Below are 57671 nucleotides of genomic sequence, written 5' to 3' on the forward strand. Positions count from 1 at the left end.
GCTGACCGACGGCAGCACCGCCGCATTGCCCGACGATCTCGCGCAGCTCCGGCTCGACGATCCCGCGCTGCTGCAACAACCGCCGGCGTGGCCGCGGCGTCGTCCGCTGCCCGACGACCTCGCTTACGTCATCTTCACCTCCGGCTCCACCGGCCGGCCCAAGGGCGTCGCCATCCCGCAGCGCGGCCTCGTCAATCTCGTCCATGCCCAGACGGTCGCGTTCGAGATCGGAGCCGGCGACCGCGTCCTGCAGTTCGCCTCGCCGAGCTTCGACGCGTCGGTCTCCGAGATCGCCACGGCGCTCTCGAAGGGCGCCGCGATCGTCACCGGCGACGCCGACACGCTGCGCCCCGGACCGTCCCTGGCGAAGCTCGTCCAATCCTGCGCGGTGACCCATGCGACGCTGCCGCCGACAGCGCTCCGCGTGATGGAGCCGGACGATCTCGCCGGCTGCCGCGTCCTCGTCGTCGCCGGCGAAGCCTGCCCCGGCGACCTCGTCGCGCTGTGGTCGCCGCATCGCCGGATGCTGAACGCGTACGGGCCGACCGAAGTCTCGGTCTGCGCCAGCATCAGCGCGCCGTTGTCGGGCGACGCGCCGCCGCCGATGGGCGCACCGATCGAGAACGCGCGCATTCACCTGCTCGACGCCCAGCTCAACGAGGTACCGATCGGGGTTGCAGGCGAGGTGTATGTCGCCGGCGCGGGGCTTGCGCAGGGCTATCTCAACCGTCCGGATCTGACGGCGGAGCGCTTCATCGCCGATCCGTTCGGACCGCCGGGCACCCGGCTGTACCGCACCGGCGATCGCGCGCGCAGGCAGGCCGACGGCACGTTGGAGTTCCTGGGTCGCGCCGACCAACAGGTGAAGATCCGCGGCTTCCGCATCGAGCCCGGCGAGATCGAGACGGCGCTGCGACGGCACGACGGCGTCGCCGCTGCCGCGGTGGTGCCGCAGGAGCATCCGCACGGGCGGCGCCTCGTCGCCTATGTGGTCGGACGCGACGGCGTTGCGCCGTCCGTCACAGAGTTGCGCAGCCATCTCGGCAGCCTGTTGCCGGACTACATGGTGCCGGCGTTGTTCGTCAGCCTCGATGCGCTGCCGCTCACCCCGAACGGCAAGCTCGACCGCAAGGCGCTGCCTGAGCCCGATCTCGCTGCTGCGTCCGAGGCACCCCACCGCGCGCCGCGCTCACCGTCTGAGCAGGTGCTCGCCGCGATCTGGGCCGAGCTGCTCGGCCACGACACGATCGGCATCGACGACAATTTCTTCGCGCTCGGCGGCGATTCCATCACCAGCATCCAGATGGTGACGCGCGCGCGACGCGCCGGGCTCGTGATCACGCCGCGCGACGTGTTCCAGCAGGGCACGATCGCGAAGCTCGCGAGCGTTGCAACCGCGGCCCAGCAGGTCACCGCCGACGATCGCGCGGACGGCGGCCCCATTCCGCTGACGCCGATCATGCGCTGGCTGCTCGAGCGCGGCAGGAATGTCGACCGCTTCAGCCAGAGCATGACCGTGCGGCTGCCGCGCGGCCTGACGTCGCAGCAACTGATCGCCCTGCTCGATGCCACGTTGTCGCGCCATGCCATGCTGCGGTCCCGCCTCGCATTCGATCCGATCGATGGCAGGCCGTCGCTGCACATCGCGCCCTCCGACACAGCGCTGGCGCGGCGCCGGCTGCGCCAGATCGATGTCGCCGCGTTGACGCCGGAGCAGCGCGCGCAGCGGATCAGCCAGGAGATCGGCGCTGCCGAGGCGCGTCTCGATCCCGCAGGCGGCGTGATGCTGCAGGCGGTTCAATTCACGGCCAGCGTAGCTGATAACGACGCGCTGCTGCTCGTACTGCATCATCTCGCCGTCGACGGCGTGTCGTGGCGGATCCTGATCGAGGAGCTCGCAGCGTCGTGGCACGCTACGACGGCCGGCCAGCCGGCTCGGTTGCCTGCGCTCGGCACCAGCTTCGGGCAGTGGTCGCGGCTGCTTCAAGCGCGGTCGCGACATTCCTCCGTGCAGGCAGAGCTGCCGCATTGGCAGCGAACATTGGCGGCAAGCGCCGCTCCCCTGCGGCTGACGCCGCCCCGCCAGCCCGTTGCGAACAGCGTCAAGCATCTGACGCTGACCTTGCCGGCAGCGGTGACTGCGCGCGTGATGAGCGAGGCGCCGCGACGGCTCGGCGCGCGGGTGCTCGACATCCTGCTTGCGGCTTTCGTCACGACGCTCGCCGATGGCGATGCGGCAGCGCAGACCATCGTGATCGACCTCGAAGGCCACGGCCGCAACGAATTCGACCCTGCCATCGACCTGTCGCGCACCGTGGGCTGGTTCACGAGCCTCTATCCCGTTCGCTTCGACCTTCCCGCCGGAGATTCCACGACCACCGCCGGCGACGCCGAACGCCTGCTCGGCGCGCTGCACGCCGTGCAGTCCGGTCTCGCCGACGTCCCTGACGACGGGCTCGGCTTCGGCCTGCTGCGCTACCTGGACGAGGACGCGGCGCGGACGCTCGCCGGCCTGCCGACGCCGCAGGCGGGCTTCAACTATCTCGGCCGTTTCTCGACCGATCATGTTGCGGATTGGAGCATCATCCCGACGGCACTGCCCGGCGACCTCGTCGAGCAGGCCGAGCTGCGTCCGGCCCATGCGATCGAATTGAACACGGTGGTGATCGGCCAGGGCGCCGACGCCCGCCTCAGCGCCACCTGGTCCAGCGACCGAAGCCTCGTCGATGACGACGTCGTGCAGGTGCTCGCGACGCGCTGGTTCGCCCTGCTCGAGCGCCTTGCCGAACTGACGCCGGCCGCGCCGCATCCGGCCGCAAAGCCGTCGGTCCGTCAGCTCCGGCTGTCGCCATTGCAGCGCGGCCTGCTCTACGAGAACCTGTCCGATCCCGTCCGTGCCGACGTCTATGTCGTCCAGCTCGAAGTGGAGTTTGCAGGTGAGCTCGATCGCGACCGGCTGCGCGGCGCGATCGCCGCGCTGATCGCGCGGCACGACAATCTGCGCGCGGCGTTCCGCGCCGACGACAGCAGCGGCTTCATCCAGAGCGTCGCGTCCACGGTCGATCTGCCCTGGCGCCAGCTGACGGTCGACGCTGATAGGGACTTGCAGCCGACTCTCGATCACGTCCGCCGCGACGACCTGACGCGCCGCTTTGACCTGGCGGCTCCGCCATTGCTGCGCAGCAGCCTGGTCAGCGCCGGCACGACCAACGTCCTGATCCTGACGCTGCATCACATTTTGATCGACGGCTGGTCGATGCCGATCGTGCTGCGCGAGCTGATGCAGCTCTATCACGGGAAAGCCGAGCTGCCGCCGGCGGTGCCGTTCAGCCGCTATCTCGACTGGCTCGACCGTCAGGATCGCGCCGCGGCGCTGACAGCCTGGCACGCGGCCTTCGACGGCTGGAGCGGACCGCTGCTGGTCGCGCCGAACCTGCCGGGCCAGACCACCGCGAGGCAGACCGACGTCGCGCTCGATGAGCACGAGACCCAGCGGCTGGTCGCGGCGGCGCGTTCGCTCGGGATCACGCTGGCCACGCTGATGCAAGGCGCCTGGGCGCTGTGGCTCGCGGCGCGCACCCATCGCGACGACGTCGTGTTCGGCATCACCGTCGCAGGGCGTGACGCCGCGCTCGACGGCGCCGACCAGATCGTCGGCCTGCTTGCCAACACCGTCCCCTTGCGCGCGCGCGTGTCGCCCGCGCGCACGATCAAGGCGTTTCTCAGCGAGATGCAGGATCGCCAGGCGGCGCTGATCGCCCATCAGCATCTCAGCCTCGGCGAGATCCAGCAGATGCTCGGCACCGACGCGCTGTTCGACACGCTGCTGGCGTTCGAGAACTATCCGGTCTCAGCCGATGCCATCGACAATGCCGAAGCGTTGCGCATCACCCGGGTGCAGGGCCGCGACGCCAACCACTATCCGCTGAGCCTGGCGGTGCTGCCCGGACCGCGGCTGACGCTGCGGCTTCACGTCCGGCCCGGTCTGTTCGACGGCGCGTCCGCGACCGAGCTGATTGCGGAGCTGCGCCGGCTGCTCATGGCTCTCGCTGACGATGGCGACATGCCGATCGGCCGCGTGCTGGGAGCCCACGCGAGCCGCGATCCGCGGATTGCGGCCTGGAATATGACCGCGCAGCCGGAGCCGGCGGGACACGTCCTGGATGGCTTCCTGCGGCAGACCCGCGTCGCGCCGTCCGCGCCCGGCCTGATCTGGCGCAACGAGACGTTCGACTATGCGCGGCTGGATGCGATGTCCGGCCGGCTCGCCGGCCAGCTTGCGGCGCGCGGCGTCGGCGCCGACGATCTCGTCGCGCTGCATCTGCCGCGCTCCCCCGCGCTGCTGATCGCGATCCTCGCGGTGCTGCGGATCGGTGCGGCCTACCTGCCGATCGATCCATCTCTGCCGCGCGATCGCATCGGCTACATGCTGGATGACGCCCGGCCCGCGCTTGCCATCACTGCCGACGCGTCGGCGGATCTGCCAGCTCCCGTGCCGGTCCTCGCGATCGATCTCGGCGCTGCGGCTGCCGCGCCCGCCTTACGCGCGGCGCATCCGCTCCAGGCCGCCTACCTGCTCTACACATCCGGCACGACCGGCAGGCCCAAGGGCGTGACCGTCACCTATCGCGGCTTGGGCAACCTGCTGGCGGCCGTACAGTCGGAGCTCGAGCTGACGCCCGACGATCGTTTCGCCGCCACCACGACGGCGGCGTTCGACATCTCGATCGTGGAATTGCTGCTGCCGCTGGTCGCCGGCGGCTGCGTCGTGCTGGCGGCCGAGGACGAGGCCACCGCTCCGGACCGGCTGGCGGCGCTGATCAGAGCGGCCCGCGTCACCACGATGCAGGCGACGCCGACGGTGTGGAACATGCTGACCACCGCGGTGCCCGGCGCGCTCGCCGGGCTCAGGATCGTGAGCGCCGGCGAAGCGCTGACCGAGGCGACACTGCACCGTCTCGCCGCCTGCCGCGCCGCCAGCGTGCACAACTACTATGGGCCGACCGAGACCACGATCTATTCGACCATGATGCGGTTCTCGGCCGACGACATCGGACGGCCGCCGATCGGCAAACCGATCGCCAACACCGTCATCCGCATCCTCGACGACTGGCTGGCGGACGTCCCGGCCGGCGTCGAAGGCGAGATCTACATCGGCGGCGTCGGGCTCGCGCGCGGCTATTGCAACCGGCCCGGTCTCACGGCCGAACGCTTCATCGCCGATCCCGGCGGCCCGCCCGGCGCGCGGCTCTATCGCACCGGCGACCGCGGCCGCTGGCGCGACGATGGCGTGCTCGAATGCTTCGGCCGCGTCGATCACCAGATCAAGATCCGCGGCCTTCGGATCGAGCCCGGCGAGATCGAGCACGCGTTGCAGCGTCATCCGGAGATCGCCGACGCCTGCGTGATGGTGCGCGAAGCCCGCGGCAATCCGCAGCTCGTCGCCTATGTGGTGCCGCGACACGGCGACTGCCCTTCGCTCGACGCGTTGCGCGGCCATCTCACCTCGTTCCTGCCGGACTACATGGTGCCGTCGCGCATCATCAATCTGCCGGCGCTGCCGCGCAGCCGCAGCGGCAAGGTCGACCGCGCCGCGCTGCCCTGGTCCGAAGCGGAAGCGGCCGAGCGCGCGCGCCGTGCGCCGGACACCGTCACCGAGAAACGCCTCGCGGAGATCTGGGCGTCAGTCCTCGATCAGGATCACATCGGCATCGACGAGGATTTCTTTGCGCTCGGCGGCGATTCCATCCTCGCCATCCAGGTGGTGATGCGCGCGCGCCAGGCCGGCCTCGTCTTCAGTGCGCGCGACATCTTCCGGCGGCCGACGGTCGCGCGCCTGGCGGCCCATGTGCAACATCAGGCCGCAGCGGCGCCGGCGGTCCGCACGCCGGATATTTCGTGGCCAGAGACGGAAGAGCTGCAGCTCACACCGTTGCAGCTCGGCCTGCTGCGCCACAGCCTCGATGACGACACGGCCGGCGCCTATCGCATGCAGACCGCGATGATCATCACGGGCAGCCTCGATGAAGCGGTCCTCCACGCCGCCTGGAAGGCGGTCGTGGCCCGCCATGCCGTGCTGCGGACGACGATCGGCGAGCGTGACGGCCGCTACGTCATGGTTATCAGGCCCGATGCCGAGGCACCATGGCAGACGCGCGATCTCAGCACTGACGACGATCCCGAGCAGACGCTGCGCGATCTCCTGGCGCATGACATGACGACGCCGTTCCGGTTCGACGGCACGCCGCTGCTGCGGCTGATGCTGCTGCGCCTCGCGCCGGATCGCCACGCCCTGGTGATCAGCAATCATCACGTGCTGCTCGATGGCTGGTCATTGTCGCTCGTGCTCGAAGACCTGTTCGTTGCGCGCGCGGCCCTTGCCGCCGGCCGTATCGAGGCGCTGCCGCCGCGCGCGCCGTTTGCCGCGTTCGTCCATTGGCTCGCCCAACGGGATCGCGAGGAGAGCGCAAGCTTCTGGCGCCAGCACCTTGCCAGCGCGACGACGATGGCGCGCATCTCGCTGCCGACGCCGGCCCGAGGCGGCGGCCAGCGCGCCTTGAAGCGGATGCTCGGCGAGGACAGGTCGACCGCGTTGCGCCATGCGGCACGGCGGCACCATGTCAGCGCCAACACGCTGCTCCAGGGCGCCTGGGCGATGATGCTGTCGCGCCTGTGCTCGTCCGAGGATCTGGTGTTCGGGACCACGATCGCCTTGCGCCCGCCGGAAGTGGAGGGCATCGCGCGGATGGCGGGGCTGCTGATCAACACGGTCCCGGCGCGGATCAGGCTCACGGAGCAGGCGAGCGCCGGCGAGTGGCTGGCGCGGCTTCATGCCGAGCAGGCGGAACGGATGAGCTACGCATATGCTGGCCTCGGCGACATCATGCGCTGGACCGAGCGCGCGGAGGGCGAGCTGTTCGAGACCCTGATGGTGTTCGAGAACCAGCCGGCCACGTCGATGGACGGGATGCTCGACGATCTCTCCATTCGCGCGCTGCCCGTGGAACAGCATACGCATTATCCCCTGGCTGTCGCCGTCATGCCGGGCGACTCCTATGAGCTCGCGTTCAGCTACGACGCCGGCCGGTTCGCGGCGGAGGATATCGCGCGACTGGCCGACGACTTCATCGCCGTCATCGAGCGCCTGGCCGCGGCGGACCGCGATCTGCCGCTGCATCGCCTGCTCGGTGCCGACGCCAGGGATCTGCAGCAGATCGCTGCCTGGAACGCGACCACGCCGGTGGTCCTTGCCGAGGAGACGCTGACCGAGCTGCTCGACGAAACCGCCCGGGACCATGCCGACGAGCCGGCGCTGATCGGCGATTTCGGCCACCTGACCTATCGTGAGCTGCACGACGCCGCCGATCGCCTGGCCGGCCGGCTGCGCGATGACGGCGCGCGCCCGGGTGAGTTCATCGGCATCGCCTGCGAACGCCGGGCCGGCTTCGTGACCGCCGCGCTGGCAGCTCTCAAGGCCGGGCTCGCTTACGTGCCGCTGGATCCGTCCTATCCGCCCGACCGCCTCGGCTTCATCATCACTGACAGCCGCGTGCAGCGCGTGCTGACCGATGGCGCGGCGGCCTGGCTCCCTCCGGCAGTCCGCCGCATCGGCATCGACGAACAGGACGTGCCTGCTGCGACCGGCAATAAGCCGCGCCAGCCGCGGCCCGCGATCTCGGCCGACGACCTTGCCTACGTGATCTACACGTCCGGCTCGACCGGGCGGCCGAAGGGCGTCATGGTCCCGCATCGCGGCGCCGGGAATCTGGTTCGGGCCCAGCGTGCCGCGTTTGGCGCAGGGCCCGGCGATCGCGTGCTGCAATTCGCGTCGCCCAATTTCGATGCCTCGGTGTGGGAGATCTGCATGGCGCTCGGCAGCGGCGCCGCACTCGTCGTTGGCACGCCCGATGACCTGTTGCCGGGTGACGCTCTCGTCGACTTCGCCCGGCGGCACGGCGTCAGCCACGCCACCCTGCCGCAGAGCGCGCTCGGCGTAATGGCACCGCGCGATCTCGACGGTTGCCGCGTGCTGGTGGTTGCCGGCGAGGCCTGCCCGGCCGAGACGGCACGGCTGTGGGCTCCCGGCCGGACCTTCATCAACGGCTACGGCCCGACCGAAACGACAGTGTGCGCCTCGCTCAGCGCTCCGCTTGCCGGCGACCGCACGCCGCCGATCGGCCGCCCGATCCTCGGCCTGCGCTGCCACGTGCTCGACGACAGGCTCACTCCGCTGCCGATCGGTGCCGCGGGCGAACTCTACGTCGCCGGCCGCGGCCTTGCGCGCGGCTATCTCGATCGACCGGGCCTGACCGCCGAACGCTTCATCGCCGACCCGTTCGGCCGACCGGGCGAGCGGCTGTATCGGACCGGCGACCGCGCTCGCTGGCTTCCCGACGGCACCCTCGAATTCCTCGGCCGCAGCGACGCTCAGATCAAGCTGCGCGGCTTCCGCATCGAGCCGGGCGAGATCGAGGCGGTGTTGCGCCGGCACGCGACGGTGGAGGCCGCGGCCGTCGGTCTCGAGGCCAGCCGCGGCGATCAGCGTCTGGTGTGCTGGTGGTCAGCGAAAAGCGGTGCGGATGCCGCACCGTCCGAACTTCGCCGCCATCTCGCCGAGCACCTGCCGTCCTACATGCTGCCGGCACAGTTCATCCGGCTCGACAGCCTGCCGCTCAGCCCGGCCGGGAAGATCGACCGGCGTGCGCTGGCGACGATGCACGGACCGGATGCCTCATTTGATGGTCGCACCATCGCGCCCCGCGACGCCGTCGAATTCCGGCTGCAGGCGATCTGGCAGGAGCTGCTGCAGACGCCGTCGATCGACGTCACCGCGAACTTCTTCGAGCTGGGCGGCGACTCGCTGATCCTGATCCAACTGATCGCGCGCTGCCGCAATGAGTTCGGCCTCAAGCTGCGAGCCGGCGACATTGCCGCCGACCCGACCATCGAAGGCATGGCGCGGCTGTTGCGCGGCACGGTCCCGGCGCAACCGGCGAAGGCACTGGTGACACTGCGCGGCAACGGCGCCGCGCCGCCGCTGTTCTGCATCCATCCGGCGACCGGAACGGTGTTCTGCTATCTCGACATCGTCTCGCGCCTGTCGGTGCCACGCCCGGTCTATGGACTGCAGGATGTCACCGGCCGCAACGCGGGGCCGGCGAGCCTCGTCGAGCAGGCGCAGAGCTATCTCCGGGAGATCCGCAGCGTTCAGCCGCACGGCCCCTATCATCTCATGGGCTGGTCCTTCGGTGGCGTGGCCGCCTTCGAAATCGCCCGCCAGCTCGCGGCGGAGGGAGAGACGGTGGCGTCGCTGCTGCTGCTCGACGCGCCGGTCAAGCCCGCGGGCGGATGGGAGGTCAGCAAGGCAGAGATCATCGCCGACCTCACGGGCGAGGCCTCCGACGACGCGACGCTCGACTATGCGAGAGCCGCCGCGGTGCTGAGCCGCAGCGGCGAGTTTCCGCCGGACATCACCGCCGCCCAGGTGGAGGAGATCGTCGAGGCTTATGTCCGCTGCGGAAAGCTGCTCGGCACCTATCAGCCCACGCCCACCATGGGACACGCCACCTTCTTCCACGCGCGCGTGCGCGGCAATCCGGCTGCGCCTGCGGGCTGGCGCGAACTGATCGGCGGAGAGTTCGAGCTGATCGAGCTCGATTGCGATCATGATGGTCTGATGCGCGGCCTTCATGCGGAGCGCGTGGCCCGGCGGGTGGATCAGTCATGACCGAGCATCGTTCCTCACCACTGTCGCATGTGACGCTCGAGGCGCCGATCCTCCAACGCCTGCAGCGCGCCGTGGCCGAGCAGCGCATTCCCGCACCGAGCCCAACCTACGATGAGGCGCGGGCCTGGTTCGCCATCGACACCGGGGCGGATCAGTCGGGCATCGTGGTTCGCGCGGCCCGCGAAACCGATCTCGCCGGCCTTGTCGCACTGGATACGGCCTGCTGGCCGGAGCCGCTGCGCAGCCGGCCGGAACGCCTCCTACGGCGCATCCACCAGGCTTCTGGCGATCATATCGTGGTGCTGCGGCAGGAGCGCATCATCGGTGCGATCTACACGCAGCGGATCGCAGATGCGCGGGCGTTGCGCGATCTGCCCGCGGAACAGTTCGAGACGCTGCACGCGCCCGACGGCATGGTTGCGCAACTGCTCGGAGTCTGCGTCGATCCTGATCACGCCCAGACCGGCCTCGGCGAGGCGCTGGTGCAGTTGGCGCTGCGGCTCGCCCGCGCCGCCGGCGCGACGACGATCGTCGGCGTGACGCTGTGCCGGGACTTCGCGGCCTCTGACGACGACATCATCGCCGCCTATGTCGCCCGCCGCGATGCCAACGGGCTGCCGGTCGACGCGATTCTGCGTTTCCATGCCGCACGCGGCGCTCGCATCGTCGACGTGCTGCCCGGCGCCTTCCCCGGCTACGCCGCAGGCGGCGAGGCCGGCGTGCTGATCGAATACGACGCAGACCGCCTGGATGCGATCACCACGAGCAGCGCCGGCCAGCCCATCGTCAGCGCGCGCGATCTGCCCGAGATCGTCGCCGCTACCTTGCGCGATGTGCTGGGGCCGGCGCGCGCGAAAGATTTCGCGCCTGGACGCACCTTGCATGCGATGGGGCTGGACTCGCTCGACCTGCACAGCCTGAGGGCCGGGCTGAACCGCGCGCTCGGCACCGCGATCGATGCCACCTTCTTCTTCCGTCATCCGACGCCGGAGCAGATCGTCAACGGCCTGATCGCGCCACCCTCTGCGCCGAAACGTGCGGCCGCCCCGCGCGGCAGCGCCTCATCATCGACCGCTCGCCAACAGCAGACAGGCCAGACCGCGGCGCCGGTGGCGATCATCGGGATGGCGTGCCGCTTCCCGGGCAACGTGACCAGCCCGGAGGAGTTATGGACGCTGCTCAGCGAAGGCCGCGATGGCATCACCGATGTCCCGGCGACGCGCTGGAATGCGGACGTTCTCTGCAATCCCGCCGGCGGTCCCGGACGCATCACGACGAGGCGCGGTGGGTTCATCGCCGATGTCGATCAGTTCGATCCCGGATTCTTCGGGCTGTCGCCGCGCGAGGCGGCGGCGATGGATCCGCAGCAGCGCCTGCTGCTCGAATGCAGCTGGGAGGCGCTGGAGCATGGCGGCATCGATCCCACCGCCCTCGCCGGTTCGGACACGCAGGTCCTGATCGGCCTGTTCGGACACGACTATGAGCGCATCGCCGGCGCCGCCGGACGGCTCGACGGCCACTACGGCACCGGCAACGCTGGATCGATCGCCTCCGGGCGCATCGCCTATACGCTGGGGCTGCAGGGCGCGGCGCTGTCGGTCGACACCGCCTGCTCTGCCGGCCTCGTTGCCGTGCATCTCGCGGTCAAGGCGCTGCACGCCGGCGATTGCCGGATGGCACTGGCAGGCGCCGTCAACCTGATCCTCGGCCCCGAGCTCAGCATCGCCTTCTCGCAGGCCAGCATGCTGGCACCCGACGGACGCTGCAAGCCGTTTTCCGCCGAGGCCAACGGCTATGTGCGCAGCGAGGGCTGCGCCGTGCTCGCGCTCAAGCGGCTCGACGACGCGCTGGTCGATGGCAACCCCGTGCTCGCTGTGATCGAAGGCAGCGCCGTCAACAATGACGGCCCGAGCAACGGCCTCACCGCGCCGAACGGCCTGGCGCAGCAGGCTGTCATCCGCCGCGCGCTCGACGATGCCGGCATCGCCGCGTCCGACATCGACTATGTCGAAGCGCATGGCACCGGCACGCCGCTCGGCGACCCCATCGAGTTCAACGCGCTGGCCGCCGTGCATGGCGGCCGCGAGCATCCGCTGCTGATCGGCTCGGTGAAGAGCAATATCGGCCACACCGAGGCGGCCGCGGGCCTCGCCGGACTGATGAAGGCGGTGCTTGCGCTTCGTCACGGCGCGATCCCGCCGCAACTGCATCTCGGCGCCATCAACCCGCTGCTCGATCTCTCAGCGATCCCGGCCAGCATTCCAATCCAACTGCAAGCCTGGGAGCGGCGCGACGGCCGGCGCCGCCGCGCCGCCGTGAGCTCGTTCGGCTTCTCCGGCACCAACGCGCACGTCGTCCTCGCCGAAGCGCCGCGGCCGGACGACCGTCCCGACGATCCGCGGCAGCACCATCTGCTCGTCCTCTCGGCGCGCTCGCCCGCGGCGCTGCACGAGCTCGCGCGCCGCTACCTCGATCATTTCGCATCCGTCGGCGGCACGCAGGCGCCGGGCGACATCGCCGCGACTGCGGCCGCCGGCCGCAGCGCGCAGCCGCATCGGCTCGCGATCGTCGGCAGTGGCCCGGGCGACTGGCAACGCGAGCTGAGCAGCCATCTCGCGGGAGAGCCGTATTCCGACGTGATGGCGGGCACGGCCGGCAAGGCGCCCGTCGTCGCCTTCCTGTTCACCGGACAGGGCTCGCAATATCCGGGGATGGCCGAGGAGCTCGCCGGCACCCATCCGGGTTTTGCTGCCGCATTGCACGAATGCGCTGAGCTGTTTGCGCCGTTCCTCGACAGGCCGCTGCTGGAGATCATGAACCCCGCCCCCGGCGAGCCGGACGTGATCGCGCAGATGCGCTACGCGCAGCCCGCGCTGTTCGCGCTCGAATATGCCCTCGCGCGGCTGTGGATCGACGCCGGCATCACGCCGGCCGTGGTGATGGGTCACAGCCTCGGCGAAGTGACGGCGGCGTGCATCGCCGGGGCGCTCGACCTTGCCGAGGCCGTCGAGCTCGTCGCGATGCGCGGACGGCTGATGCAGGCGACGCCTGAGGGCGCAATGGGCGTCGTGTTGGCCGACGCCGCCTTCGTCGAGCGCCGCGTGGCCGGCCAGGAGGTCGTGATCGCGGCCTACAACGGCCCGCAGAATTGCGTGATCTCGGGCGCGCCGGCCGCGGTCGAAGCCGCGCTCGCCGATTTCGCCCGCGGGGGCATCGAGGTCCACCGGCTGCATGTCTCGCGCGCGGGTCACTCGCCGCTGATGGACGGCATGCTGGCGCCGTTCGGCGACACCTGCCGCAAGCTGCATCCGCGGCGGCCGCGGATCAGCATCGTCTCCAACGTCACCGGACGATCGATCGATGACGAGCTGATGGACCCCTTGTACTGGGTGCGCCATGTGCGCCAGCCGGTCCGCTTCCGCGACGGCATCGCGACGGCCGCTGCGCTCGGCGCCAATGTGTTCATCGAGATCGGGCCGCGGCCGGTGCTCACCGGTGTCGCCCGCGATTGCCTTGCCGACAATGCGGTCGCGCTGCTGCCGAGCCTGGTGCCGACGGAGTCCGCGTGGCAGACCCTGTCGCGGGCGGCAGGCGAGCTGTTTGTGCGGGGCGCTGAGATCAATTGGCGCAGCCTCGATTGCCGGCCGCCGCGGCGCGTCGCACTGCCGACCACGCCGTTCGAGCGCAAGCGCTACTGGATCGACCCGAGCTCGGACGCAGAACCGCAATCATCCCCACGCGTCGAAGTGCCGACACCCGATCCGGCCACCCTGATCGGTCCGATGATCCCGCTCGCGCTGGACGGAGCGGTTCATGCCACCAGGCTCGGCGGCGGCCGGTGGCCGGCCCTGGAGACGCACCGCATCGGCGAGAGCGCGACGCTGTCGGCGGCGGCGATGCTCGCGATGATGATCGAGGCGCATGGCAGCGGCCCCGGCGGAGCCTGCCCGATCAGCCTCGCGCCGCTGCGCCTGTCGTCGCTGGTCTTTCATCGGCCGCTGCATCTGCCGGATCACGGCGTCGACGTGCAGACCGTGCTGCTGCCGCAGGGCGCCGGGACGAGCCGCGTGCGGATCGCAAGCCGTAACGCTGCAGCGAGCTGGACGGTTCATGCCGAAGCCGAGATCGGCGACGTCGTCGTGGACGGGCTTGGCACGGCGACGGCAGAGCTCGACGCGCTCCGGCATGAACTAACAGACGACACGATCGATCGACTCGCCGAATGGCTGCGTGCCCAAGGCTGCGAGCCGGGCATCTCGATCGCGAGTCTCGCGGCTCTTACGACCGGCCGAGGCGAGGCGCTCGGGCAGATCGGCGCCGCCGACGTGCCGCCAGCGCTCGCCGGTGCGATACGGCTGGACGCGGCGCTGCTGGTCGCACAGGCCGCGCTGCCGGTTGCCATCCCTTGCGGCATTCCGGCCGGATGCGAGCGCATCGACCTGCTCGGGGACATAGGGACCATCGCCTGGTCGCACGCGCGGCTGCGCAGCGTCACGGCCGACGGCAGGGCCGCCGTGGTGGACATCGATGCCTCCACGGCCGATGGCGCACCGGTGCTGCGCATCAGCGGCCTGACCTTCGTCCGTGCCGTCTCGGCGCGTCCGGCCGAGACCCTCACACGCAACTTGCACGTGGTCGAATGGATCGACGCGCCGCAGCGCAAGCTCCCGCCGCGCCCCGCCGCGTCGATGGTACGGCCGTGGCTGCTGCTGGCCAATCACGCCGCGCAGGCTCTACTGCTCGCGACATCGCTCGGCCGCCGCGGCGTCCGCTGCATCGTCGCGACCGACGATGTCGACGGCTTCCGCCATCTCGACGACGGCGTCGAGGCCGTGATCGATATGCGGGCGTCGTCCGCCGAATTCACGGCCGAAAGCACGCCGGCCGAGCGGCTGACGACGATGGGACCACGCCTGCTCGCATTGTTGCAGCGGCTGACCCGGCTCGCGCGACCGCCGAGGCGGCTGTTCTCGCTCAGCCGAAGCGCCATGGCGGCCAGCGCAGAGGACCGGGTCGACGTCGCGCTCGCCGCTTTGCAGGGCCTCCCTCTCGTGCTCGGCCGTGAGCAGACCTGGCTCGGCATGCGGCTGGTCGACATCGACGCCTCGGCCCTGAGCGACGCCGCCTTTGCCGACTGGCTGATCGGCGACCTCAGTGACAGCGCGCCGGCGGAATGGCTGATGGCATGGCGCAACGGCCGCGCGCGCGTGCCGCGGCTCCGCGCGTCCGGCGCAACGGCCGCGACGAGGCCACTGGATCTTACCGGGCGAACCCAGCTGATCGCCGGCGGCGGCGCGCTCGGCACCGCACTCGCCCGCTGGCTCGCCACCAGCGGCGCCACCCACATCGTGATCGCGAGCCGCTCGGCCGAGGCGGCAGCGCGCGCCCTTGCCGATGAGCTGCGGGCGCAGAACGTCACGGTGATGCTGCGCTCGACCGACCTCGGCCGGCGTGACGAGGTCGCCGCATTGCTCGATGCATGCAGCCGCGAAATGCCGCCGCTCGGCGGCGTCTTCCACACCGCCGGCAGCCATGATGACGGCGTGATCGAGACCCAGAGCTGGGATCGCATCGGCGCGGTGCTTGCGCCCAAGCTCGACGGCGCCTGGCATCTGCACGAGCTGACCCGCAGCCAGCCGCTCGATCATTTCGTGCTGTTCTCCTCGGCGTTCGGGCTGCTGGGCGCTCCCGGCCTCGCCGGCTATGTCGCCGCCAATGCCGGACTCGATGCGCTCGCCCAGCATCGGCGCGCGGCGGGACTGCCGGCCCTCAGCATCAACTGGGGACCGTGGTCCGGCCTCGGCATGGTCGGCGCCGGCGAGCGGGCGACGCGGCGTGAGTGGACCCGGCAGGGCTTGCGCGAGATGCCGGGTGAAATCTGTCTCGCGGCGCTCGGCGAACTCATCAGGACCGATCTGCCGCAGGCCGCGGTGCTGGACGTCGACTGGGCGCAGTTCGCCAGCGCCTGCGCAGGCGCGCCGCCTGCCCTGGTCGATGCGTTCGTGGCGCCGCAGCCCAAGGCGGCCGCGACGGCCGGCGCCGTGCCGTTGCGCGTGGTCCGGCCGGAGCCTTCGGCGGACGATCGGTTGCGGATGGAGCTTGCGCGCCTGCCCGCACGCCGCCGCCGTGCTGCGCTCGCCGACCATCTTGCCGGCCTGGTCGCCGCGGTGCTCGGCTTCGCCGGTGCTGCCGAGATCGATCGCACGCGCGGCTTCTTCGCGCTCGGCATGGACTCGCTCGCCACGCTGGACCTGCGCAACCGCATCCGCGCCAGCCTTGGCCACCGCATCGAGCAGACCACGCTGTTCAGGCACGGCTCCGTGGACCAGCTCGCAACCTTCCTCGACGCCGAGCTGTTCGATCGGCCGTCAGAGCGGACCGGAGTGCGGGCATGACGCGACGACGCGCCCCCATTGCCATCATCGGCGCCGGCTGCCGCCTGCCGGGAGGCATTGCCGACCTCGACACCTATTGGGATCTGCTCCGCTCCGGCCGCAATGCCATCGGCGAGCTGCCGGCGGGCCGCTGGGACAATGACGCTCTGTTCGATCCCGATCGCCGCGCGCCCGGCCGCACCTATGTGCGGCGCGGCGCCTTTCTCGACGATGTCGACGGCTTCGATCCAGAATTCTTCAACATCAATCCGCGTGAGGCGGCCTCGCTGGACCCGCAGCAGCGGCTGCTGCTGGAGGTCGCATGGGAGGCGATCGAGAATGCCGGCGTGCCCATCGGCACGCTGCGGGGCAGCCGCACCGGCGTGTTCGTCGGCATCGGCCAGCCGCAATATGGACCGCGCGAGCTCTACGGCGCCGATCCCGCGTGCATCGGTCCCTATTCCGGCACGGGCGCCCTGCTCTGCTTCGCGTCGGGACGGCTGTCGCACGAGCTCGGGCTGAACGGACCGAGCCTGTCGCTCGACACCGCCTGCTCCTCCTCGCTGGTGGCGCTGCATCTGGCCTGCCAGAGCCTGGAGAACCGCGAGTGCGACCTCGCACTGGTCGCCGGTGTGCATCTGCATCTGACGCCCCAGGTCACGCTGTTCCTGTCGCGCACCGGCGTGCTCGCGCCGGATGGCCGCAGCAAGGTGTTCTCTGCCGACGCCGACGGCTTCGGCCGCGGCGAGGGCTGCGTCGTGCTCGTGCTGCGCCGGCTGGAGGACGCTGCCGCAGACAACGTGCTCGGCGTGGTGCGCGGCGCCGCGGTCAATCACGACGGACCGGCCAGCGGGCTCACTGTGCCCAACGCAATCGCGCAGGAGCAGGTCATCCGTGACGCCCTGACGGCGGCGGGTGTACCACCGGAGGCGGTCGGCTATGTCGAGACCCACGGCACCGGCACGCGGCTAGGCGACCCGATCGAGCTTGAGTCGCTCGCCGCCGTGTTCAACACGCCGCAGCGCACGACGGAGCTTCCGCTCGGATCGGTCAAGAGCAGCATCGGCCATCTCGAAGCCGCGGCCGGCCTTGCCGGGGTCGTGAAGACGCTGCTGATCCTGAAGCATCAGCAGCTGCCGCCGCAGCCGGGTGTCGGCACGCCGAACCCCGACATTCCCTGGCGCGCCCTGCCATTCACGCTGCCATCGCGTCTCGAGGACGCGCGCGCCGAGTTGCGCTTTGCCGGCATCAGCTCATTCGGCATGAGCGGCACCAATGCGCATGTCGTCGTGGAGCGTTCAGATCCCAGGTCGGAAGCGGAGCCCGTCTCAGTTGCGCACGCGTCGACGCTGCTGTTGTCGGCGCAAGGACCGCAAGGGCTGACGCTGCTGGCCGGTACGATGCGCGACCGGCTCCAGGGCGTCAACCAGAATGAATTCGCCGGCATTTGTTCGAGTATGCTTCGGCACAGGACGCCATTGCGGCACCGGCTCGCCATCGTCACTGATCAGCCTGACCAGGCGCGAGCCGCGCTCGATGCAGCCGTCTCGGGCAGTCGGCATCCGGCGCTGCTGATCGGCGAGGCCAGCCGCCGCAGCGGACGCGCGGTCGCATTCCTCTTCACCGGCCAGGGCGCGCAGCGCCCGGCGATGGCGCGCGCGCTGCACGGCTCCGAGCCGGTGTTCCGCGACAGCATCGAGCGCTCGATCGCGCTGGCCGCGCGCGAGTTCGACGTGCCGCTGCGTGATCTCCTGCTCGGCGACGTCGACCCCGCACAACTGCGGCGCACCGGCTGGGCACAGCCGGCGCTGTTCGCATTCGGACTTGCATTGGCCGAGCTGTGGCGCGCCTGGGGCGTGGCGCCGGATGTCGTGCTCGGCCATAGCCTGGGCGAGTATACTGCGGCCTGCGTCGCCGGCGCCTTCAGCCCTGAAGACGGCTTGCGCCTGGTGTGCCGGCGCGCGGCCCTGATGCAGTCGCTGCCCGAGGGCGGCGCCATGGCGGCGGTGCGCGCCGATGCCGGGCGGCTCGGCGCGCTGGTGCAGCGCTATGGCGGCGAGGTCGAGATCACGGCGACGAATGCGCCGCGCAGCGTGACCATCGCGGGGCCGGCGCGGGCGATCGACGATGTCATCGCGCGCTGCGGCCGCGACGGCTTGGCCGCGCAACGCCTCGACGTCTCCCACGCCTTCCATTCGCAGGCGATGGAGCCGATCCTGCCGGCGCTGCGGCAAGCGGTGGCGGAGGTCCGGTTCATGACGCCGACCGTCGAGCTGATCAGCAATCTCACCGGCGCCGCCGTGAACGCCGACGACATCGCTGATCCCGAGCGCTGGTGCCGACACACGCGCGAGCGCGTGCGTTTCGAGGACAGCCTGCGGCAGCTCGCGGAGCGCGACGTCACGGCCGTCATCGAGATCGGCCCGCAGCCGGCCCTGATCGGACTCGGCCGCCAGACCCTGCCCGATGCGGACATCTTGTGGCTGCCGAGCGTTGCGCCCGGCGCCGCTGATGCCTGGCAGATGCGCCATTCGCTGGCCGCGCTCGCCGTCGACGGATCGGCGGCCGATGTCGCAGCCAGCCAGCCTCCGGCGCCGCGCGTGCCGCTGCCCAATACGCCGTTCAACCGGCGGCCGATCCGCCTGGCGCCGGCCGCCGCGGCGGCCACGCCGGCACCGAACAACACGCGGGTGATCGGCCGCAGGCTCGCGCTGCCGCAGTCGCACGGCGAGGCGCGGTTCGAAACCGAGCTCGCCGGACGTGATCCGTTCCTCATCGAGCACCGCGTGTTCGGCGAGGTCATCGTGCCCGCCGCCTGGCATCTCGCCATGATCTTCACCGGCCTGCGGACGTTGTCCGCGGCCGGCCCGCTGACCCTGCGCGACGTGACGCTGGTGCAGGCCGCGCACCTGCCGCCGCACGGCATCGTCATGCAGCTCGTGCTGACGCCGGAGCCCGGCGGCCATCGCATCCGCCTCATCAGCCGGCGCGCCGATTCCGATCCGTTCGACGACGAGGCCTGGACCACCCACGTCACCGGTCGCGCCGATCTGCCTCTCAGCGCTCCCCGCGATTGGGAGCGGCACGGCGGCGCGCCAGCTCGATCCGGCGCGCTCGATGGTAGAGCATTCTACGACGACCTCGTGGCACAGGGCTTCGACCTCGGACCGTCGTTTCAATGGGCCGATGCGATCCACTGCGATGGCCGCGAGCTGACAGCCGAGCTGCGGCGTCCCGCGCATCTGGTCGATGTCACGGATGCCATCATTCATCCCGGGCTGCTGGACAGCTCGTTCCAACTGCTCAGCCGCTTCTGGGACCGCCGCGACACCGACATCGCGCGTCTGCCCTTCCGCATCGACCAGCTCCGCCTCTGGCCACACCGCATCGAGGCATCGCTTGCATGCGTCGCCTGGCGCGAAGACGGTCCGAACGCTCAGGGAAATTCTCCGGCGGCGAACGTGCAATTGATGATGGGCGACACGCCGCTGCTCGAAGCCAGCGGCTTCGTGTTCCGCGCCGCCAGCCGCCGCGTGCTGACCGGCGATACCGCGGCCGCATCCGGCAGAGCACCAATCAAGGCTGCGTCCCCGACATCAGCGATGATCTCCGTTGCGGGGCGCCATGCCACCGACCGCAGCCGCGCCGCGATCGAGCGGCATCTGCGCGAGCTGCTCGGCCATGTTCTTGGACTGGCCGATGCCGATACGATCGCGCCGCGGACGCGGCTGTTCGATCTCGGCCTGGATTCTCTTGCCGCCCTGGAGCTGCGCGAAGATCTCGGCGAGCGGCTGGGGGCGCCGCTGCATGCCACCCTGCTGTTCGACTATCCGACCATCGAGGCGCTGCTCGACCATCTCGGCGGCCTGTTTGTGGATCCCGCTGCACAGTCCGCACCTGCCATGCCTCAACCGGTCGCGACGGCCGAGATCGACGATCTGTCCGAGGAAGAGGCCGAGCTGTTGCTGCGTCAGGAACTGGAGCGACTGCAATGACGTCATCTCGCCATGATCAGCCGGTGATCGCGACCTATGATGCCGCCGATCTGCCCGCACGCCGGGACGAATTGCTCGAGCGCCGCCAGCCGGCGGTCATCTCCGGCCTGTTCAAGGGACAATTGCTCGGCGAGCTGACCGACGCGCAGAAGGTGCGCGAGGCGCTCGGCGACCTCCAGGTCATGATCGGCGTCAACTACATCGATGCGCATCTCGCCAACATCCGCAACTTCGTGCAGGGCAGCAGCGCCCCGATCGCAATCGACAAGAAGCCGGGCCTGCTGCGCGACTATCTCGATCTGATCGAGCGCGAGCCCACGACGCGCGCGCTCACCAGCGAGCAGCCGACGCCCGAGAGAATCCTGGACGATTGCAATCTCGGTGCGGTCGGAATCGAGAAAGTGCATGGCGGCTACGGCAATCCGCTCGCGCAGCGCAGCGCGAGCGAGGCGCATTCGCTGATGTTCGTCGCCAATGCCGGCAACGCCTCCGATCTCCACACCGACTGGGACGGCCGCGACGTCCTGCTGCATCAGGTGTTCGGCCGCAAGCGCATCGTGCTGTTTCCGCCGAAATCCGGCTTCAAGCTGTTTCCCATCGACATCTTCTCGACCGTCGCGGTCAACGCGATGGACGATGCCGAGCGTGCGGCGCTGATCGCCTATGCCGGCGGCATCGAGGTCGTGGTCGAGGCCGGCGAGACCATCCTGATGCCGGCGTTCTGGTGGCATCACGTCGGCTATGTCGATGCCGCGATGTCGGTGAGCTTCCGTTTCGGCGGCGTAACCGATCCCGACGCGGTCGCCCTGATCGGCAGCGTGCACCGCGATTGCCACATCCAGAACATCGTCGCCGGCACGCTCGATCCGCGCCGTGCGGAGGCGAGCAAGGCCGCCGCGCGGCGGCTGCGCGCGGCTGCGGCCGAACCGGCGCCGAGCGCACGCGAGAAGTACCGTGCGATGCGCATACTCGCCGCCGAATGCTATCGCAGCACGCTGCTTCCGGGCGAGCAGGCACCGGCCGAGCCGGTGATCACCGCCGAGGACTTCCTCGACGGCGCGCTGTGCGCCTTCTACCGGCGCCCGCCCAAGGGCCCGGCTTGGCGCCAGCGCCTCTGGCAGAAGCGCGAGGCGTTCAACGAGGCCGTCCGCCGCTTCGGCCGGCGGCTGGCCTATCAGGCCTGACGTAGCGATGGTCATGAGCAGTCCAGAGCCCAAGGACCCGTCCCTCATCAAGCAGGCGCTGCTGACGATCCGCCGCCTCGAGGCGGAGATCGCGCGCCTCAAGACGCCGGCGCCGATCGCGATTGTCGGCATGGCCTGCCGCCTGCCCGGCGCCGGTACGCCCGCGGAGCTGTGGGACAGTCTCGCCAATGGACGTGACGCAGTGACCGAGACGCCACGGGATCGCTGGGACAACGCCCGCCTCGTCGATCCGGATCCCGCCACGCCGGGGCACATGACCGCGCGCCACGGCGCGTTCTGCGCAGGCGTCGATCGCTTCGATGCCGACTTCTTCAACATCGCGCCGCGCGAAGCCCACGCCATGGATCCGCAGCAGCGTGTCCTGCTCGAGGTGAGCTGGGAGGCGCTGGAGCGCGCCAACCAGGATCCGACCGCGCTCTACGGCAGCGCCGCCGGCGTGTTCGTGGGTCTCGGCACTTTCGACTACGCAACGCTGCAGGCGGCGCCCGAGGATCGCGACCGCGTCGGGCCCTATCATGTCAGCGGCACGGTGCTCAGCGTGGCCGCCGGCCGCCTGTCCTATGCCCTCGGCCTCACCGGTCCGAGCATGACCATCGACACCGCCTGCTCGTCGTCGCTGGTCGCGATCCACCAGGCCTGCCGCAGCCTGCAGCAGAACGAATGCAGCCTCGCGCTCGCCGGCGGCGTCGGACTGATCCTCAGCCCAATCCCGAGCATCGCCTTCTCCAAGGCGCACATGCTGTCGCCGCGCGGGCGCTGCCGCACGTTCGACGCCGGCGCCGACGGCTATGTCCGTGGCGAGGGCTGCGGCGTCGTGGTGCTGAAGCGTCTCGCCGATGCCGAGGCCGATGGCGACACCATCCTCGGCATCATCAGAGGCAGCGCCGTCAACCAGGACGGCGCCAGCGGCGGCCTGACCGTGCCGAGCGGAGCCGCGCAGGAAGCCGTCATGCGCGAAGCACTCGGCCGCGCGTGCCTCGCTGCGTCCGACGTTGCCTATGTCGAGGCTCATGGCACCGGCACGCCGCTCGGCGATCCCATCGAGCTGCGGGCGATCGGCCGTGTCTATGCCACCGAGCGCAGTGAGCCGCTGCTCGTTGGATCGCTGAAGACCAATTTCGGACATCTGGAAGCCGCGGCCGGCGTTGCCGGGCTGATGAAGACCGTTCTCAGTCTGCGGAACGGCATCGTGCCGCCGCATCTGCACTTCGAGACGCCCAATCCGAACATCGACTGGGATCACTACCGGCTTGCAGTGCCGCGCAAGCCGACGCCCTTGCCGCCGGGCCGACGCGTCGCCGCCGTCAGCGCCTTCGGCTTCTCCGGAACCAACGCCCATCTCGTCATCGAGGTGCCCGTGCCCGCGGATGTGCCGGCCATTCCGGCGCCTTGCGGCGACGAGCTGCTGGTGATCTCGGCAAAGTCCGCCGCGGCGCTGCGCGAGCAGGCCGAGCAGCACGCGGGTCTGCTGGACGGATTGCCGGCGGCCGAGCTCCGCGATTATTGTGCGACCGCCGCGACCTGCCGCGGCGCGTTCGCGCATCGCCTCACGGCGATCGCATCCGAGCCCCGCGCGCTCGCGCGACAGCTACGCGCCTTTGCATGCGGTGACGCCAATTCGCAAGCGGCTTCCGCAGTCGCTCGCAGCCTGAGCGGCGAGGCCGAACGGACGACCGACTGCCACGCCGCCGCTGCGGCGTTCCTCGCGGGCCGCAGCGTCGACTGGTCGATGCTCTGGCCGCGGCAGAGCTGGCGCAAGCGCGATGTCGCCACCACGGCGTTCCAGCGGCAGCGTTATTGGTTCGACCTCGCAAGCGGCACGCCCCGCTCTCTGATCGGCGCTCTCGTCCGCTCGGCCGCGCTCGACGCGACCTTGTTTCATTTCCGGCTTGGCCCTTCGCTGCAGCCGCTGCTTGACGATCACGAGGTGCAGGGCGCGATCGTTGTCGCCGGCGCCGTATGGATTGCGGCCGCCCGCGAGGCGGCCATGCGCCTCGGCGTCAGCGGCCTCAGCGACATCAGGCTGCCACAGCCCCTCACGCTGCCGCGTGGCGCTGACGTGGAGGTGGAAATCGCCGTCACTGATGGCGATGCCGATGGCGGCCAGCTCAAACTGATGGGCCGTGCCGCTAATGAGTCGGCATGGCGGCGGTGCCTGACAGCGCGCTTGCAGGACGTCAGCGGGGCTGCGCCCGCGAGCGATCTCGCTGCGCTCCGCGGCGCTTGCTCCGACGCGCTCGATGTCGTCGCGCTCTATGCGCGCGCCCGCCGGTTCGGGATCGCGCTCGGCCCGCGCTTTCGCCATCTGCAGCAGGTCTGGCGCGGCCGAGACCAGGCCCTGGCGCGCTGCGCGCCACTCGATCATCTCACCGCGGATGAAGCAGGTCCGCTGCATCCTGGCTTGATCGATGCGGGCTTTCAATTGCTGCTCGCGGCGCTCGGCGACGACTACAATGCGCCGATCGTCCCGGTGCGTTGCGCCGGCCTGCGATGGACGGGTGGTCCGGACCAGGCGACCGGCTGGTGGCACATGCGCCTGACGCGCCGCGATGCCGACAGCGTCACCGCCGACCTGCGCCTGCTCTCGGACACGGGCGATACGCGGCTCGTGATCGAAGGCTTCGAAGCGCGCGCCATGCCGGCCGACTGGCTGGCCCACGCGGATGCCGCGCCCGACGCCTGGTTCATCGCCGAGCATTGGCGCGCGCAGCGGCTGCACCGGCCCGCCGTCCGCAAGATCGCGGCATCGGTTGCCGCGACAGGCGAACGTCTCGCGGCAACGCCGGCCTACGTCGCCTATCGCGACGGCCAACGGCTGCTCGATGAGGTCAGCCTTTGCTATGCCGCCGGCGCGCTCCATGCGCTCGGCTGGCGCCGTCACCTCGCGCTCGACGGCTCGGTGGAGACGATCGCGGCGCGCTTCGGCATTGCTTCGAACCAGCGCGCCCTGCTCGCGCGCATGCTGTCGATGTTGGCGGAGGCCGGCCTCATCGCCACGACATCCACCGGCTTTGTCGATCGGCCCGACCGGCCGCTGCCGCCGCGCGCGCCCGCCAATTTGCCCGACATCTCGATCGCCGCCGAGTGGCGGCTGCTGTCGCGTTGCGGACCCCGGCTGCACGAGGTGCTCACCGGCAAGCTCGATCCGCTCGAATTGCTGTCGCCCGCCGGCGATCCGCGCCAGCTCGCTGAGCTCTATTCTGAGCCGTTGCCGACGCGCTGTATGAACACGCTGCTGAAGCAGGCGCTGGCGTCCTGGGCCGAACAGGCAGCCCCCGGTCAGATCCAGGTCCTGGAGATCGGTGCCGGGACCGGAGCGACCACGGCCGCCGTGCTCGATGCGCTGCCCAGAGATGCCACACGCTACGTGTTCACCGACATCGGCACCGTGTTCCTGACCGATGCACGCGACCGCTTCGGCGAGCAGATCGAGACGAAGCGTCTCGATATCGAAGCGGAGCCAGCGAGCCAGGGTCTCACGCTGCAAAGCTTTGACATCGTGGTCGCCGCCAACGTGCTGCATGCGACGCGAGACCTTGCCGTCACGCTCGCCCACGCGCGCCAGTTGCTGGCGCCTGGCGGTCTGCTGGTGCTCGTCGAAGCGGTGACGCCGCAGCGCTGGCTCGATCTGACCTTCGGCATGACCGACGGCTGGTGGCGCTTCGATGACGACCGGCGCAAGGCCGGCCATGCTTTGCTCGACATCGCCGGCTGGGGCCGGATGCTCACACGACACGGCTTCGACGAGATCTCACCGCTGCTTGGCGCAGAGCCGTTCGGTCAGACCGTCATCCTCGCGCGCGCCGGCCATGTCGTTGCCGAAAGCGAATGGCTTCTCGTGGCCGACGAGGGAGGTGAGGCGGCACGGCTGGCGCAGGTGCTGGCCGAAGCCGGCGCGCAATGCAGCCTGCTGCAACCACCCGAGCTGCATCGCCGTGCGGCCGAAGCGACGGGCCGCGTTCACGTTGTCGACTGCACGGCGCTGGATGCGGCCGGCGCTCCCGACGTCGCAGTCGAAACCATGCGCGCGGCGATCCTCGACACGACGGCGCGCAGTCTCGCCACCTTGCAGCTTGCTGCAAGCCTGTCCTCGCCCGCGCGCATCAGCATCCTGACCCGCGGTGCGATCGCTGCATCACCGGGCGACCAGGTCGATGGTCTGGTCGCAGCCTCGCTGCCGGGGCTGATGAAAGTGGCAGCGCTCGAGCTGCCGAATCTGGCCGCACGACTGATCGATATCGACGCCAGCACGACCAGCGCCGATCTGCTGGCCGCGCTCGATTGCGACGAGGGCGAAACGCTTCAGGCGGTCCGCAACGGGCGCCGTTTCGTGCCGCGGATTGCGCCCCCGCCGAAGCGGACCGAGGGTTCGCCCGCCACACTTTCGTTCGACGGCATCCAACTGATCACCGGCGGCTATGGCGGTCTTGGCCTGGCGCTCGCGGAAGCGCTGATCGCGAAGGGCGCGCGCAACATCGCGCTGCTTGGTCGCCGCCCGCCCGATGAGACCATTGCGCGGCGTCTCGCAGGCTGGAGCGCCGCGGGAATCCAGATCCATGCGCTGGTGGCCGACGTCGCGAGCGAGCATGCAATGCAGTCGGTGCTCTCTTCATTGCCCGCCGACGTCCCCATCCGCGGCGTGTTTCACGCGGCCGGCGTGCTCGACGATGCGCTGTTGACTGAACAGTCGCCGGGGCGGCTGGCCCTGGCGTTCGATCCCAAAGTGGCCGGCGCGTTGGTGCTGCATCGGCTGTTTGCGCAGCATGACCTCGGCTGCTTCGTACTGTTCTCCTCCGCCGCATCGCTGCTCGGCTCGGCCGGACAGGCCAGCCATGCTGCCGCCAATGCCTGGCTCGATGCGCTGGCCGCCCATCGGCGTGCGCGTGGGCTTGCCGCAATCAGCATCAACTGGGGCGCCTGGTCGGAGACCGGCGTCGTGGCCGAACACGACCATCAAGGCAATCTGCAGCGCCTCGGCATCGGCGGGATCCGCACCGCGCAAGGTCTCGACGCGCTCTGGCGCATCCTGAAAGCCAATCCGGCGCAGATCGGCGTGGTGCCGCTCGACGTCGATCGCTTCCTGGAGCGCCGCCCGGCGGCGCCTCAACTCGCGGAGCTGCGCGCCGGCCGCGAGCGGCACGTTCCAGCAAAGGCTCGGACGGAGATCGCGGAGCCACGTCCTTCGGATGAGACGCTGCTTGCCAGGGTCCTGGCCGATCTCGCCCGGTCGCTCGGGCGTGATGCAGGCGATGGCATCGATCCCGACCGGCGCTTCGCGGAGCTTGGCCTGGACTCCCTGAGCGGCCTCGACCTGCGCAACCGCCTGCAGGGCCGCACCGGCATCCGCCTGCCGGCCACCGTGATCTTCGACCATCCGACACCGCGGCTGCTCGCATCGCATCTCGAAACGATGCGGGCGGATGCGCCTTCCGCCGAGCCCGTTCCGGCAGGCGACACGCCAATCCTGTCCGACGGCGAGCTCGATGCCCTGTCGGAGGACGAACTCGATGCGCTGATCGACATGCTCGCTGCGGAGGGCACCGGCCGTGACTGACAACAATGCCATCAGACTGAGCCCGTCGCGGACCGGGACCGGGATGCCGGATCAGCCTTGCGGACCACAGCTCCATCTGTCCACCCGTGCCGTTCAAGCAACCGCAGAGCGGCAGACTCCGCAGCCCGCGATCCAGCCGGCCTCGACGGTGTTCTTCGACACTGTCGAGACCCTGCACGAAGCCGAGGCCAATCCGTTCGACGTGTTCTTCTATGGCGGCATGGGCACGCCCGCCGTCAGCAGGATCGAGACGGCGGTCGCCCAGCTCGAGCTCGGCGAACGCGCCATCCTGGTGTCGAGCGGCAGCGCCGCGGTGACCGCGGCCCTGATCGCCTTCGCCCGCGCCGGCCAGCATCTCCTCGTCGCCGACACCGTCGCGTCGAGCACCCGCCGGTTCTGCGAGACCGTGCTGCGCGGCCTTGGCGTCGAGATCGAGTTCTACGATCCGGCCGCCGGCGCCGACATCGCCCGGCTGCTGCGGCCGGGGACCTGCGCGGTCTACATGGAATCGCCGGGCTCGCTGTCGCTGGAGATGCAGGACGTACCCGCCATCGCGGCTGCGGCGCGATCGCACGGCGTCATCACCATTCTCGACAACAGCTGGGGCGCGTTCGGCGCGTTCCGGCCGTTCGAGCACGGTGTCGACGTGGTCGTGGTGTCGCTCGGCAAGCAGGCGGCGGGCCATGCCGACCTGATGCTCGGCGCCCTCGTCACCTCGCACCGCCATGCCGCGCGGCTGAAGGACATCGCCGTGCAGCTCGGGCACGTACCCGGCGCGCTGGAGTCGTATCTGGCGCTGCGCGGCCTGCGCAGCCTGCCATTGCGCGGCGAGCGCCAGCTACGCACCACGATCGAGCTCGGCCGCTGGTTCGCCGCACGCGCGGACGTGCGCCGCGTGCTGTGCCCGGCACTGCCTGGCGCGCCGGGGCACGAGCTGTGGCGGCGCGACTGCAGGAGCGCAGCCGGACTGCTGACGATCGCCTTCGCCGCCGAGGCCCGCGACGACGTCATCGCCGCCATCAACCGCCTCGCTCTGAGCCGGCTCGGCTTCGGCTGGGGCGGCGCCGAGAGCCTCGTGCTGCCGATCCTGGAGCCGCCGCCGCGGCAGTTCGCCAAACAGCCGGCGGATGAATTCTGGGTGCGGCTCTCGACCGGCCTCGAGGAGGCTGCCGATCTGATCGCCGACTGGTCGCGCGCACTCGATGGAGGCGCGTAGCGGTCACGCGCCGAGGTCGGCAAGGCTGCCGCCCTGCTCGAAATGATCGAGGAAGATGCCGCCGAGCACGCGCGTGGTGGTCATCGCCGTCAGCGAGAACACCGCGATCCCGTACAGGTTGGCGCCGGGGACCACGCGGCTCAACGCCGCCGTGGTCAGGCCGCCTGCGACGACAGGCGCCGCAGCCGCCATCAGGCTGGCGACGATCGGGCGCGCCTGATCGTATTGGAACGGCACGCTGTACTCCTCGGCGAGCTTCTTCAGCATATGCAGCACGATCAGTCCGACCCCGACGGGGCCGGCGAAGGGAATCGGGATCAGCCCGCCCGCGGCGGCATAGGCAGCATAGCGCTCGACGATCAGTTGGCCGCGCTGCCGGTGCGACGGCACGACCGCCGACGACACGCCGGGCACCAGCGCCGGCGCGATCACCTCGTCGACCGGGTCCGAACCGGCATCCGCAGGCGCGGCCTTGGCGTTCGCGCTCTTGCCCTCCGCGACCGCAGCGTCGTTGCCATCAGCGCCGGTGCCGCGCATCTCCCCCATGGTCCGGCCGACCGCTTTCGGCAGCTTGCGGCTCATGCCGCGGCCTCCTGGAGGAACAGACGATCGATCTCGTCGGCGATCGCTGCGATGTCCTGCGCCGCGCGCCCGCCCTCGTCGATCAGCTCCGGCGTCGCGCCATACAGCGCCGCCTCGGGATAGGCGACGCGGTTCTGCATCTCGCTGTCGAGCAGCGGAAAACCGGCCTTCATGATCTCCACGCGGATGTGCTTGGCGATCACCGACTCCCGCGTCGTCTGCGTCAGCAGGCAGCGGAACAGCGGCCGCCAGCCCCTGATGCCGTTGACCAGGATCGCAAGCGTGTCGAGCATGGCATCGACATCCAGCGGCGACGGCTTCACCGGAACGATCACGAGATCGGCAGCGGCCAGCGCGCCGAGCGTCGAGGGCGTGCGAAACCCCGGTGTGTCGATGATCACCAGCGCCGATTTTGCGAGCTCCTTGGCGGTGCGCCAAACGCCTTCGGTGGCATCCTCGACGACGCGCAGGCCGGCGAGCGCACGCTCCCGCTCGGCGAGCCGCACCACCGATCGCTGCGGATCGGCATCGACCAGCACCACCCTGCGCCCGGCGAGGTGCCAATGCACCGCCAGGCAGGTCGCGACCGTACTCTTGCCGCTCCCACCCTTCAGCGTGGCCAGCGTGATGATCCGATTAGTCATGTCAGCTCACCCCGGGAGCCCATGCGCGTATCAGGATAGGAGCATAATGCGATGCAAGTCGATTCTGCCATAACTCCTCGGCTTGTCCAACGCGCCCCCTGCCGCTGTCCCCCGCCCCATGCATCGCCTGGCCGAAATGCGCACCAGCGGGCAGCTTTCGCTTGACGGCGGCGGGCTGCGACGGGACTTATCCAGTCCCTCTGTCCGTCGAAGAAGTGCGTTGCCATGGCCGCCGATCCGCTCTCGATCCTCAAGACCGTGTTCGGCTATGACAGTTTCCGCGGACGGCAGCGCGACATCGTCGAGCACGTGATCGCCGGCCATAACGCCTTCGTGCTGATGCCGACCGGCGGCGGCAAATCGTTGTGCTACCAGATTCCGGCGCTGGCGCGTCCCGGCCTCGGGCTGATCATCTCGCCGCTGATCGCGCTGATGGAGGACCAGGTCGCGGCGCTCCGGCAGGCCGGCGTGAAGGCCGCGGCGCTCAACTCGCGGCTCTGGGGCGCGGAGAAGGATCTGCTGTGGCAGGACATCGAGCGCGGCGAGCTCGACCTGCTCTACATGGCGCCGGAGACGCTGCTCAAGCCCGAGAACCTCGAGCGCCTCAAAACCGCGCAATTGTCGCTGATCGCGATCGACGAGGCGCATTGCGTTTCGCAATGGGGCCATGACTTCCGGCCCGAATACCGCGCCCTCGACTGCCTCGCCGGGCTGTTCCCCACCATACCGCGCATCGCGCTCACCGCCACGGCCGATGCGCCGACCCGCGCCGAGATCGTCGAGCATCTCGCCATCGGCGACGGCAACAGCTTCATCGCCGGCTTCGACCGGCCGAACATCCGCTATGGCGCGGCCGAGAAGGTCAACAGCATGCAGCAGATGCTGGCCTTCCTCAAATCGCGCGAGGGCGAGAGCGGTATCGTCTATTGTCTGTCGAAGCGCAAGACCGAGGAGGTCGCGGCCTCGCTCAGCGATCACGGCTTCCCGGCGCTGCCCTATCATGCCGGCATGGAGATGAAGGCGCGGGAGAAGAATCAGCGCCGCTTCCAGCTCGAGCAGGGCCTGATCATGGTTGCCACAATCGCCTTCGGCATGGGCATCGACAAGCCCGACGTGCGCTTCGTTGTTCATGCCGACCTGCCCTCCAGCATCGAGGCCTACTATCAGGAGACCGGCCGCGCCGGGCGCGACGGCCTGCCCTCCGAGACTCTGATGCTGTACGGGGCGGAGGACATCGCGCTGCGCCGCCGCTTCATCGACGAGTCCGACGCGCCCGATGCGCGCAAGCGCACCGAGCGCCGCAAGCTCGATGCGCTGCTCGGCTTCGCCGAGACCTGCCAGTGCCGCCGCCAGGTGCTGCTGCGCTATTTCGGCGACGATTGCGCGCCGTGCGGCAATTGCGATATCTGCCTCGATCCGCCGGAGACCTTCGACGGCACCATCGCCGCGCAGAAGCTCCTGTCCTGCATCCACCGCACCGGAGAGCGCTTCGGCCAGGCGCATGTCGTCGCGGTGCTGCTCGGCGAGAGCGACGAGCGCATCGAGCGGCTCGGCCATGACAAGCTCTCGACCTTCGGCATCGGCAAGGAGCACGATCGCAACGCCTGGCGCTCGATCGTCCGCCAGCTCGTCGCCCACGGCCTGATCAGCGTCGACGTCGCCGGCCATGGCGGCCTGTCGATCTCGCCCGAAGGCCGCCAGTTCCTGCGCGACAGGCCGCAGCTCAGCCTGCGCGTGCTGAAGAAGGCGAAGCGCGACCGCAAGGCCCGGGAGCGGCAGACTGCCGCGGCGTTTCCCGACATCGATCGCGACCTGTTCGACAAGCTGCGCGTGCGGCGGATGGAGCTCGCCAAGGCGCAGAACGTCCCGCCCTACGTCATCTTCCACGACAAGACGCTGGCCGAGATGGCGGCCCGCCATCCACGCTCCGTCGCGGAGCTCGCCAGCATCCCCGGCGCCGGCACGGTCAAGCTCGCGCGCTACGGCGAGGCCTTCGTGGCGGTCATCAACGCGCATGATGCGGGCGATTGAGACCGGCGGCACGTTCGCTGGGCGCGCGCAAGGTTCTCTCTACCAAGTTCACGGCGGCATTCGAGGTTGCGCAGGGATGGTCATGGTCAGATGCGCCGCTGCATCGACGCGGGTTGGAGATCCTGCTCGCAGCGACAGCTCTTCTGCGCCCTCTCCCGCAGGATCTGCGAGACCATCCGCTCCGTCCCGGTCAGGCCCGTCAGGATCGTCGCGCCGACCGCCATGCCCGATCTCAATCCGGCGGGCATCGCCGCCCTCGGCAGGCGGATCTTCAGCGCGATCCGGTCCTCGTCGTCCGGCGAGCCGGACGCTGCCCCGATCAGTTCGGCATCGGCAACATGTCCATACAGCCGGATGGAAGGCAGGCCCGGCACGTCGATCGTGACCGCCTGTCCGATCGCGACATAGGTGATCTCGGAGACCGCGAGGGCAGCGATGATGTCGGGCTCGTCCGGCGTGACCACCGCCATCAACGACCGATCTGCCGTCACGACGTCCCCGACATGGAGACCGCCTGCGGCCACGACGCCGGCAACCGGAGCGACGACGTCGTTCAGCGCGACGGCCGCGCCGCGCTCGTCCCGGTGCTCGATCCGAGCCAGAACCTGTCCCGCAACGATCTCCTGATTGTCGGTCACGAGCAGGTCCCTGACCCGGCCGGACACCGCCGACCTGACCGGGACTTCGTTCATCCTGACATAGGCGTCATCGGTGTGGACGAGATACTGGCCGACGGTCACATATTCGACCATCCATGGCAGCGCGACGAGCATTCCGATCATCAGGCCGAGCCCGGCGAGCGGCCGCAGCGCACGTCCGGCGGAACTGCTGGGTGTGGCACGCGGGTTCGTCGGCGAACACTCCTTATGCACAATGCCCGGCCAGGATCCGCCCGGCGCTTGCTGTCCGTCCACCGTTCGCTCCTCACGACCACGGCATCGGGCGCGTTTGCTGCCTCGGCGCCGTCCTCGTGACGTGAGGGTCGCGCCCACCGGATGCTCGTGACGCCGATGTGGCGGCTCGCAGGCCGGTTGATAATGGCGCCTGGACCGAATTGGGTCTTCAATTTCTCGAAACAATGCCCGCATCGACGGCACCGCGACGCCACCTCACAGCTCGAGACGAGACGGCTCTGACGGCCGCGGCGGAAGCGACCGGTGCAATCCATGATTTCCGACAGGCGTGTCGCCTTCCCTAATCGTCCGAGTGAGGCAGCATGCGAAGCAGCGTCCGGTCCCGGAAGATCCAGTGATGGATCAGCGCGGCGGCCGCATGCATTGCGGCCACGATGACAAGGGTGTGGGCGAGAATTTCATGCACTTCCTTGACGTTGTGAGCAAACGCGCGGTCCTTGGGCCAGGGCGACGCGATCTCGGCGATGCCAAACAGCGGCAAGGACTCACCGCGCGCAAACTGCAACACGATGCCAATGACGGGCACGGCAAAGAGCAGCGCATAGAGAACGTAGTGCGCGAAACGCGCGGCCGGATCCTGCCACTTTCCCATCCATGTGGCGAATTCGGTCGCTTCCGGCGGCGGAGATGGGTCGGCCAGCCGCCAAGCCAGGCGCACCACCAGAAGCATGAGGATCGCGATCCCGGCCGTCACATGGACGAGCAGGCCGGACTCGCGCGGCGCGCCCTTGGGCAGCACGTCACCGAACACCCCAAGCGCCCAGGCGACGGCCACGAGAACGACCGTCAGCCAATGCAGCGTCTGCGGAATCGCGCCGTAGTCCCTCGTCGAGTTGAAGAGCTGCATCTCAGACCTCTGTTAGCAAAAGATGCTCCTGGCGCGACCGTCCCTCGTTGATGTGGATCAAGCCCTTGCAGGTCTGGGTGCTCAGACCGGCGGGACGAGTGCCAGCTCTGCATCGGCCATGACATAGCGGACGTAGCGGTAGTCGCGGATGAAGCTGATCTTGCCGTCGCGCCAGCTCAGCCACATGAAGTAGCTGGGCTGCGGATCGCCCGGGCGTTCGAACACGGCGATCACTTCCCGGCCCTCCAGCCGGGCCGGCGCCAGCCAGACGCCGTCCATCCCGGCATAGATGCTGAAGAACATCCCGACATCGGCCGAGCCGACACGGACGGGATGAGTGGACTGGTGCAGTTTGACGTCGTGCGCCAGCAGCGCACGCAGGCCGTCCCAATCACGCCGGTTGAACAGGCTGACATAGCGTGTCACCGCATCGGAGGCGGGTCTCGCCGCCGGCCGTGCCTCGGCCAGAGCGTTGATCTCGGAGAGCCGCGCCCGGGCGCGGGCGAGATGCGCCTTCACCGAGTCCACCGTCAGGCCGAGCAGCGCCGCGATGTCGGCGAGCGGCTCGTCGAGCACGTCCTTCAGAACGAGGACGCTGCGCTGAGTGATCGGAAGCTCCGCGAAGCGCGACACCGCGGTCCGCACCGCCTCCTCGCGCATCATCATCTCCATGGCATCGGGCACGGTGTCGTCGGCGACGCCGTCGGCCGCCTCCATCGGTTCGGCAGCCCGGATCACACGGCTGCGCAGCAAGTCGAGCGCCCGGTTGTGCGCGACCCGGAACAGCCAGGCGCGCAGCATCGCGACGTCGCGCATCTCGTTCACCGCGACGAGCGCTTTTGTCAGTGTGTCCTGCACGACGTCCTCGCCGTCGATCACCGAGCCCATCAGGCGCGCGCAATAGCGATGCAGCTCCGGCCGCAGCTGCTCCGCCAGGGCCACGAGCTCGGCGCAGCGCACGCCGGGCGAAGCATGTCCGCCGTCACTCAAGCTGCCGCTCCTTCCATCACCGTCACGCCGTCGTCGCCGTTCAGACCGAACACGACACCATCGGCGAAGCGCTGGTCCTCCAGCACGGAGACGACGCGGTCGCCGAACGCGCGCGGCGGCATCGGCGCGCCGAAACGGGCAACGAACGCTTCCGGCGTGATGCCCATCGCGCCCGCATAGGCGCCCGCGGCCGTATCCCCCACTCCCGTGCCGAGGATCATCATGCGCGGCACGATCGCCTGGAAGCGGATGCCGAGCCTGTCGTCCTGCGACACGCCGTTGGCGTATTTCGCCATGAACCAGAGCATGCGCTTGGCGCCGCCATAGCCGCCTGACATCTGTGAACCGCCCACCGCCGCGCCGCTCGATCCGACCAGGACGCGGCTTCCTGATTTCAGGGGGAGCTTGAGCGCCGCCTGGATCCAGTACAAGCCCGCCTTGACGTCCGTGTCCCAGGCGATCGAAAAATCCTCCCACCTCAGCCGATCCAGCCGGTCCATGTGCGGCGTCGTTCCGGCGTTCAAGACCAGGATGTCGGGGCGGATATCGCCGACGATGCGATGCGCGGCGGCCTCGTCGGTGACGTCGGCCGCGATCGTGGCCACGCCGAGGCGGGCGGCGACGGCATTCAACGCGCCGGTTCCGCGCGCGACGACGGTCACCTTGGCGCCGCGATCGACGAGGGCCTCCACGACTCCCAGGCCAAGGCCGCGGCTTCCGCCGGTGACGACGATCGTCTTGTCTTTCAGGCTCATGATGATGCTCCAATGTCGAGATGACATGAAGACGATCGAGGCATCGGAAAAGAGTCAGGCGGCGAAACCAATGCGAGCCCTCTTGCGCAACCGGCCGCCCGGCTGGATGCTCCGGGCACATCGTTCATCATGGGAATCGCTTCATGTCCGTCGACACCGCCGCCGCCACCGATCGTCTGATGCGTTTTCTCGCCGTGCAGGGCGTGACCGGACAGGAAAAGGCGATCGGGCGCGAGATCATGGCGGCGCTGAAGCAGGCGGGGGTCCCGGCCAAGGCGATGCGGCTCGATGATGCCAACACCCGGATTCCGCTGCCGACCGAGACCGGCAACCTGATCGTCGAGCTGCCCGGCCGCGGCACGATGCACAACCAGCCGCGCGTCATGTTCATGACCCACATGGACACCGTGCCGCTGTGCGCCGGCGCGCAGCCGAAGATCTCCGGCCGCAAGATCGTCAATCAGGCCAGGACCGCGCTCGGCGGCGACAATCGCTGCGGCTGCGGCATTCTCGTCACCCTCGCGGCCGAGCTGATCCGCGAGAGGCTCGATCATCCGCCGATCACCCTGCTGTTCTGCGTGCGCGAGGAGAGCGGGCTCTATGGCGCGCGGCACGTCAACACCGACGACCTCGGCGGGCCCGAGATGGCGTTCAACTTCGACGGCAGCTCCGCCTCCGCCGTCACGATCGGGGCTGTCGGTGCCGACCGCTGGGAGGTCGAGATCTTCGGACGCGCCTCGCATGCCGGCGTCGCGCCTGAGCGCGGCATCAGCGCCACCATGATCCTGGCGCTCGCGCTCGCCGACGTCAAAGCCGGCGGCTGGTTCGGCAAGGTGGTGAAGGGCAAGGGCAAGGCCGCGAGGCTTGGCACCAGCAATGTCGGCCCGGTCACCGGCGGCGAAGGCCGCCCCGCGGGCGACGCCACCAACGTCGTGACCGACTACGTCCACGTCCGCGGCGAATGCCGCAGCCACGATGCCAAATTCATCCGCGAGATCACCAAGGCCTACAAGACGGCTTTCGAGAAGGCGGCCAAGCAGGTCACCAACAGCGAGGGCAAGTCCGGCCGCGTCAAGTTCAAGGCCGAGACCGACTATCATCCGTTCCGGATGAAGGAGACCCTGCCCGTCGTCAAGCGCGCCACCGCGGCCGTCGCCGACATCGGCGCCACGCCGACCTTGCGCGCCGGCAATGGCGGCCTCGACGCCAACTGGATGGTCCGCCACGGCATCCCGACCGTGACCTTCGGCACCGGCCAGAACGAGCCGCACACGACAGACGAATGGATCAACCTCGACGAATACGACCGCGCCTGCGCGCTGGCGCTGCGGCTCGCGACGATGGGCTGACACGACGCCGATGCAGGAAGCCTGCGCAACGCCGGCGCGGGACATCGTCACCACCACTTCCCTCCTTCGGGCGATCGATCTGCAGACAAGGCCGAGCGATCTCGCGGCGGCGTACGCCCGAGTTTTGCATGGAGTTGACCTCTCCTACGAAGAAGAGGCGCAGGGAAGACCGGGTATCGGCTGATACCCGCGGTCCGCGTGCAACAAGAAGCACGCGGCAGAACCACAGGTTCAGCCCAATATCCGGCCTTCCCTGCGCGACGGTTTGACAGCTTATACGAGCTCTCCCCGGGGAACGGCTGTCTTGCCCCCGTCGCCTGCGGATCATCACCGCCGGCTTGGCATCAGCACCGCGATGCCAGGACCACACGATTTCGCCGTCGCGTCGCTCCGTTCGTCGGCTCGGCTGTGACACCAGGCTGCGGAGCAACACGCCCATCGCATCTTCCGGCTCGACGCTCGTGACGATCGCGAAACGTCCCTCTTCAGCGAGCCGGGATGTCCGGAAATGTGGAGGTGATTTGCCCGACGTGACAAGGGAGAAGTCCGCGACAAACTGGCACGACGGCCAGTTGGCGCATGGAGGGCATGCGAGGATTGCCCGTCGTGCACATCGGCCGGATCCGCACGCGTGCCGGCGGGCAAACTGCGCTTGCGCCTGGCGCGACCAGACGATTCCGTTCGGCCCATGTCAGACGGCGGTAAGCTTGATGACGTTCACATCACGTGGCGCAGGTCGCATAGGCAGCTTTTTGGAGCGAGGAGAGCCTTTGACTCATGACATCGGCGAGAGCCGCGTGACACTCGAGATCGCGGACAACCGGAATCTGCAGGGCTTCAAGAGAGAGTTGCAGGAGGCCTTCTCGGCCGCCGTGATGGACGAGGTCGGCTCGGTCCCGGACCAATCGATCCCCTCCGACGACGATATCGAACAGTCAGTCAACGCGGCGGGCGCCGTGACATATCAAATCCTGTTGGACGGCACACCCGTCGGCGGCGCCGTCCTGACCATCGATCCAATCTCGCATCACAATTCGCTCGATCTGTTCTACATCTCGATCCGGCAGCATGGCCGCGGCATCGGGCAAAGGGCCTGGCACGCGATCGAGGCGCGCTATCCGGACACAAAGGTCTGGCAGACCTTCACGCCCTATTTCGAGAAGCGCAACATTCATTTCTATGTCAACAAATGCGGCTTCAAGATCGTCGAGTACTACAACGCCTACAACCCGCTGCCGCACCAGCCGCCGCTGCAAGGCATGCCTGACGACGGCGACTTCTTCCGCTTCGAAAAGCTCATGCAGGACGGTCGGTGAGCGGATGGAGCACGTTGGCGCTGAGCGATCGATCAGTTGTCTTGCGCACGGTATTTCGGCCGTCAACGCATGCTTTGCGTGGGGGCCGCCGGTGTTGCGGCGACCCGTCGCTTCATCCTCACGGCGCAGGCAAGCGGGCCGGTGCCCCGGCAAGCCCATCGCACGTGTCGCGCAAGCTCATCTAAACGCGCATCTGTTCATGGACGAGCGCTCGTGGTCGGGTCGTCAGCTCTTTCGCTCGAGCGTCGAGACGACTTCGTAGAGGCCAGGGTCGGCCTGGCCGAAAGCGTTGTTGCCCTGGATCAGGCCGCGCGCCATGAGGTGCTCAATGACGCGCGCTGCGGCGTCTTGATCCACGCTTTGCGCGTAGTTCACCACGCGCGTCCCATCCAGGCTGCGATGCAGGCTCGCGGATATCCACCCGTCCACCTCTCGAGCCGCTTCGGCGGCCCTTGCGAGACGGTCGATCAGTGGCTCCTGCTGACGCCGGAGACGTAACGCCGAGGTTCCAGGAAGTCAATCCGCCGACAGACCCACCTCCACGGCGATTCGACGACGCGCACAAGTTCGGTCGGCGACCCGGAACTCCAAAGGGCAGCAGCGGTTCTAATGCGGTGGACCCTGACATTCACTTTGGGAGCGCCGCTGGCACCTGAAGCGAAGTCGGATCCAGCACGGCAACTGATCATCCGTCTACCGGCATGCCCCGCTTCTGACAGTCGTCAACAGTTCTCGGCAGAGCCGGACACCTCAAGACATCCGCCGATCACGGCGCACTTCACTGGAGGCCTGACATGTCGACCAAGAAATCTCTGCTCGGCCGCACGGCCGCAATCGCTTCATTGACTGCACTCGCGATCGGCGCCTTGACCCCGACCAGCGCCGACGCTCGGAATGGGCGCTGGCACGGCGGTGGTGGCGCTGCCGTCGGCGCGGCGCTGGCGGCCGGAGCCATCGGCACCGGTCTTGCGATCGCCGCAAGCCGCGACGCCTATGATTACTACGATGGTCCGGTCTATGGCGGCCCGGCCTATTACGAGGCTCCCGCCTACTATGGCGTGAACCCCCACGCCTATGGCTACTACCGCAAGGGCGAATACCCCTATCAGGTCTATGGCGGCGACAGCCCGAACGCGGTCTGCGCGCAGGGCACGACCTGGAATTGCCGCTGAGGCCGCTTCTGATTGAAACCTCGGCGCGGCACCGGGCGAGGTCTCGTGGCGCTCGCCCGGCGCTGGACTCCCTTTTCTGCCGTCGTGACCAGTCCCGTAGCCGCCATGAGCGCAGCGACATGCAAGACCGACCTCTCGCCGGGTCGCTTCCCCTGACGCCCATTGAGCCGCGGCGGGCGCGACGCGTCGAACGCGAGGCGGATGACCGATCGCGACCTACTGGCATGCACACCCCTGCCCAGATGCGGCGCGCCAGCCCGCATCGTGATCGCTATGCGCCATCCAGCGGGATGACGCCCTTGCTGAAGATGAAGCAGCCGTAGAACCGGCGCTCGCCGGTCGCGATCACGCAGTAGGCGCTCTTGGCCATCGCAAAGAATGCGTAGCGCTCGACGCCGACCAGCGGCCACGGCCTGCCTTCGGCGCTGTTGGTCACCGCCTGGACCTCCTGCTGCACCGGCGTCACCTCCTCCGGCTTGCCGACGACCTCCATCCGGATGGCGGCATCGTCGATGAAGGTGTCGAGCGGAAGCACCGACAGCACCGCCTGGATGGCCCTGGCCGCACTCACATTGTCGATGCGCAGCAACTCGCCGAAGACGGTCTGCCGCGCGATCGCATCCGCCGGAAAGTTGGTGTCGCAGATCACGAGACGGTCGCCATGCCCCATCGCTCTGAGCGCGTAGAGCACGTCGGCATTGAGCAGCGGATCGATCCCCTTGAGCATGTGGTCTCCCTGTCAGTTTTCATGGACGGACCATGTCGGCAGTTGCGACCGCAGCCATCGCATTGCGGGCTACGCTCGCCTCTCGCCAACCAGCCGAAGATCGATGCTGCCAATCAGGTCCGCTCGCAGCGTTTCAGCGGCAGCCATCGCCGCCATGGTCTGTCGCAAGGTGCTCACGTTCGATCCGAGCGAAACGATGCCGCCGAGCACCGCGGCAATCGCCCCGAGGACGACGACCGCATTGGACCCGAGCAGGCCCAGTACCGCCCCGAGCAGCAATGCGGCGCCGCCGGATATCACGATCTTCGAGGCCAGGATGATCTTTCGACACCGCTCGGCCATTTCGGCAAGCTGTTCGATCCGCCGCTCGATGAGGGAGATTTGATCGCTCGGGTCGTCCTCATCCATCAGACCAACTGTTCTCCACGGTGTTTGCTTTGGGCGAATTCCGTCCCGCCCACCAACGTACGGCCATTGACTGGACATTCCAAGAGATGGTTTGCAGCCGTGAGGAATCGACCTTGATGAAGCTCGCGATCATCCGACATGGTACGGTGTTGGATCACGCCAACACATGACATTTGGCTTTGCCACGGCGCGACCAAGGCGAGGAGGCTCTCGAGGCTAGGCCGGCACGGGAACCCCGGCCTTCTTCTCCAGCGCGGCCACCCGGTCGCGAAGGCTGCGGATCTCCGCGACCAGGTCGAGGACGTCCGGCGCGGGTTGATGCCCGATCATCCCGACATGGGTCGTGGTCACACGAATGGTCGACGAGTTGATCTCCATGCTGGTGTGGGAGCTCGCAACTGGACCCGGTTGCAGTGCAGGCGTTGCGGGGACTGCGATCGTAACGCCACCGGCCACAATTCCGTCTGGAGCGGCAACGGTTTTCTCGAACCGCGCGGCGCCTTTGACGGTCATGTCTTCGAGTTTCGCAGCACCGTGAATCGAAACGCCCCCCGCGTAATGCTTGCCATCGTTGAGAACAAGCTCGTCTGCCTGGGAGTGCGAGAGCGCCGCGCGCGCCGCCGGGGGCACTTTCGGGCTCTGGAGCTGCACCGTCTCGACGTTGCATACCATCATCGCTCGCCCCAGCCAGGCCGGAGCCAGCAAGAGACGCCCCGCGTGGGCCTCCGCGCCGTCAAACTCGATTCTGAGCATGCCGGGATAGCCCTGCGCGTCGACGGGAATCCTGACGTTGCCGCTCTGCAGCACAGTCGTTGATCCTTCCAGGATGACCGACGTGTCGGTGAGTTTGATGTCGCTCGTCATGTTCGCCGCCTCCCGTTGAAGATGTAGCTTAAAATATCGTCAACTCGGCCGCCGCGGGTTGATTCACGTCAACGCTCCATCGGCTGGCGCCTGCGACCGTTAGCTATCAAGTAGGATGTTCTGGCGCGCGACAGGCCGCGCTCAGAACATGCGAACTGGCGGGGTCTTGAAATGCCCAATGATCTGCACACCGTCCTGAGCGGCATTCACGGATTGAAGGTCGACGCAGTCGAGAGGTCGGTTCCGGCCTGCGCGGACCATGCCTTTGCCTGGGCAGGCAAGCTGCTCGCCGTCCCTCATCCGCGCGCCCGCGCCGATTTCAGCTCGGCTCATCAACGGGCCTGGCTCGAGGCCATGAGCAATCTAAGCGCATGGAAGACGCGGCAGATCGATCTGAACCTGCCGGCATCGGAGAAGCTGCTGATTGTCGGATGGTACTTCCCGGAGCTCGCGAGCCTGCTCGGCACTGCGAAAGAAAAGCATGTGGTCGTTCTGGTATCGAATGATGCTCCCTGGCTCTCCGAGCTGAAGGACGCGGGCACCACACTGAACTTCCGGGCCGAAGGCGGTGCGTCGGCGCTCGCCGCGTACATGCGCGAAGGCCGCAACGTGTTCGCGATGATGGACAACATTCATCCGGGCACCGAGTTCATCCGCAGCCCATTCTTCGGGCGCCCCGCCAAGACCCCGGCCGCCATTCTGAGGCTTGCGATCCGCAACGGCTACACGCTGGCGCTGATAGCGCCCAGGGACAACCGTGTGGAGGTGGTGGCGACACTGCCCACCGCCGGCAAGCAGCCGGAGGATCTCGCTGCCTGGGTGAACCAGAAGATCGAACAGGAGGTCAGACGGGCGCCGGAACGCTGGCTGTCCTGGCCGACGCTCGCCTACCGCTTCCAGGCAAGCTGATTCACCAGTCAGGAGGACGCGCGCATGCCCACCACGTCGTTCAATCAGCTCGCGCAGCAGGCCGACGCACTTCACCCGCCGCAATCGCTGCACAGCCTCTTGTCCAGGCTGCGCTACCCCGGAGCGGCACCGGGAACGACCCTGCCGACGGCTTCGTTCGCCGACGCAGCTTGGCGCCTGTCGGGCCCCTCCACGACACGAATTTCATTTTTGCACTACAACATCTGGTGCCTGCGCGCGAAGATCGGACTGAAGGAGATCGTCGCCGCTGCCGGGGGAGTGGGCCACTTCGCGGCTTGTCTCGGGGTCTCGTCGGCCGAGTTCATCGGCAAGGCACTGGAGATGGTCGGGGCCGACATCGGAGATGTCTGCGACCGCATCTTCCCACCGATCGTGGAAGTCTGCGGCGTTTCCGTCAACCCGCTGAACGATGCCTGCAAGCTGGTGGGCGACTGCCTCTCGCTCGGCGGATACATCATCGAACATCTCAGTTCCGACCTCGACTGGCTGATAGGCCTCTTCTCGATCCCGGAGGAGGTCGTATTCGAGCTGCTGATGCAGATGGTCGCGCCGGTACTTGGCGTGTTCGAAGTGAGCGCCATGGAGAAGCCGGTTATCCCCGAGCGCGCCGACGAAATCGGCCGGAGGGTGTTCGCCTACGACCTCGTATCGCTGGTCGAGGCTTGGGACCAGGATACGAGGGATAAGATCCTGGCACATGGCACCGCGCAGCATGTCGAGGGACCGACCGGCTCCCTCGCCTACAAGCAGCTGCAGAGTGGGATTCTCGTACTCAGCCCGACGCGGACGATCGAGAATGGCGGCGGGCATGTCTATGCCGCGGACGGCGTGTCGCGAGTCATGCCCGGCGGATGCGAGATGAGCTACATGTTCGATTCCGACAAATGGGCGAACAAGGGGGTGCAGCTCACGCGTATCCCGGTTGGCTTTGGTGCGATCGAGCTATATTCGACGCACGTTTATGCCGGCGACGGCGGCCTTCTGTCGCCCGGCCCGACCGACGCGGAGAAGATCGACGTCAGGCGCAGGCAGATTGACGAGTTGATTGCCTTCATCAAGGCGACGCACCTTCCATCCAACGTGGCCATTGTCGCCGGAGATTTCAACATCGGCGCGGACACCGACGAATACCACAATCTGGTCGCGGCGATGGAGCAGGCCGGCTTTTATGACCTGTGGACCGTCCCGTTCGATACGATGAAAAGCGATGGTTTGACCGACCGTCACGGCGAGGGCGACGAGCCGATCTACAACGACTTCAATACCAACTGTAAGGTCTATCGCGCCAGCGAGGCATATCGGCAAGCCTACGATCCGGCCCTTGCCACGCCAACGATGTCAGACGATGTCGATTACTACTGCGACGACATGCAGCCGGACGACGCGAATCCCACCGGATCCAGGATCGACTACCTGTTCATGGAACGTGCGACTGCATTTCACGGCTTCAATCTCGACGTCTCGCGTGTGCGCCGGCGCGCTTTCAAGTCACGCATTCGCTGGGTCGTCACCCCCGGCCCGCAGGACTATCTCTCGGACCACATCGGATTGGAGACGACTTTGTTCGCCAGCCCAAGGCACTAACCCAAGGCACTAGCCCAAGGCACTAGCCCAAGGCACTAGCCCAAGGCACTAGCCCAAGGCACAACGCACTGGGTGTTCAAGAAGCGCGGCAAGAGGCTCCAAGTCACTGAATGGGTCGCTCATCGTCGACAATGCCGACCCGGCCGTCTGCGCTGCGCTCGACGGCGGGAAGCCAAGTTGAGGCGTCTTCGCACTCGACCTGGTAAACGGCAGGCCACGCTACAGCGGTCGCCCCCTCCGACGTCCGCGCCGAACTACCAACCGTGGGCCGCACCGTCGCTCCGTGGATCTGAACCTCCGGCCAGAATGCCACTCTGCGGGTCGCGCGTAATGCCGTGGGCGTGGCCGGCCATCTCGTTCCATGCGCCCCAGCGGTTGATGATGTGCCCGCGCCGCGCCAGCTCGCTGACCGTCTCCTCCGGGAAGCGGCCTTCCATGTGAAGCGTATCCCGGGCCTCGCCGAGTCCGAAGCGGCCGGAGAGGAAGCGCGGCAGCTCGATGGCCTCCTGGATGTCGAGGCCGTGATCGATCATCGCCGAATACAGCTGGAGCTGGATCTGCGGCTGCCCGTCCGCGCCCATGCAGCCGAGCACGCTCCACAGCCGGCCATCGCGCTTGGCGATCGAGGCGATCAACGTGTGCAAGGGGATCTTGCCCGGCTCGAGCCGATTGGGATGGTCGGGATCGAGCGAGAAATACGCGCTGCGATTCTGCAGCACGATTCCGGTGCGGCCGGCGACCAGGCAGGATCCGAACGCACCGTACAGGCTCTGGATCAGCGAGACCGCGTTGCCGTCGCCGTCGACCACCGCGACATAGACGGTGTCGCCGGCCAGGCTGCCATAGGAGGGAATCTGATCCCAGCGCAGCGCGCGACGAGGATCGATCAGTCCGGCGCGGCTCTCCGCATAGGCTCTGGAAATGAGCTCCTGATCCGGCACATCGACGAAGGCGGGGTCGGCGAGCACGCGGTCGCGGTCGTGATAGGCGATCTGCTTGGCCTGGACCATCAGATGCACGCGGTCGGGACCGAGCAGATCCTTCTCGTGCAGTCCGTGAGGCTCGAGCAGATTGAGCATCTCGAGCACCGAGAAGCCCTGGGTCGGCGGCGGCGTGTTGTAGATCTCGACGCCGCGGTAGCGGCCGACGAGCGGCGTGCCCCAGCCCGCCCGCTGCCGTGCCAGATCGCTGTCGCCAAAAAAGCCTCCCGCCTCGCGCGAGACGCGCGTCAGCTCGTCGGCCACCGGCCCGCCGTAGAAGCCGGCCCAGCCCGCGTCCGCGATGGCGCGCAGCGTCCGGGCGAGATCCGGATTTGCGAGCCTCGCGCCCGCCGCGGGGATTGCGCCTCCGGGCATGAACAGCGCGGCCGCCTCCGGCTGGCGACAAAGCTCGTCACGCATCAGCTCGATGAAGCTCGCCAGCCGGGCTGTGACGGGAAAGCCATCCTGCGCGTAGGCGATGGCGTTCTCGAGCACCTTGGCGAGCGGCAGGCAGCCGAAGGCGCGATGCGCCTCGGTCCAGCTGGCAACCGCGCCCGGCACCGTCAGCGTGGCCGGGATGATGCCGCGCAGCGGGATCTCGCTGATCCCTCTCTCGCGCAACGCCGGCAGCGAGGCCGATCCGGCTGCCTTGCCGCCGCCGTTCAGGAATTTGACCGCTCCGCTGCGGCCGTCATGGATCAGCCAGAAGGCGTCACCGCCGAGGCCCGTCATGTGCGGATAGACCACCGACAGCACGGCGCTGGTCGCGATCGCGGCATCGACCGCGGAGCCGCCGGCGCGCAGGATGTCGACCCCCGCGCTCGAAGCGAGCGCATGCGGCGAAGTCACCATTCCGCGGGGCGCAAGCGTAACCGGCCGACCGGTGCTGATGTCCATGACAGATCCTTTGACAGCCAATCAGAGGCCGGGTGGCCGGGCGAAGCCGCCCAGGGCCTGCTCGACCAATTGGGCAAACTTCAGCGTGGTGCGATCGCCGAGATACGGTCCCACGACCTGCACCCCGGCGGGGACGCTGCCGACCTTGCGGCCGGTCGGAATGGCCGTGGCCGGCAGGTTGGCGACGGTGACCAATCCGGGCCAGGCCAGATTGTCCATGTACGGAATTGTGCCGCCATCCACGGCCAGGCGACGGGTGAATTGCGCGGCGAGATCGAGCCGCTCGACATCGTGCGGGAACGCCACCGTGGGCGTCACCGGGCAGATCAGCACGTCGTAGTCGGCGAAGAAGCGACGCCAGGCGCGATAGAGCTGATGGCGCTGCTCCGCCGCGGCGAGATGCTGCGGCAAGGATTGGCTGACCGCGTCGGCGACGCGGCGCGCGTAGCTGCCCTGCTCCGCCTGCTCCCCCGCGGCGAGCAGCGCGTCGCGGGCGGGCGGCGGCAGCCCGGCCCCGATGATGCCGAACAAGGTCTGCAGGTAGAGTTGGTAGCTCGCAGCAGGATCGATCGGCGGACGCGCCTCCCTGTCGACCGTCACGCCGAGGCGAACGAGATCATCGACGAAGGCGTCGATCGCCGCCGCGTAGCCATTGTCGAGCGGATAGGACTTTGCATCGCTCCACACCGCCACGCGGAAGGCGCGGAGATCCTGATGCCGTGCGCGCGGCAGCCGCAGCTCGGCCCCTGCAGCCTCGATCTCGGACATGCCCTGGACGACGTCGAACAACAGCTCGAGATCGAACGCGCTGCGCGCCAACGGGCCGGCGACACCGAGCTCAGCAGGTGCGATATGGCCGGGCGGCGGCGGAATGTGGCCCTCGGTGCTGACGAGGCCGTAGCTCGGCTTGTGACCATAGACACCGCAGAAATGCGCGGGCACACGGATCGAGCCGCCGATGTCGCTGCCGAGCTCCAGCGACGTCAGGCCGGCTGCGAGCGCTGCGGCCGAGCCGCCGGAGGAGCCGCCGACGGTGCGCTCGCCGTCCCACGGATTGCGCGTCAGGCCGAACAGCGTGTTGCAGGACTGGTGGTCCGCCGCTCCCGCCGGCAGGTTGGTCTTGCCGAACATCACGGCGCCGGCGGCGCGGATCTTCGCCACGGCGACGGCATCTGACGGCGGGCGATAGTCGCGCAGGTCTTCGAGCCCGCAGGTCGCGGCCATGCCCGACACGGCGAAGGAATCCTTGATCGTCATCGGCAGGCCATGCAGCGGCCCGATCTGCTCGCCACGCGCCATTATCGCGTCGGCGGCGACGGCCTGACGGCGCGCGCCCTCCTCATCCAGCGCGACCACGGCGTTGCAGGATGGATTGACGCGCTTCACGCGATCGAGATGCAGGTCGAGCAATTCGCGCGCGCTGATGCGCCGCGAGGCGAGCAGCTTGCGCTGCTCCGTGGCGCTGAGAAAGCAAATCTCGTCGGGAGCCGTCGCGGTGGTCGGCATTCCGTTCACAGACATGGCGCATTATCCCATTTGTCCGGCCTTGTCGGCCAGCGGAGCAAGCGCGGGCGCGGCAGGGGCTGTCCGGCCGACGCCGAGAAAATTGAGCCCGAATCGATCGCGCAGCGGCGGCCACAGCCCGCGCGGCGACCACAACATGACGATCACGGCGACCGAACCCAGCGCGACGAGGTACCAGCCGGCGGATAGTCCGAGCTGGTCGGTGATCAGCTCGCGCAAGCCGAAGAAGATCACCGTGCCGATGATCGGCCCTTCCAGCGTGCCGATGCCGCCGATCATCACGACGAACATCATGTAGACCACCCAGTTCACGTCGAACGCCGCGGCGGGCGAGACATAGAGGTTGCCCAGGAAGGAGACCGCGCCGGCAAGCCCGCAGCCGGCGGCGGACAACACGAACACGATGAAGCGATTGCGCTGGACGTCGACGCCGACGCTCATTGCCGCCAGATCGTTGTCGCGCACGCTCATCAGGCCGAGTCCGAAGCCGGAGCGCATCAGAACAAACAGGCCGCCGATTGTCCCGAGCGCCAGCGTCCCGGCCATCCAGAACAGCGCCGGCTCGAACCAGTCGAGATCCATGAGCCGGCTCGATTTCAGCGGCAGGCCCGACGTCCCGCCAAGCCAGCCGGCCTTCATGACGAGGGCGGCAACAATCTCGGAGAACACCCACATCGCGATCGAGAAATACGCCTCGCGCAGCCGGAACAATGGCAGCGCGATGATCGCAGCGACGGTCGCGCACGCCAGCGGCGCGACCGGCAGAACCCAGTAAGGCGACAGCTCGAACGTATCGGAGATCAGGAACAGACCGTAGGCGCCGATGCCGACGAACACCTGATGACCGAACGACACCAGCCCGGCATACCCGGCCAGCAGATTCCACATCTGCGCCATCGCCAGCACCAGCAGGCACTCGGTCGCAAACCGCAAGGTGCCCTCGCCGAGCAGCCATGGGCCGGCGACGAGCAGCGCCGCCGCGATGGTCGAGGAGATCACGATTGCTCTCATCGGATCACGCCCTGCTCGCGACCAGGCCGGCGGGCCGGATCAGCAGCATCACGAAGAACAACAGATGCGCATAGAGCAGGCCCGCATTCGCGTCCCATTTCAGGCCGGCGAGCTGCGCCATGCCGAGCACGATGCCGCCGAGCAGCGCGCCCCAGAACGAACCGATGCCGCCGAGCACCACGACCTCGAAGGCGATCAGCAGGCGTTCGACGCCGGAGAACGGGGTGAAGCTCGAGCGAACCGCCAGCAGCACGCCGCCGATGGCGCCGAGCGCCAGCGACAGGCCCATGACGTAGTTGTAGACCATGTCCGGCCTGACGCCGAACAGACGGACGATGTCGCGCCGGTCCGCGGTGGCCCGCACGATGCGGCCGAACACCGTGCGCTTGAGCGCCCATTGCAGCAGCAGGAACAACAACACGGCCACGCCGAGCGTCAGCAACGGCATGACGCCGATGGTCAGCCCGAACAGACTGATGCTCGCGCGGGAGAGCTCGCCGAGCTGCAATCCCCTGACGTCTGCGCCGAAGATCTCGACCATCAGGTTGCGCAGCACGATCGAAACCCCGAAGGTCAGCAAGAGCGGCGCCAGCGGGTCCGGCGCGCGGGCCACCCGGTTCATGACAGCAGCCTGATAGAGATAGCCGACGCCGAACGCCGCGACCACAACCGGGATCAGCACGAACAGCGGATGCACCTGCGGAAACAGGCCGACGAGCATCACGGCGAGATAGGCCGCCAGCACCATGAACTCGCCATGGGCAATGTTGACCAGCCGCATCACGCCAAAAACGAGCGCAAGCCCGATGCCGAGCAGGCCGTATAGCCCGCCCAGCAGCGCCCCGTTCACCAGCGTCTCCAACCAGGCCATGTCCCCTCGCTTACATTCCGAAATAGGCTTGCGTCAGCTCGGCGAGACCGACCTCGCCTGCGCTCGCCGACAGCGACACGCGTCCCTTGAGCAGGCAGTAGATGCGGTCGCTCGCACTCGCGGCGCGCTTGACGTCCTGCTCGACGAGCACCAGCGCCGTCCCCTCGCTGCGAATGTCGGCGAACGCGCCGTAGATCTGCTCCACCATCACCGGCGCCAGGCCAAGAGAAATCTCGTCGCACAGCAGCAGGCGCGGATTGCACATCAGCGCGCGGCCGATCGCGACCATCTGCTGCTGCCCGCCGGAGAGCTGCCGCGGCATGTGGTTGCGCCGCTCCTGCAACGCCGGAAACAGGTCGTACACGCGCCGCAGGGTCCACGATCCCGGCCGCCTGCTCACCTGCCCCATCAGGAGGTTTTCCTCGATGGTCAGCGTATCGAACAGCATGCGCCCCTCGGGCACCATGCCGAGGCCGAGCCGCGCGATGCGCTCGGCCGGCATGTTCACGATGTCGCCGCCGGCGAACCGGACGCTGCCGCGCTTGCTGTCGATCAGTCCGACCAGCGCACGCAGAAAGGTGGTCTTGCCAGCGCCATTGGCGCCGACCAGCGCCACGGCTTCGCGCTCGGCGACCGTAAAGTCGAGACCAAACACCGCCTGCAGATCGGCGTGAAAGACGTCGAGGCCCGCCACCTCAAGCAATGTCATCGGCCGTGAGCCCCATGTAGATTTCCTTGACCGTCCGGCTCTCCATCACCTCCGCAGGCGGTCCATCCAGCACCTTGCGACCGAAATTCAGCACGAGGATGCGATCGGCGACGGCGCGCAGGGCGTGCGGAATGTGCTCGATCCAGATCATGGCGTGATCGGCCTTCACGCCCGCGATGATGTCGATCAGCCGCTCGACCTCCGGCTCGGTCAGTCCGGCAGCGATCTCGTCGAGCAGGATCAGGCGCGGCCTGGAGGCGAGCGCCTTGGCGAATTCGAGCCGCTTGCGGTCGATCAGCGGCAAGTTGCCGGCGACGCGATCCGCTTTGCCGGCGAGCGAGGTGCGGCCAAGCACCTCCATGGCCCAGTCGGTGGCCGCGGCGCCGTGCAGGCGGCCGCCATAGGTTGCGGCAACCAGCACGTTTTCATAGACGGACAGATGGGGGAATGGCTGCGGAATCTGGAAGGCGCGGCCGATGCCGAGCCGGGCCCGGCGATGCGGCGGCTCGGCGGTGATATCGCGGCCATCGAGCATGATCGTGCCGGCATCCGGCTTGATCAGTCCGACGATCAGGTTCAGAATCGAGCTCTTGCCGGCGCCGTTCGGACCGATCACGCCGAGGCACTCGCCGCGAGCGAGCTCGAAGTCGAGGTCATCCGCAACCCGGATGACCCCGAAATTCTTGCAGAGATTCTTTACGCGCAGCACGCGGCCATCCCTCAGGCGAGCTTCGACAGCAGTGCGAGATCGGCCTGCTTCGGGATGAACGGCGCGGTGCCATTGTGCACGATCAGGAGCTCGTAGGGCGACTTGCCGCTCTTGGTCTTGCGCCATTGCCCTCCCGACAGCGAGGTCACCGCGACGTTCTTAATCGGGCTACCCTTGAATTTGACCGGGCCGACGACGGTCTCGAGATCGAGCCCGGCGATGGCATCGCGCAGCGAAGTCTTGTCCTTGGGATCACTGTTGCGCAGCGCCGCGAAGCCGACCTCCCAGAGCGCGTGCGCATAGCCGATCGGCTGCGTCCATTGCTTGCCGGTCGTCTTCTCCCACTCGGCCGCAAGCTCGGCGGCACTCTGGCCGGTGAGCGAGGATCTGAACGGATAGGCTGGCGTCCACCACACCTCCGTCGACATGCCGTCGCCGCGGTCGCCGAGTGCATTGACCGCGCTTGGAAACAGGAAAGCCGCCGCGACGGTGCAGATCTGCGGTTTGAAGCCGGCCTGCGCGGCCTGGTTCCACAACGTGACCCAATGATTGCCGTAGGCAAAGCCCGAGACGATGTCCGCACCGGCATTCTTGAAGGTCGACACCTGATTGGAGAAGTCATCGGTTGCGATCTGGAAGCTGCCGGTCGAGACCTCCTGGAAGCCGGCCTGCCTGATGCCGGCCGGCAGGCCGAGCTTCTGATCGGAAAACGCCGTGCCTGCGGGATTGTCGATGTAGAGCGTCCCGACCTTCTTGTTGGTCTCGACCGACTGCCACATGCCGACGAAATTCTTCACGACGTCGTCGGCGCCCCAGAAGAAATGGAACGTGTAGGGGAAGCCTTTGTCGGGCGTGGATTTGCGCGGAAACATCCAGCCTTGCCAGGGCAGCATGGTCGAAATCGTCGGCACGCCGCGGGCATCCGCCAGCTCGCCGATCGGGATCTCCGCGTCGCCATCCTCGACCAGGATGAGATCGCATTTCTCGCGCAGTACGAGCTCGCTGGCCACGACCGACGCACGGTTGGGATCGGACTGATCGTCCTTGATCACGAACTCCACGGCGTAGTTCTTGCCGCCGATCTTCAGACCGTCCTTCACCAGACCCTTCATCCGCTCGTGGATCCAGGGATCCGGCTCGGCAAAGGGGGCGCGTACGCCCGAAAGGCAGCCGCACCAGCCGATCTTGATGGTACTCGACGCGGCTCCTGCAATATTCACCAGCGGCACATTGCTGGCCGCCGCCAATCCTGCCGTTCCGGCGGCCTTGAGCAGGCTGCGCCGACTGACCTTCCCGCTACCGATCTTCGTCACGACATGTCTCCTGCAAATCAAGCGTTAATGGAAAGCCGCCGGTCTCATGCAGCCGGCCGCGCAATGCTGTCGCGACTGATTTCGCCGAAACGCGCGAGCGTGTGCTCGATGGCGTGGGCGGCAATATCGCGGACGATGAACACGAGGCGGGAGCTGCGGTCGTCCGACGGCCATGACTCCAGCGCGATCGGCGGATGCAGCACATGCTGCACCGCGTGCACCACCAAGGGCCCTTGCGGCCGATCTTCGACGTTGACCAGCGCCTTGAACCGAAGCAGGTCGTCTCCCTTGAGCGCGACGACGTAGTCCAGCCAGCGCGAGAAGGCGGCCCAGCGGATCGGCTCGTTCACGACCAGACTGAAGGAAGAGATGCGCTTGCCGTACGCGTGATGATCAGGATGCGGCTGCGCGTGGGCCGCGGCGGCCGCTGCAAACCAGGCTTCGACCCGCTCCGATCGCACCTGCGGCGTGAACAGGCCGGCCTCGAATACGGCGTCCGGCGCGATCGCTCCGTGCTGCGCCACGCGGATGACGGGGGCCGTCGGATTGATGGAGCGGATCGACTGCTCCACCGCAGCGAGGGTCCCAGCTTCGGCGAGATCGGATTTTGTCAACAAGATCCGGTCGGCCATCGCGATCTGCTTGACGGCTTCTTCGTGCCTCTCGAACGAGGAGATCGCGTTGACCGCGTCGACAGTCACCACGACACCATCGATCCGATAGCGCGCGACCACGCTCGGCGCCGTCATCAACGTGTGCAGCACCGGCACCGGATCGGCAAGACCGGTGGTTTCGACCAGGATGCGCCGGACCGGCGGTAGCGCACCGCGGGCTTGACGCGACGACAGGTCGTCGAGCAGCGCGACGAGATCCTCGCGGACCGAGCAGCAGACACATCCATTGTCGAGCAGTGCGAAGCGCTCCTCGCTCGTCTCGACCAGGAGATGATCGAGGCCGACCTCGCCGAACTCGTTGATGATCGCGACCACCCCGTCCATGCCGGGCTGACGCAACAGATGGTTCAGCACAGTGGTCTTGCCGCTACCGAGAAAGCCGGTCAGAACGGTGATTGGAATGAGCGAGTCACTGCTCATGGTTTCGCTCATAGACTTTGCGCCCCTCGAAGAAGGTCATCTGCACAATCGTTTCCGCGAGCTGATCAGCAGGGATCTCGAAGAGCGGCTGGTTCAGTACGATCAAATCGGCAGACTTGCCGACCTCGATCGATCCGGTGAAGCCGCCGAGGCCCGCGGCTCGCGCGGCATCGATGGTGTAGATCTCGATCACTGTTGCCAGGTCGAGCGCCTGCTCGGGCCAGAGCGCCAGGCCGGGAAAGTCGCCCGCTGGATTGCGTCGCGTCACCATGCCTTCGATGCCGTGCCAGGGATCCGGGTTCGGGATGACCGGCCAGTCCGAGCCGCCGGCCATCAACGCACCGGCCAGCTTCAGATCGCGATTGGGCCAGAACCGCTGTGCCCGCTCCGCGCCCATCGCTGCCTTGTGCGCCTCGAGGAAGACCGTCGGAAACCAGATGATCGGCGAGAGGTCGGCCGCGACACCGAGATCGGCGAAGCGCCGGATATCGTCGGGCGCAATGTAGCTCGCATGCGCGACGTGATGGATGAGTGCCGTCGGCCCGTTGAACGAGCGCACCACCTCGATTGCATCGAGCGCCTGCGTGACGGCGGCATCGCCGGCACAGTGGATCTTGGCCGCGAGGCCGAGCTTCTCGCATTTTCCGAGCCAGCGGATCAGCTCCGGCACGGTCAGCATGGTGGTGCCGCGAAAGCAGCAGCCGCGCACGGGATCGGCCACGTAGGGTTCGTGAAAAGCGGCCGTCTTGGCGCCGGGGACGCCATCGAGAAACATTTTGGCGTAGTCGGGCTTCACGTGGGCGGAGCGATACTGATCGCGCAACGCGAACAGTTCCTCGCCCGAGGTGCCGAACATGAAGCCGGGCTCCACGATGGGCATGGCGCAGACCGCCCACGCCGACAACTCGCCGCGGTCGTCAAGCCCCTTCAGCGCGGCCAGGATCGGCTGCATGCTCGCGGCGTCGACGAAGCCGGTAACGCCGAACGAGTTCAGCACGGCGATCGAACGGGCGACCGCAGCGCGGTCCATCTCCGCGGTGTAATGGCCGACCTTCGCGAGCGCGCGCTCGATGATGCCCGAGGCTGCTTCCACCATCAGCCCGGTCAGCCTGCCACTGTCGAGATCCCGGCCGATCTCGCCGTCGACGGGGTTCTCCGTCTCCTCGGTGACACCGGCGAGCCGTAACGCCTCGGCGCTCGCCCAGCGATTGTGATAGCTGTCGTCGCGCAGCAGCACGGGGTGGCCGAGGCTCGCAGCGTTGAGCTCCGCTGCGGCGGCATCGGTGTTGAGCCTTTGCAACAGGTCGTTGCCGAACTGTCCACCGACGATCCAGCTTCCGGGAGCCGCCTTCTCCGCCGCCCCCCTCACGGCACCCGCGATTTCGCTGATCGAATGGCTCGACGAAAAGCGCAGCTCGTAGAGATCGGCCTGACCACCCATCATGATGTGGTTGTGGATGTCGACGATGCCCGGCATGGCCATACGGCCCGCAAGATCCACCACCTCGGTGTCGCTGCCGACGAAGGGTTCGATGTCGGATTCCTCGCCGACGGCGACGAAGCGCCCTGCCTTCACCGCCGCGCAGCTTGCCCAGGGACGGCCGGGATCGACAGTGTAGATCCGCCCGTTCCGGAACAGCATGTCGGCGCTAGTCTTGATCTCGCTCATTCCCCGATCCCGATTGCGCCCTGAGCTTGTTCCGCGCGTCCGCCTGTCACAATCAGCCGTTTGGTTGATGACGCAGCGAGTCCCGTACCTGCCGGACGGACGGCCGCCCCGCACACGACCACGGGCAGCTCCCGGCGACCCGTTCGCGTCGATCGGTGTCACGCCTGGCCTTCATTTGTTGATGAGTAGTCGCCGCGGCGCGCGGCTACTGCGGCGCCAACGGCTCGCGCATCAGCCCCATTGTCGTTCCGCTGCAAAGCCCGTCTCGGGAAGCGTCGCTCCCCCGTCGACCACAATGGTCTGCCCGGTGACGTAGCGGGCCTGCTCGGAGGCGAGATAAAGCATCGCGTAGGCAACGTCGTCGGCGGTCCCGATCCGTCCCATCGGAATATGGCGAGCGACCCGGGACAGATTTTCGGGAGTGCTAAAGGTCCCTCGCCCGGGCTTGGCGATGAACCCCGGCTCCACGGCGTTTGCCGTGATCCCGTCGCGCGCCAATTCGAAGGCCGTGCCTCGGATGAATGCGTTTATCGCTGCCTTTGCGGCCGAGTAGTGCGCGCCTCCCCCCATCGCCAGCCGGGCCGAAATCGACGAAGTCACCAACATTCGCCCATATTGCTGCATGCGCATGAACGGCACGGCCGCTTGGATGAGCCAGATGGCCGCGGTGAGGTTGATCGACATGGCCTGATCGAGCTTGTCTTCGTCGAGCTCCTCGATGCCGGCCCAGGGGCAGCCGCCTGCGTTGTGCACTAGAATGTCGAGCCGGCCGAAACGGCCAGCCACGTCACTCACGAGCTCGTGCAGACCGCCACGATCGAGTTTATCGAACCCCGCGACGCTCGCCGCGAGATGCCGTCCGCCCAAATCGGCCGCGAGCGATTCGGCCACATTACGCGAGCGATTGGCGATCACGACGTGAGCTCCCGCCTCCGCCAGCCGCGTCACGATCGCAGCGCCAATACCCCGGCCGCCGCCGGTCACCAGAGCAACGCGCTCCGTCAGGTCGAACGGCGACGCCACGATCAGATCACTCCTGCATCCCGGACCAGCCCGACGAAGCGCTCGAAAATCTCGCCATGCGTGTCCACATCGGCGGACGATGTTGCAGGGCAGGTCAGCAGCATTCCGTGAAACGGCGTGATCAGGATGCCCTCGTTCATGTAGTAGGCGTGCATCAACGTCTCGAGATCCGGCTGTCGTGCCGCGATCACGTCGGCTCCATTGCGCGGCGCATCAGGCATGAACATGATCTCGATGCGGGCGCCGATCTGGGTCACGTGCCAGGGCAAAGCGTTGCGGGAGATCAAGTCTCCGACCCGCGCGGCGAGGCATTCGGCATGTCCAATCATGCGTGCATAGGCTGGGGCCGTCAGCACGTCCTCCAGGACGGCACGCATCGCGGCCACCGCCAACGCGCCGCCAGCCAGCGTGCCGCCGAACCCAAGGTGCGCCGATTGTCGCTGCCGCGGATTGACCTGTGGCACGATGTGCCACAGCTGCTCGGCAACGGCCTCATCGAGACCGAGAACACCGGCCGGAATGCCGCCGGCGATTGCCTTGCCGGCGACGAGGATGTCCGGCGCAAGCCCGTGAAGCGCGGTGTAGCCGCCCGGCCCGCACGACAACGTATGCGTCTCGTCGATGATCAACACGGTGCCGGCGCGCCGCGTCGCCTCGCGCAGGGCGCGGTGGAACCCGTCGGCGACCGGGATCATGCCGAAATTCGTCATCACGGGCTCGGTGAGCACGCAGGCGACATCGCCTTCCGCAAGCGCCATCTCCATCGCCGCAACGTCGTTGAATTCGACCACCTTCGCCACGGCGTCATAGGCGACTGCATTTGGGTGAATCATGTTGCGCAGCCCGACCCGCCCGTCGCGAAGTTCGACATGCGCCTCGTCGACCCCGCCATGATAGCAGCCGGAGAACACCAGGACCTTGGCACGACCGGTGATCATGCGTGCTATCCGAATGGCCGCGCGGTTGGCATCGGTTGCCGAGGTCGTCAGGGTCCAATAGCGGGGACCGAAGCGGCGCGACAGCTCGGCGCCGACCCAAAGACTGTCCTCGGTCGGCAGCATCATCGTGGCGCCGCGCGCGATCTGCCGCGTAACCGCTCGCGTCACGGCCTCGGGCGCGTGGCCACACATCGCGCCCGTATCGCCAAGGCAGAAGTCGACATAATCGCGACCGTCGATATCCCTAAAATGGGCACCGGACGCCGCATCGACATAGACCGGAAAGCCGCCCGCCCAGCGACGCATCCAGTGCGACGGGCCGCCATACAGGAAGTGTCGCTGCCCCTCCCGCCACGCGGCCGCCGAGCGCGGATGTTCGCGCAGGAAGCGCGCCTGCTCCGCGTCGATCAGCCGGTCGAGCGCCGGATGTGCTGGCGGCGTCATAGCGCAATCCAGGCGGTTTTCCGATCGGTGTATTCGTCGAGCGCGTGCAGCGACTTGTCGCGGCCGAAGCCGGACTGCCTGAAACCTCCGAGCGGCACCGTCAGATCAGTGCCGCCATAGGTATTAACATGCACCACGCCGGCATTGATCGCGCGCACCATCCGATGCGCTGTCCGGAGCGATCCGGTCCAGACCGCGGCGGCCAGTCCGTAGACGCTCGCATTGGCGAGCCGCACCGCATCGTCCTCATCCTCGAACCGCGTCACCGCAAGCACAGGGCCGAACACCTCTTCGCGCCACAGCTGCATGCCGGGGCTCACACCGGCGAAGATTGTCGGAGCCATGTAGTAGCCGCCGCCGGTCTCATGCAGCCGCTCACCCCCACACAGCCGCTCTCCCCCCTCCTCCTCCGCCTGCCGTACGACGTCGAGATTCTTGCGCAATTGAGCATCGCTGTTGACGGCGCCTATATCGGAGCTGAGATCGAGGGGATCGCCGACCCTGAGCTTGGCTGTGACCGCGAGCAGCTCGCTCAAGAACCGGTCATAGATTCTGGACTGTACCAGCAGCCGCGAGCCGGCCACGCAAACCTGACCGGAGTTGCGGAAGACGCCGTTCGCCGACACCTTGGCGGCCTGCTTGATGTCCACGACATCGTTGAAGACCACGTTCGGCGACTTGCCGCCGAGCTCAAGATAGACTCGCTTCAGATTTGAGCGCGCCGAATACTCCAGCAGCCGTCGCCCGACTGCTCCCGACCCCGTGAACGCCAGAACGTCGACATCCATGTGCAGGGCCAGCGCCTCGCCGGCGGTGGCGCCGCGCCCGGTGACGACGTTCAGCACGCCTTCGGGCAAACCGGCTTCGCTCGCCAGCTCCGCCAGGCGCAGCAGCGTCAGCGACGCGGTCTCTGGCGGCTTCACCACCACGGAGTTTCCGGCGGCAAGCGCGGGCGCGATTTTCCAGGCGCCGATCATCAACGGAAAGTTCCATGGAACGATCACGCCGATCACGCCGAGCGGCTCGCGATGGATCAAGCCGAGCACATCGCGGCTGGTGGGCGCGATCTCGCCATAGACTTTGTCCATGGCCTCCGCGTAGTAGCGGATGGAGCCTGCTGCCGACAGCGGCTCCGCCTTGTAGGCCATGCCGATCTCGGTGCCGTTGTCGCGCACGCCGAGCACCGCGAGCTCGAGCGCATGGCGCTCGACGAGATCGGCGAATCGCAGCAGCACCGTCTTGCGCTCCGCGGGCGCCGCGCGCGACCATGCTCCGCTGTCATAGACTCGTCGCGCGGCCAGCACC

The 57671-nt window shown here is 68.1% G+C and carries 34 protein-coding genes (1 of these 34 running past the window's edge); 12 read left to right on the forward strand and 22 right to left on the reverse strand.

Annotated elements, in window-relative coordinates; genetic code table 11:
• Window positions 1–25 precede the first annotated feature (25 nt).
• Genes QX128_RS27545 through QX128_RS27570 form a run of 6 tightly spaced genes read left to right on the forward strand, consistent with a single transcriptional unit; the run spans window position 26 to window position 28071 of the window.
• Entirely contained in the window at window positions 26–9727 is a 9702-nt protein-coding gene (locus QX128_RS27545) for a non-ribosomal peptide synthetase (protein ID WP_316239053.1), read from the forward strand.
• Window positions 9724–16122, forward strand: coding sequence for an SDR family NAD(P)-dependent oxidoreductase (locus QX128_RS27550; protein ID WP_316239054.1), 6399 nt, complete (start codon window positions 9724–9726; stop codon window positions 16120–16122). The genes QX128_RS27545 and QX128_RS27550 overlap by 4 nt, the downstream gene beginning before the upstream one ends.
• A complete protein-coding gene (locus QX128_RS27555) occupies window positions 16119–20096 on the forward strand; it encodes a type I polyketide synthase (protein ID WP_316239055.1) in 3978 nt (1325 codons plus the stop codon). Before QX128_RS27550 ends, QX128_RS27555 begins: the two co-directional genes overlap by 4 nt.
• Window positions 20093–21280, forward strand: a complete 1188-nt coding sequence (locus QX128_RS27560; RefSeq protein WP_316218617.1) for a cupin-like domain-containing protein — start codon at window positions 20093–20095, stop codon at window positions 21278–21280. The genes QX128_RS27555 and QX128_RS27560 overlap by 4 nt, the downstream gene beginning before the upstream one ends.
• Before the next feature lie 13 nt (window positions 21281–21293).
• On the forward strand, window positions 21294–26855 hold the full coding sequence (locus tag QX128_RS27565) for a type I polyketide synthase (RefSeq protein ID WP_316239056.1): 5562 nt from the start codon (window positions 21294–21296) through the stop codon (window positions 26853–26855).
• Entirely contained in the window at window positions 26848–28071 is a 1224-nt protein-coding gene (locus QX128_RS27570) for a trans-sulfuration enzyme family protein (protein ID WP_316239057.1), read from the forward strand. Before QX128_RS27565 ends, QX128_RS27570 begins: the two co-directional genes overlap by 8 nt.
• Window positions 28072–28074: 3 nt before the next feature.
• Here the strand turns inward: QX128_RS27570 and QX128_RS27575 are convergent, their stop codons facing one another.
• Complete coding sequence (locus tag QX128_RS27575; protein ID WP_316239058.1) at window positions 28075–28653, reverse strand: hypothetical protein; 579 nt, start codon at window positions 28651–28653, stop codon at window positions 28075–28077.
• The gene (locus QX128_RS27580; RefSeq protein WP_316239059.1) at window positions 28650–29297 is read right to left on the reverse strand and encodes a ParA family protein; all 648 of its coding nucleotides are present in this window, start codon (window positions 29295–29297) and stop codon (window positions 28650–28652) included. Before QX128_RS27580 ends, QX128_RS27575 begins: the two co-directional genes overlap by 4 nt.
• Window positions 29298–29522: 225 nt before the next feature.
• Between QX128_RS27580 and recQ the strand changes: the two genes are divergently transcribed.
• Window positions 29523–31328, forward strand: a complete 1806-nt coding sequence (recQ, locus tag QX128_RS27585; RefSeq protein WP_316239060.1) for a DNA helicase RecQ — start codon at window positions 29523–29525, stop codon at window positions 31326–31328.
• Between the two features lie 86 nt (window positions 31329–31414).
• Here recQ and QX128_RS27590 read toward each other — a convergent pair whose 3' ends face one another.
• From QX128_RS27590 to QX128_RS27605, 4 genes are all read right to left on the reverse strand, one after another.
• Window positions 31415–32320 carry an HlyD family efflux transporter periplasmic adaptor subunit gene (locus QX128_RS27590; RefSeq protein WP_316239061.1) on the reverse strand — a complete coding sequence of 302 codons (906 nt, stop codon included), beginning with the start codon at window positions 32318–32320 and terminating at the stop codon, window positions 31415–31417.
• Between the two features lie 202 nt (window positions 32321–32522).
• Window positions 32523–33089 (reverse strand): cytochrome b, encoded by a 567-nt coding sequence (locus QX128_RS27595; protein ID WP_315804979.1) that lies wholly within the window; start codon window positions 33087–33089, stop codon window positions 32523–32525.
• Between the two features lie 81 nt (window positions 33090–33170).
• Entirely contained in the window at window positions 33171–34079 is a 909-nt protein-coding gene (locus tag QX128_RS27600; protein ID WP_316239062.1) for a sigma-70 family RNA polymerase sigma factor, read from the reverse strand.
• Complete coding sequence (locus QX128_RS27605; protein ID WP_316239063.1) at window positions 34076–34834, reverse strand: SDR family oxidoreductase; 759 nt, start codon at window positions 34832–34834, stop codon at window positions 34076–34078. The genes QX128_RS27600 and QX128_RS27605 overlap by 4 nt, the downstream gene beginning before the upstream one ends.
• A 143-nt stretch (window positions 34835–34977) precedes the next feature.
• On the opposite strand from QX128_RS27605, the gene QX128_RS27610 reads away from it, so the two are divergent.
• A complete protein-coding gene (locus tag QX128_RS27610) occupies window positions 34978–36183 on the forward strand; it encodes a M20/M25/M40 family metallo-hydrolase (protein WP_315804982.1) in 1206 nt (401 codons plus the stop codon).
• Between the two features lie 530 nt (window positions 36184–36713).
• Complete coding sequence (locus QX128_RS27615) at window positions 36714–37499, forward strand: GNAT family N-acetyltransferase (RefSeq protein ID WP_316239147.1); 786 nt, start codon at window positions 36714–36716, stop codon at window positions 37497–37499.
• A 225-nt stretch (window positions 37500–37724) separates the two neighbouring features.
• Here QX128_RS27615 and QX128_RS27620 read toward each other — a convergent pair whose 3' ends face one another.
• The gene (locus QX128_RS27620; protein ID WP_315804983.1) at window positions 37725–37877 is read right to left on the reverse strand and encodes a hypothetical protein; all 153 of its coding nucleotides are present in this window, start codon (window positions 37875–37877) and stop codon (window positions 37725–37727) included.
• Window positions 37878–38293: 416 nt separating this feature from the next.
• Between QX128_RS27620 and QX128_RS27625 the strand changes: the two genes are divergently transcribed.
• The gene (locus tag QX128_RS27625; protein ID WP_315804984.1) at window positions 38294–38671 is read left to right on the forward strand and encodes a hypothetical protein; all 378 of its coding nucleotides are present in this window, start codon (window positions 38294–38296) and stop codon (window positions 38669–38671) included.
• A gap of 271 nt (window positions 38672–38942) precedes the next feature.
• Here the strand turns inward: QX128_RS27625 and QX128_RS27630 are convergent, their stop codons facing one another.
• The 3 genes from QX128_RS27630 to QX128_RS27640 all read right to left on the reverse strand — a co-directional run bounded on the left by QX128_RS27630 (window position 38943) and on the right by QX128_RS27640 (window position 40670).
• On the reverse strand, window positions 38943–39398 hold the full coding sequence (locus tag QX128_RS27630) for an RbsD/FucU family protein (protein ID WP_316239064.1): 456 nt from the start codon (window positions 39396–39398) through the stop codon (window positions 38943–38945).
• 69 nt (window positions 39399–39467) lie between these two features.
• Window positions 39468–39806: a hypothetical protein gene (locus QX128_RS27635; RefSeq protein WP_316239065.1), complete on the reverse strand. Its 339-nt coding sequence runs from the start codon at window positions 39804–39806 to the stop codon at window positions 39468–39470.
• Window positions 39807–40022: 216 nt separating this feature from the next.
• Window positions 40023–40670, reverse strand: coding sequence for a hypothetical protein (locus tag QX128_RS27640; protein ID WP_316239066.1), 648 nt, complete (start codon window positions 40668–40670; stop codon window positions 40023–40025).
• A 171-nt stretch (window positions 40671–40841) separates the two neighbouring features.
• Between QX128_RS27640 and QX128_RS27645 the strand changes: the two genes are divergently transcribed.
• Both QX128_RS27645 and QX128_RS27650 read left to right on the forward strand, forming a co-directional pair.
• Window positions 40842–41579 (forward strand): hypothetical protein, encoded by a 738-nt coding sequence (locus QX128_RS27645; RefSeq protein WP_316239067.1) that lies wholly within the window; start codon window positions 40842–40844, stop codon window positions 41577–41579.
• Window positions 41580–41603: 24 nt separating this feature from the next.
• The gene (locus QX128_RS27650) at window positions 41604–43184 is read left to right on the forward strand and encodes an endonuclease/exonuclease/phosphatase family protein (RefSeq protein WP_316239068.1); all 1581 of its coding nucleotides are present in this window, start codon (window positions 41604–41606) and stop codon (window positions 43182–43184) included.
• Between the two features lie 254 nt (window positions 43185–43438).
• On the opposite strand, the gene ggt is transcribed toward QX128_RS27650, so the two are convergent.
• From ggt to QX128_RS27710, 12 genes are all read right to left on the reverse strand, one after another.
• On the reverse strand, window positions 43439–45061 hold the full coding sequence (gene ggt, locus QX128_RS27655) for a gamma-glutamyltransferase (RefSeq protein ID WP_316239069.1): 1623 nt from the start codon (window positions 45059–45061) through the stop codon (window positions 43439–43441).
• 21 nt (window positions 45062–45082) lie between these two features.
• Window positions 45083–46582: an amidase gene (locus QX128_RS27660; RefSeq protein ID WP_316239070.1), complete on the reverse strand. Its 1500-nt coding sequence runs from the start codon at window positions 46580–46582 to the stop codon at window positions 45083–45085.
• Window positions 46583–46588: 6 nt separating this feature from the next.
• Window positions 46589–47596, reverse strand: a complete 1008-nt coding sequence (locus QX128_RS27665) for a branched-chain amino acid ABC transporter permease (protein WP_316239071.1) — start codon at window positions 47594–47596, stop codon at window positions 46589–46591.
• 4 nt (window positions 47597–47600) lie between these two features.
• On the reverse strand, window positions 47601–48467 hold the full coding sequence (locus tag QX128_RS27670) for a branched-chain amino acid ABC transporter permease (RefSeq protein ID WP_316218602.1): 867 nt from the start codon (window positions 48465–48467) through the stop codon (window positions 47601–47603).
• A gap of 10 nt (window positions 48468–48477) precedes the next feature.
• Complete coding sequence (locus QX128_RS27675) at window positions 48478–49176, reverse strand: ABC transporter ATP-binding protein (RefSeq protein WP_315804994.1); 699 nt, start codon at window positions 49174–49176, stop codon at window positions 48478–48480.
• Window positions 49163–49885 carry an ABC transporter ATP-binding protein gene (locus QX128_RS27680; RefSeq protein WP_316239072.1) on the reverse strand — a complete coding sequence of 241 codons (723 nt, stop codon included), beginning with the start codon at window positions 49883–49885 and terminating at the stop codon, window positions 49163–49165. Before QX128_RS27680 ends, QX128_RS27675 begins: the two co-directional genes overlap by 14 nt.
• A gap of 11 nt (window positions 49886–49896) precedes the next feature.
• Window positions 49897–51198, reverse strand: coding sequence for an ABC transporter substrate-binding protein (locus QX128_RS27685; RefSeq protein WP_316218600.1), 1302 nt, complete (start codon window positions 51196–51198; stop codon window positions 49897–49899).
• A 44-nt stretch (window positions 51199–51242) separates the two neighbouring features.
• Window positions 51243–52292, reverse strand: a complete 1050-nt coding sequence (locus QX128_RS27690; protein WP_316239073.1) for a GTP-binding protein — start codon at window positions 52290–52292, stop codon at window positions 51243–51245.
• Entirely contained in the window at window positions 52282–53961 is a 1680-nt protein-coding gene (locus tag QX128_RS27695; protein WP_315804998.1) for an amidohydrolase, read from the reverse strand. Before QX128_RS27695 ends, QX128_RS27690 begins: the two co-directional genes overlap by 11 nt.
• Window positions 53962–54192: 231 nt before the next feature.
• A complete protein-coding gene (locus tag QX128_RS27700) occupies window positions 54193–54984 on the reverse strand; it encodes an SDR family oxidoreductase (RefSeq protein WP_316239074.1) in 792 nt (263 codons plus the stop codon).
• Between the two features lie 2 nt (window positions 54985–54986).
• Window positions 54987–56366: a transaminase gene (locus tag QX128_RS27705; protein ID WP_316239075.1), complete on the reverse strand. Its 1380-nt coding sequence runs from the start codon at window positions 56364–56366 to the stop codon at window positions 54987–54989.
• Window positions 56363–57671, reverse strand: the 3' portion of a protein-coding gene (locus tag QX128_RS27710; RefSeq protein WP_315805001.1) for an aldehyde dehydrogenase. It continues 176 nt past the right edge of the window; the window shows 1309 of its 1485 coding nt (coding positions 177–1485); its start codon lies off the right edge, out of view; its stop codon occupies window positions 56363–56365. The genes QX128_RS27705 and QX128_RS27710 overlap by 4 nt, the downstream gene beginning before the upstream one ends.

Source organism: Bradyrhizobium sp. SZCCHNR1015 (genome assembly GCF_032489875.1).
Lineage (GTDB): Bacteria > Pseudomonadota > Alphaproteobacteria > Rhizobiales > Xanthobacteraceae > Bradyrhizobium.

Excerpts from the sequence above, each read along its gene's own strand:
- QX128_RS27550 (WP_316239054.1), top strand. The coding sequence starts at position 9,724 with ATGACCGAGCATCGTTCCTCACCACTGTCGCATGTGACGCTCGAGGCG.
- QX128_RS27555 (WP_316239055.1), top strand. The coding sequence starts at position 16,119 with ATGACGCGACGACGCGCCCCCATTGCCATCATCGGCGCCGGCTGCCGC.
- QX128_RS27560 (WP_316218617.1), top strand. The coding sequence starts at position 20,093 with ATGACGTCATCTCGCCATGATCAGCCGGTGATCGCGACCTATGATGCC.
- QX128_RS27565 (WP_316239056.1), top strand. The coding sequence starts at position 21,294 with ATGAGCAGTCCAGAGCCCAAGGACCCGTCCCTCATCAAGCAGGCGCTG.
- QX128_RS27575 (WP_316239058.1), bottom strand. The coding sequence starts at position 28,653 with ATGAGCCGCAAGCTGCCGAAAGCGGTCGGCCGGACCATGGGGGAGATG.
- QX128_RS27580 (WP_316239059.1), bottom strand. The coding sequence starts at position 29,297 with ATGACTAATCGGATCATCACGCTGGCCACGCTGAAGGGTGGGAGCGGC.
- recQ (WP_316239060.1), top strand. The coding sequence starts at position 29,523 with ATGGCCGCCGATCCGCTCTCGATCCTCAAGACCGTGTTCGGCTATGAC.
- QX128_RS27595 (WP_315804979.1), bottom strand. The coding sequence starts at position 33,089 with ATGCAGCTCTTCAACTCGACGAGGGACTACGGCGCGATTCCGCAGACG.
- QX128_RS27605 (WP_316239063.1), bottom strand. The coding sequence starts at position 34,834 with ATGAGCCTGAAAGACAAGACGATCGTCGTCACCGGCGGAAGCCGCGGC.
- QX128_RS27610 (WP_315804982.1), top strand. The coding sequence starts at position 34,978 with ATGTCCGTCGACACCGCCGCCGCCACCGATCGTCTGATGCGTTTTCTC.
- QX128_RS27625 (WP_315804984.1), top strand. The coding sequence starts at position 38,294 with ATGTCGACCAAGAAATCTCTGCTCGGCCGCACGGCCGCAATCGCTTCA.
- QX128_RS27630 (WP_316239064.1), bottom strand. The coding sequence starts at position 39,398 with ATGCTCAAGGGGATCGATCCGCTGCTCAATGCCGACGTGCTCTACGCG.
- QX128_RS27635 (WP_316239065.1), bottom strand. The coding sequence starts at position 39,806 with ATGGATGAGGACGACCCGAGCGATCAAATCTCCCTCATCGAGCGGCGG.
- QX128_RS27640 (WP_316239066.1), bottom strand. The coding sequence starts at position 40,670 with ATGACGAGCGACATCAAACTCACCGACACGTCGGTCATCCTGGAAGGA.
- QX128_RS27645 (WP_316239067.1), top strand. The coding sequence starts at position 40,842 with ATGCCCAATGATCTGCACACCGTCCTGAGCGGCATTCACGGATTGAAG.
- QX128_RS27650 (WP_316239068.1), top strand. The coding sequence starts at position 41,604 with ATGCCCACCACGTCGTTCAATCAGCTCGCGCAGCAGGCCGACGCACTT.
- ggt (WP_316239069.1), bottom strand. The coding sequence starts at position 45,061 with ATGGACATCAGCACCGGTCGGCCGGTTACGCTTGCGCCCCGCGGAATG.
- QX128_RS27660 (WP_316239070.1), bottom strand. The coding sequence starts at position 46,582 with ATGTCTGTGAACGGAATGCCGACCACCGCGACGGCTCCCGACGAGATT.
- QX128_RS27665 (WP_316239071.1), bottom strand. The coding sequence starts at position 47,596 with ATGAGAGCAATCGTGATCTCCTCGACCATCGCGGCGGCGCTGCTCGTC.
- QX128_RS27670 (WP_316218602.1), bottom strand. The coding sequence starts at position 48,467 with ATGGCCTGGTTGGAGACGCTGGTGAACGGGGCGCTGCTGGGCGGGCTA.
- QX128_RS27675 (WP_315804994.1), bottom strand. The coding sequence starts at position 49,176 with ATGACATTGCTTGAGGTGGCGGGCCTCGACGTCTTTCACGCCGATCTG.
- QX128_RS27690 (WP_316239073.1), bottom strand. The coding sequence starts at position 52,292 with ATGAGCAGTGACTCGCTCATTCCAATCACCGTTCTGACCGGCTTTCTC.
- QX128_RS27695 (WP_315804998.1), bottom strand. The coding sequence starts at position 53,961 with ATGAGCGAGATCAAGACTAGCGCCGACATGCTGTTCCGGAACGGGCGG.
- QX128_RS27705 (WP_316239075.1), bottom strand. The coding sequence starts at position 56,366 with ATGACGCCGCCAGCACATCCGGCGCTCGACCGGCTGATCGACGCGGAG.